Origin of the sequence: Streptomyces soli (assembly GCF_003999195.1) — a bacterium.
Taxonomy (GTDB): domain Bacteria; phylum Actinomycetota; class Actinomycetes; order Streptomycetales; family Streptomycetaceae; genus Actinacidiphila; species Actinacidiphila soli.
In genome coordinates, this window is sequence record NZ_RJVR01000270.1 from 1 (window position 1) to 44,389 (window position 44,389).

Here is a 44,389-nt window from a genome sequence, read left to right on the forward strand (position 1 = left end):
GAGCGCAGCCCCGGCCGCGCCGCCCAGCCGGTCTGCCGTACGGCCGTGCCCGGCCGGGCGCCGGTCACCAGGTGGACGCGCACCTCCACGGCCCCGCGCGCCACGACCAGGCTCACCACGTCGGCGTCGCCCGCCCGGGAGCTGGAGGCGGCCCAGCCGTCGCCGGCGCCGAGCGGCCGCAGGTCGGTGCGGTCGGTGTCGGGCAGCCCGAAGCGGTTGTCGGCCGGCCCGGGACCGGTGGCGGTGGAGTAGGCAAGCCGCGTGTAGTGCGGGTCGTAACGGGGGTCGCTGGAGCCGTGGTTGTGCAGCCGTACGATCCCGTCGGCGACAGTGCACTGGATCAGCCAGTTCGGGGCCCGCACGGCGGTAACCGCGTCGGCGACCTCGGCGGGGCCGGGCTCCTCCACCGCCGTCCACACCTCGTGCTCCGGCGGGAGCAGCAGGCCGACGAAGCCCTTGCTGGCCCAGTAGGGCGACGCCGGGCCCGAATAGCGCTGCAGCACGCCTTCGTACGGGCCGTGCCAGCCCAGCGACAGCAGCCCGTCGGGCCCGGCGGCGCCCCGGTCGAGGAAGTAGCGAAGCGCGCCGGAGGCGAGGCGCCGGGTGGTGCCGGGGCTGAGCGGGGTGTGGCCGGTGAGGGCGCCCAGCCAGAGGGGCGCCACGGCGGCCATGCGGTAGGTGAGCGATCGGCCCTGGTGGACGGGGGCGCCGTCGGCGCCGAAGAGGCGGGCGTAGTCGGCGAGATGGAGCCGCAGCCGCTCGCCGTAGAGGGCGAGGCGGTCGGGGTCGGCGGAGAGCCAGGCCTCCAGATTCGGGTAGAGGTGCATGGCCCAGCCGTTGTAGTAGTCGTAGGCGGGGCCGTCGCCGTCGGTGTACCAGCCGTCGCCCTGGTACCAGCGTTCGATGCCGTCCAAGCCCTTGGTCACGGTCACGCGGTCGCCGAGGAACCCGGCGACGGTGACCGGGAACAGTTCCCAGTTGCAGGGTGGGGCCTCGGCGGTGACGGCCGGTCGGAGCCAGGCGGTGGCCCGTTCGCGTACGGAGTCGTCGAGCCGGTCCCAGAGCCAGGGCCTCGTCAGCCGCAGGCACAGCGCGATCGAGGCCGCCTCGACCAGCGGCTGGCTGCGGTCGGCGATCACCGGCCAGTCCTCGGGTGCGTCGCCCCCGGGGTTGACGGTCCCTGCGGCGAGCCCGTCCGCGTACCGCTGCATCAACCCTGACGGGTCGTCACCTCCCGCTCCCGCCACCCGGAAGGCGGCGAGCAGGAAGGTGCGGGCGTACCCCTCCAGCCCGTCCGACCGGGCACCCGACGAGCTGTGGCGGCCGCCGGGCAGGTGGTACAGGGCCCGTCCGGGCGTCGCATGCGGTTCGACGGCGGCCAGCAGCCCGTCGGCGACGGCCTCCCAGTGGGCGCGGGTCCAGCCGGTGCGGGGGCTGAGCGCCCGGTCGTCGGGCGGCATGGGGAAGGGGTTCACGATTGCCGTACGGCCTTTCCCGGGATGAGGTGCGTGCTGGGTGACGTGGGTGTCGTCGCGCGGATGATCGGTCCGCGGGGACCATACCCTCAGGGAGCAAGCGCTTTCTAGAGTCCGTCGGCAAGGTTTCGAAACAGCTCACCCCAGGCCGGGTTCCGTCTCCCGCCCCAGATAGGTCAGCGGCCCCGCATCGGCCACCGCGATCTCATGGAACCCGACCCGGTCATAGAACGCGCGAGCCGCGGTGTTCGCCGTCGCCATCCCGAGGTGGACCGCCCCGACACCCTTCGCCGCGAGCGCCGCCAGAAGCACCCGCATCAACTCGCGCCCGAGCCCCGCCCGCTGATACTCCGGCAACAGATCAATGTGCAGATGCGCCGGATACCCAGCCAACTCCGGCACGATCATCCGCTCCGGGTTCCGCAACAGCCCGATCATCCCCTCCGCCGGCGTCCGCGGCACCCCCACCACCGCGGCGTACCGGTCCTCCACGTTCGGCAGCCACTCCTCCCGGAACCGCTTCGCGAACCCCGCCGTGTCCGCGGTCCCCACGATGTACCCCACCGCCCGGCCGGCCTCATCGGCGGCCACGAACGCCAACTCCGGCTCCAGCTCGGCGTACGGCCCCGCGAAGATGTCCGGCAACAGCTCCGGATCCTCCGGGTACAGGTGCCGCGCGTCGCCCCCCAGCTCCCCGGTACGTACACAGATGTCGTACAGCGCGGCCCGGTCCCTGGGGGCGTACGGGCGAATGACGGCTCGTTTGGTCATGGGTCCAGCGTGAGTCCCGCGGGACCGCTCCCACAAGCCATGTGCATACGGGCGGTGCCGCCTGCGCCGGGGCGCGTTCGCTTCGTCTTTGGGGCGGGGCGCCGCCGGGGAGGTAGCGCGGCGGCCCCGACCCAGCCACGAACAGAACGCGAACCCGGCGCAGGCGGCAGCCGCTACGCGTACAGGCCGTCGAGCCAGGACTGCCAGGCGTGCAGGGTCTTTTCGGCGTCGACGTCGTCCCGGAAGAGGTGGAGCGCGACCCCGACGGGGGCCCCGAAGGCGTTGCGGCCGAAGAAGCGGTACAGGCGTCCTCCGTGCGCAGGCCGACGAAGTCGGGGTTGAGGTAGTCCACCACTGCGTCCTGCGGCTCGGTGCCGGGGAGGGCGACGCGCAGCGTGTCGTCCTGGGACGTGCCGTCGCCGATGCCGAGCTCACGGCGGAGCGTGGAAAAGCCGTCAGGGGCGGCCGAAGCCGCGGGCGCGTCCGTGGAGACGTACGTGACCGGGCGCCGGCTGAAGTGGGTGAGGTATTGGCCGAGGGTGTGCAGGTAGAAGTCGGTGTGCTTGCTGGCGCCGTCGTACTGGTTGTCCCAGTCGTCGGTGAAGATCCCGCTGTGGACGTAGCGGAACCACGTGGTGCCGCCGTCGCGGCCCTCGATGACGTGCTCCAGCTGGTTGAAGAAGCCGCCCTCGCCCGCGACGCGGGTGACGAAGTGGTTCGGCGGGTCCCAGACGGTCACCTTGCCGCCGAAGGCGGCGTCGCCGCCGACGCGCGGCTCGAACTCCATGGGCCAGAGCCAGCCGCCGGTGCCGGTGGTGATCGCGTCCCAGTACTCCTGCGGAGTGGTGGGGACTTCACCTTCGCGGCTGATCTCGAATTCCTTGGGCATGGCTAGGACTCCTCGTTGTTCGTCTTGGGACTCTTGAGACTGGGGTGCAGCGCGACAACAAGACGGTGCTTGCGGCCGCTCTCCGCGCTCCCGTCGTGGTACTTGGCGACCAGGCCGCTGACGGCGTCGGTCAGGTCCGCCGCGAACGCGGCACGGTCCGCGGCGGAGGCGAAGCGGACCTCGCTGTCGATGGCGTACGTCGCGAGCTTCCGCTTGGCGGCAGTCGCGCCGACGATCAACTGGCCGACCTCCTGGACCAGGCGGGCGGCGAGTGACAGCAGCCAGCGCGCGGACAGCTGGTCCGGGGAGCGGGAGGGATCGGGCGCGACCTGGGGCAGGGCGGCCGGGGAGATGACGTACGAGGCGGCGGTCGCCCGCAGGACGCGCTCGGTGCAGTTGCCCTTGCGGCGTTCCTCGACGAGTTCGACCAGGCCGTGCCGCTCCAGGGCCTTGAGGTGGTAGTTCGCCTTCTGACGGGACAGGCCGGACGTCGCGGCCAGCGTGCTGGCGGACCCCGGCTGGGCCAGGGCGGCCAGCAGGCGGGCCCGTATCGGGTCCAGGCTCGCCTCGGCGGCAGCCGGGTCGTCGATCACTGTCACATCAAGCATGGGACCACCGTGCCACCGACAACTTTTTTTGTCAAGGAAGTCCAAACTGTCGGAGCTGGGCAGAGGAGGAAGGCGTCAGTCGCCGGGTTCCACGGCCGCCGGAGCGACCGCCGTCTCGGCGGCGCCCTGCAGGCGCTCCAGGTCGGAGGGCCGGACCTGGATCACGACGAGCGCGATCAGCGCCGCCACGATCGTGAAGGCCGCGGCGACCAGGAACGCCGTGGTGATCCCGCTGGTGAGCACCTGGTCGCCCCATGGCGGAGGGAGCTGTCTGGTGCGCTGGAACACCAGCCGCTGGCCCGGCGTCGCCTGGGCCAGGAAGGAGGGCAGCTGATGCATGGCCTCATTCCGGCTGGCCGTGCCGAAGACCGTGACCAGGATGGACAGCCCGAGCGAACCGCCGACCTGCTGGGTGGCGTTGAGCAGCCCGGACGCCGCGCCGGCCTCGTGCGGGGCGACGCCGGAGACGGCCGTCAGCGTCAGCGCCACGTACTGCAGGCCCATGCCGAGGCCGAACAGCAGCATCGGGCCGAGGATGCTGCCCGCGTACGTGCTGTTGATGTTGGTGAACGTCAGCCAGATCAGACCGCCCGCGGCGCTCAGCGCACCGCAGACCATGAGCGGCTTCGGGCCGAACCTGGGCAACTGCCGGGAGGAGATCCCGGCGCCCACCACGATGACCGCGCTCACGGGGAGAAATGCCAGCCCCGCTTCGAGCGGGCTGAAATGCAGAACGTCCTGCACGAAGAGTGTGAGGAAGAAGAACATGCCGAAGATCGCGGCGGCGAAGCTCAGCATGATTCCGTACGTTCCCGCCCGGTTGCGGTCGGCGAACATGTGCATCGGCGTGATCGGCCGACTCGTACGCCTTTCAATCGCGATGAAGGCGGCGAGCAGCACCACGGCCATCGCGAATGCGCCGATGGTCAGCGGATTACGCCAGCCCTCCTGGGCGGCGCGGATGAATCCGTAGACGAGCGAGGCCATGCCGAGTGTCGAGGTGAATGCTCCGGCGATGTCGAAGCGGCCCGGGTGGCGGGCGGACTCCTTGATGGCGCGGGGCGCGGCGAGGGCGATGATGATGGCGATCGGCGCATTGACGAAGAAGACCCAGCGCCAGTTGAGCCATTCGACGAGGATCCCGCCCGCCAGCAGCCCGATCGCGCCACCGCCGGCCGACACGGCGGAGAAGACCCCGAACGCGCGGTTGCGGGCCGGGCCTTCGGTGAAGGTCGTGGTGATCAGCGCGAGCGCGGTGGGGGACGCGATGGCACCGCCAACGCCCTGCAGGGCGCGGGCAGCGAGGAGTTCGCCGGAATTCTGGGCGAAGCCGCCGATCAGTGACGCCAGGGCGAAGAGCAGGACGCCGAAGATGAAGACCCGCCTGCGGCCCAGGATGTCGCCGGCGCGGCCTCCGAGGAGGAGCAGGCCGCCGAAAGTCAGTGTGTAGGCGTTGAGTACCCAGGACAGGCCGGTGGTGGAGAAATTCAGTGCGGTCTGGATGTGCGGCAGCGCGATGTTCACGATGGTGATGTCGAGCACCACCATCAGCTGACAGGAGGCGATGACGGCGAGTGCGGCGCCATTACGTCCCGTGCGTTCTGTTGTCTTCTGCGTCGAGGTCGTCATGGCGACCCTCTGCCTGTTGCCGGCTCCAGTGAACGGTGGCGTTCACTTGCCCAACGCTAGAACCCCGCTCCCCTGATCGCAATTTCTCACCCGTATGGGTCCTTGGGCTCGGCGATGCGTGTGACGTCCGACGCGTCCAGCGCGGCGCGGGCCGCGTCGGTGCCGACCTTTCCGGTGGGCCGCCACCGGCCGGTCGCGGTGACCCACGCGTCGGCGGGCGGGGCCGTGGCGCCGTGCATCTCGACCTTGAGCACTTGTGCGTCGGCCGCGCAGCAGGTGACGACCAGGCGGCTGAGGTACCAGGTGCCGCCGCTGCCGGGGGTGACGAAGCCGGTGAGCCGGACCGTACGGCCCTTCATGGACTGGCCGGTGTCCCAGATCGCGCGGGAGGTGAACTCGCTGAGGGACAGGTCGACGGTGCCGCCGCTCTTGAGGGCCGGGAAGCCGCCGGCGCCTGCTGTGCTGCTGCGGGCTTGGGTGTTGTCGTCGCGGGAGGCGGTGTACGAGCCGAGGGCGGGCGGCGCGAAGAACAGCAGGGTCAGGGCGGGGACGTAGAGCAGCCAGGCGACGCGCGGGCCCTTGGAGTGGTCGTGGCCGTGGGCCTCGGACTCGCCGTGGTGTTCGTGCTCGGGCTCGGGCCGGCTGAAGGGGAAGCCGTCGCGGGCGGCGCCGATGATGCCGAGCACCACCAGCACCACGCCGGAGGCGATGAGCGGGATCCGCAGCCCGGGCTGGACATAACGCAGATACACCTCGGTGAACAGCGAGATGTGCAGCATGCCGGCGCCTGCCAGCAGCAGCAGAAGGACCTGCAGATTGCGCCTCACAGCAACCACCACCCCACGAGCGAGCTGCACGCCAACGCCATGAACCACGTCGCCGTGGAGAACCGCATCGCGAAGGCGCGCCCGAAGGTGCCCGACTGCAATGCGATCAGTTTCAGGTCCACCATCGGCCCGACCACCATGAAGGCCAGCCGCGCGGTCGGCGAGAAGCCGGTCAGCGAGGCGGCCACGAAGGCGTCGGCCTCCGAGCACACGGCGAGGATCACGGCCAGCAGTGCCAGGGCGGGGACCGCCAGCCAGGGCGCGTCGGTGAAGAGCCGCAGCACGGAGTGCGGGACGGTGACGTTGAAGGTCGCGGCACCCGCGGCCCCCAGCACCAGGAAGCCCCCTGCATGCAGGAAGTCGTGCTGCAGGCTCTGCCGGAACTCCTCGCCCCGCCTGGCGCCGGCCGTGTGCCCGGTCGGCCCCTTCGGCAGCCGCAGCCACTCCTCGCGCCCCGCCCGCACCCACAGCCAGCCCATCGCGACCGACGTGGCGAGCGAAGCCACCAGCCGGGCCAGCACCATCTCCGGACTCTTGGGGAACGCGATTCCCGTCGCCACCAGCACCACCGGGTTGATCGCCGGCGCCGACAACAAAAACGCCAGCGCCGCCGCCGGGGCCACCCCCCGCCGCATCAGACTCCCCGCCACCGGCACCGACGCGCACTCACACCCCGGCAGCACCACCCCGGCCAGGCCCGCCACCGGCACCGCCAGCGCCTGATTGCGCGGCAGCGCCTTGGCGAACACCGACGCCGGTACGAAAGTCGCGATCGCCGCAGACACCAGCGTCCCCAGCAGCAGGAAGGGCACCCCCTGCACCACGATCGCCGTGAACACCGTCCGCCAGGCCCGGACCGCCCCGCCGTCCGCCCACAGCACCGCCTCCGGCCCCAGCACCATCACCACGGTGCCGATGACGGCCAGGCACACCAGCCCGACCCCGGCCAGCACCACCCCCCGCACGGCCGTCCCCACGCCTCCGGCCATCTCACGCCGAGCCGCGGGGAGTTCGTCCTCTGCCACGTCGCTCATTTCCCGTACGTCCATCAGGCCCCACAGGCTAGCGGGCACACCGCAGCGACATGCAGAGGTCCGGCGCCTGTGCGGTGGGGCCGGCTGGGGGCGGGCGATCAGGTGGTCGCCAGACGGAGCGTGAGCGCGGCGATGGCGAGGACGAGAGGGATCGCCGCGTTCGTCGCGGGATCGCGGACGCGCAGGTGGGAGCCGACCGCGCCGATGAAGTAGAGGATGACGCCGATGGCGGCGCGACACCGAGCGGCCACCAGAACAGGCCGATGAGGAGGCCGACGGCGCCGGCGGCCTCGGCGGTGGCCAGGAGCCAGAGTTTGTCGAGGGGGAAGCCAACGGTTCGCATGACCTTGAACTGGGCGGGGTTCTTGCGGAGTTTGCCGGTGGCCGAGAGCAGCAGGAACGCGGCGAGCAGGGCGGAGACGATGGCGGTGGCGGTGAACGCCGGGCTGGGCGCGCAGGATCAACGACCGGCGGGCGAGCGCCGACTTCGACTGGTTCGAGCTGCGCGGCCTGACACCGTGAGAGAGCGCCGCCGGGCCCGGGCAGGGGGGCGGCGGCGCTCCGTCACGCTGAGGCCTGCGGTCAGGCGGCGGCGCCGGCCATCGCGCGGCACATCTCGGCGCAGCGTCGACAGGCGTCGGCGCAGCGCTTCATCTGGGGATCACCGGGCATGGACATACACGCCTCGGCGCACATGTCACATGCCCGCGCGCACATCGCGCACATCTCGGCCGCCAGCGGCGACCTGCGCATCATCATGTCGGCGCACATGCGAGTCATCTCGGTGCAGTCCATGAGCGCGCGCATGATTTGCATGCTGTCCTGGCCACCGCCCATGGACAGGCAGGAGCTCATCGTCTCCTCGCACATGGTGTGGCACGCCATGCAGGCCTCGACGCACGCCTGCATGTCCTTGCTCATCGGGGTCATCTTCGCCGCGGACTGGGTCATGGTGCCTCCTCGGGGACGGGAACGACCGCCACGGCCGCTCCTACGCTTCCGTACTACGCCCGACCGACGCCGCGCGCCATCGCTCAGACCCTTCCGGTCCACTTCACGCCCGGTCGAGCTCCGCCTCGAAGACCTCGTAGGCCGTCTGGTCGAACAGCACGAACCGCACCTCGTCGACCTGGCTTCCCTCCCCCGCCGCTGCCTGCGTCACCTCCCGCACCGTACGCAGGGCGATGGCGGCTCCGTCGTCCAGCGGCCAGCCGTAGATGCCGGTGGAGATGGCGGGGAAGGCGACCGTACGGGCCCCCAACTCGTCGGCGACGCGCAGGGACTCGCGGTAGCAGGAGGCCAGCAGGGCGGAGCGGTCCTCCTCGCGGGACCAGACAGGGCCAACCGTGTGGATCACCCAGCGGGCCGGCAGCCGGCCGGCGGTGGTGGCCACGGCCCGGCCGGTCGGCAGGCCGCGTCCGTAGCGGGAGTCGCGGAGCCTGCGGCATTCGGCGAGGATCTGCGGTCCGCCGCGGCGGTGGATGGCGCCGTCGACGCCGCCTCCTCCGAGGAGGGAGGAGTTGGCGGCGTTCACGACGGCGTCGACGGCCTGCTCGGTGATGTCGCCGCGGACCAGCGTGATGTGTGCCATGCCCGCGATCCTGCCACTCCGGCGCTACCAGTCGCAGGGCAGGGACAGGTCCCAGAGCGAGTCGCAGAGGACCGCGGGCGTCTGCGGCCAGCCGTGCCGGTACCAGTGCGCGATGCGCCAGGCGAGGCGCTTCGGCCAGATCGGCAGGCCGGGCAGCTCCGCGACCGGGACCCAGACCAGTCCGGCCTCCTCCGCACCGAGGTCGAGCGAGGACCGGGGGCCGGTCTCGCCGTGGGCCTCCACCAGGAAGTAGTGGCCGGGGTGGGAGCCGCCCCGGATGTTCCGGTCGACCTGGGCGATCTCCCGGAGGATGGTGCCGGTCAGCCCGGTCTCCTCGGTCAGCTCGCGCAGCACGGCGTCCTGCGGGGTCTCCCCCGGCTCGATGCCGCCGCCGGGGACCTCGTAGACGTCCTCAGGGCCGTCCCAGTACTTGATCAGCAGCATCCGGCCGTCCCTGATCACCACCGCGCCGGCCCGCGACCGCTTCGGCGGCCGTCCATAGGGCTCGTCCACCACCAGCCGGCCGCGCCACCACGGCTCGCCCGTCCAGGAGCGCAGGGTCGCCTCGCTCGCGCTCCAGGGCGTGAGCGGCAGGTGCACGGCCTCCTCGCGGGTGAGCAGGCGGGCCCGGCCGGCGTCTTCGGCCGTGGCACGGAAGTAGAGGTGCGTGCCGGTGACGGCACGCACCTCCAGGTTCGGTTCGGGCTCGACCTTGACCTCGCAGCCGAGGGCGGTGCGGGCCGCCTCAACCGCCGCTGTCGCGGGGGCACCGCCGGGCGGTACGGGGCCGCCGGGGAGGGTGTAGTCGTCCTGGACGGCGAGCCGCCCGTCGTGGAAGAGGATCACTCCGGAGTGAGTTAAGGACATCCTGCGGACGCTAACGGTTGCACCCGGGCCGCTGCCAGGGGTTTCCGGGGCGCGCGGTGGCATGCCCCGGCGCTACGCCATGGCGGGTTCGGCGGCCTGGGCGGTGACGACGAAGGAGTAGGCCAGGACGGCAAGGCGCCGACGGCCTGCTGGCCGGGGAGCTTGAACCCGCCGCCGTAGAGCAGGCCGGTACGGCCGCTGGGGGCGTCGGCGGTGCCGAGGATGCCGACGAGGAGGGTGCAGGTGAGTCCGCGGGCTCAGCCGAACTTGACGGTGGCGTCCATCTCCCACAGCAGGACTTCCGCACCCGCCGCGCCCGAGGTGACGCGCTGACCGTCGGCGGCCGTGACGCGGACCGCGTCGCCGGCGCCGAGGAGGCCGACGCCTTCGAGGGCGGCCTCACCCTTGGCGACATAGACGTGGACGAAGGGTGCCGTCGGAATGGCGAGGGTCTCGTTCGCACCCATGCGGGCGGCCTGCAGAGCGGCGTGCTTCTGCCGGATGGAGATGGCGCGGTCGTCGGCGTGCTTGGGCATACCGGAGGCCACGGTGACCCAACCGCCGCTCGCGAGCTGGTCGTTGATGTCGAGCTGTTCGTAGCCGGGCTTGATGCCCTGCTCGTCGGGGAAGACCCACATCTGCACGAAGTGCACGGGCTCCCGGTGCTCCGGCTCGCCGGTGAGCGTCCAGGAGTCGTTCTTCTCGCTGTGGAGGATGCCCTTGCCGGCGCTCATGCGCTGGGCGAGACCGGGATAGATGACGCCGTTGTGGCCCTCGGAGTCCTGGTGGACGAGTCCGCCGTCGAGAACCCAGGTGACGATCTCCATGTCGCGGTGCGGGTGGGTGTCGAAGCCGGTGCCGGGCGCGACGACGTCGTCGTTGGAGACGAGGAGCAGCCCGAAGTGGGTGTTGGCGGGGTCGTAGTGCTGGCTGAAGGAGAAGCAGTGGTGGGAGTCGAGCCAGCCGGCGCGGGTGTGGAAGCGGTCGTCCGCCCGGCGGATGTCCAGCTGGGTGTTCATGGCTCTCCTTGCCTGTGAGGGTTCCGTACGCCAACGTAACATGTTGAATCCCGAACTATATTCCGTAGCTCCGCAGCTTCCGGTAGACCGTGGCACGGGCGATGCCCAGCGCCTGTGCGGCCCTGGCCGGCGTCCGGGCGCCGAGCCGGTCGGCGCCGGGGTCGCCCGGGGCGTCGTCGTGGACCAGGCCGGCGGCGTGCCGTTCCAGGAGGGCGAGGGCGTCGTCGGAGACCGTTCGCGCGGCTTCGGCACTGACGAGCCGGGTGCGGCCGTCCGTCACGACCACGGGACGGTGCTCCGGGTCCTCTCCCAGGTAGGCGTCAAGGAGCAGCTCTTCGATTACCTTCACCGGGTCCGTCCCAACCGTGTCTCGTATTGAGACACCACAGCCGACGCGTGATCATCCAAGATCGATTCTGGTTGCTCTTTCAATTATCCGTCAGGAGCCCCTCCACCGCGATCGTCCCCGACGGCACGCCCGGCCCCGGCTTCGACCGCGACCCGGAGCTGTACCACCAGCCCTCCACCCGCCCCGGCGCCAAGCTCCCGCACGCCTGGCTGTCCGCCGGGACGCGGAATCTGTCGACCCTGGACCTGGCCGGCAGGGGCCGCTTCACCGTGATCACCGGCATCGGCGGCGACGCCTGGACCGAGGCCGCCCGAAGCATCGGCGAAGAGCTGGGCCTGGACATCGCCACCGCCGTGATCGGTCCCGGGCGCGAGTACGACGATCCGTACGGCGACTGGGCGCGGCTGCGCGAGACCGGCGACGGCGGCGTGCTGCTGGTCCGCCCGGACCTGCACATCGCCTTCCGGCACGAGAGCGCGACGCCGGATGACGCGGCAAGGCTGCTGTCGGATGCGCTGAAGCGCATCCTGGGACGGGACCGAGACGAGAAGTGACGAGGTAACGACGATGGCCACCGACTTCACCGAGGACACCGCGACCGCCGCGGTCGTGGAGAGCTTCTCGAAGACCCCGGACCCGCGGCTGCGCGAGATCCTGGGCAGTCTGACCCGTCATCTGCACGCTTTCGTACGGGACATCGAGCCGACGACCCAGGAGTGGGAACAGGCCATCGCCTTCCTCACCGCCACCGGGCAGAAGTGCGACGCCACCCGGCAGGAGTTCATTCTCCTCTCCGACGTGCTGGGCGTGTCGATGCTGGTGGAGGCCATCAACGACCGGAAGGCGGCCGCCGCCACCGACTCCACGGTGCTCGGACCCTTCCACGTCGTCGACTCCCCGCCGCGCGAGCTGGGCGACTCCATCGACCTCCTCGACACCGGCGAGCCCTGCGTGGTCACCGGGCGTGTCGTGTCGGTCGACGGCACGCCGCTGCCGCGGGCGCTCGTTGACGTGTGGCAGTGCAACGAGGACGGCTTCTACGACGTCCAGCAGCCGGACCTGCAGCCCCTCGGCAACGGCCGGGGGCTGTTCACGACCGACGCCGAGGGCGCCTTCCTCTTCCGGACGATCGTCCCGTCGTACTACCCGATCCCGACGGACGGACCGGTGGGCGACCTGCTGGCGGCCGGCGAACGGCATCCGTACCGCCCGGCGCACATCCATTTCATCGCCGGAGCGGAGGGTCATGCGCCGGTCACCACGCACATTTTCGTGGCGGGCAGCCCCTATCTGGAGTCGGACGCGGTGTTCGCGGTGAAGAAGAGTCTCGTCGAGGAGTTCTCCGTGGTAGACGACCCTGTGCAAGCAGCCGCGTACGGGGTGGCGAACCCCTTCCGGCTCGCGAACTTCGACATCGTCCTGCAGTCCTCATGAGCACCGAATTCGTCTACGAGGCGCTGCCCATGCGGGTGGTTTTCCGGCCCGGCGCCGCGACCTCCGCCGTCGCCGGGGAGGCCGAACGCCTCGGAATGCGCCGGGTGCTGGTGCTCTCGGGCTCCCGGGGCCGCGACGTCGCCCAGGCCGTGGCCGACTCGCTCGGCGACACCTGCGTGGGCCTGCACCCCGGCGCCGTCATGCACGTCCCCGTCGAGGTCGCCGACGAAGCGGTCGACGTGGCCCGCAAGCTCGACGCCGACGGCTGCGTCGCGGTCGGCGGCGGCTCGGCCCTGGCCCTGCGCGCCGGCCTGCCCCTCATCGCGGTGCCCTCGACCTACGCGGGCTCCGAGATGACCCCGGTCTGGGGTCTCACGGAGAACGGCGTCAAGCGCACCGGCCGCGCCCGCGCCGTCCTGCCGCGCAGCGTCGTCTACGACCCCGAACTCACCCTCACCATGCCGCCCGCCCTCTCCGGCACCAGCGGCATGAACGCCATCGCCCACGCCGTCGAGGCCCTCTACGCCCCCGACGCCTCCCCGGTCGTCTCCCTCATGGCCGAGGAAGGCATACGTTCCCTCGCCGCCGCGTTGCCCGTCGTCGCCGACGCCCGCAGCCAGGCCCTCTACGGCGCCTGGCTCTGCGGCGCCTGCCTCGGCGCGACCACCATGGGCCTCCACCACAAGCTCTGCCACGTGCTGGGCGGCACCTTCAATCTCCCCCACGCCGACACCCACACCGTCGTCCTGCCCTACGTCCTCGCCTTCAACTCCCCCGCCGCCCCCGCCGCAGTGGCCGCCCTCCGCCGCGCCCTCGGCACCCCCGACCCGGCCCTCGGCCTCTACGACCTCGCCGGCCGTCTCGGCGCCCCCCGTTCCCTCGCCGCGCTGGGCCTGCCTCGCGACGGCATCGAGCGCGCGGTCGACCTCGCCGCCGCGACGCCGTACGCCAACCCGCGCGAGGCTTCGCCGGACGACCTGCGGACCATCCTCACGGCAGCGTACGAGGGTGCCCCGCCCCCGCCTGCTGTGTGACCGGGCTTGAAACCCGCACGGGCGCGGACGGCGTCACTTCTGGGCGTCGAGGACGCTCTTCGGCACGGCCGTGTCGTTCTTCAGCGCCTTCCAGACCTCGCTCGCGGAGCTCGTCTCGACCACCCGGTTGGGGTCGGAGGGGGCGGTGGCGACCGGAATGGTGATGGCGGTGAGATTGTCCGAGCCGATCTGGCGGAGGCTCGACCCGAAGCTGACCAGCTCGCTCAGGGAGTCGAGTTCGGTGTCGGTGGTGATGGCGCTGGTGATCGTTTCGGCCATGCCGTAGATCTTGGCGGGGTTGGTGAGCAGGTCGGCGGACGAGACCTGCTTGAGCATCGCGTGCAGGAGCTGCTGCTGGAGCTCGATGCGGCCGAGGTCGCTGCCGTCGCCGACGCCGTGCCGGGTGCGGGCGAAGGCGAGCGCCGTCTTGCCGTCGAGGTGGTGCGTGCCGGCCTTGAGGTGGAGGTGGCTCTTGTCGTCGTTGATGTCCTTGGTGGTGGTGACGGTCACCCCGCCGAGGGAGTCGATGAGTTTGGCGAAGCCGGTGAAGTCGATCTCGATGTAGTGGTCCATGCGTACCCCGGTGAGGGTCTCGACCGTCTTGACCGCGCAGACCGCGCCGCCCACCGAGAAGGCGCTGTTGAACATGGCGTTGTAGGCGGCGGAGGTGCTGCCGCTGGAGGTCGGGCACGACGGACGGTAGACGAGGGTGTCGCGGGGGATGCTGACGACGGTGGCCTTGGTGTGCGCCTCGTTGATGTGTACGACCATCGCGGTGTCGGAGCGGGCGCCGCTGGTGTTGCCGCCGCCGAGCTTGGCGTTGCTGCCGCTGCGCGAGTCCGAGCCGAGGACCAGGATGTTCATCGCGCCGGTGGCGACGGGCGACTGCGATGCAGAGGCCGAAGTGGACGGCGTCGCGGCCGCGACCTTGCTGGGGCGGTCGGTGCCGAGCGCGCCGTTGATGTCGACGCTCTTGATGTTGTTGTCGAGGTGCCAGTAGGCGATGCCGGCTGCCGTGCCGCCGAGGGCGACCGTGAAACCGAGGGCGACACCGGCCGCGATCAGAGCGCGGGTTCTGCGTCGGCGTCGTTGGGGAGCACCGCCGGCCTCGTCACCCGGCGGCACCTTGTGGTCTTCCGTCATGCGGACGAACTTAAGTGCGGATTGTTGCGTTCAGCGCCACAGAGCGTTCTTTCTTGGGAAGATCTCATAATCGTTGGGAAGCTCTCATAAAGGGCTCCCGTGCCCGGAACTGTCCGCAGCTGACAAAGGCGTGGCGCGGCGTACGAAAGCTGCTCAGCGCCGTCTGAATCCGCGCTCGGTGCGGTCCTACTGTCCGGTACATGACTACGAGCCGCGACAGACGTCCGAAGTGGCGCAGCGCCGCAATCGCGGGGCTGCTGGCCGCAGGAGGACTGGCGGGAGTGCCCGCCGCGCACGCGGCCACCGCGCACGCGGAAAGTCCCGTCGTGTCCAGTTCACTGGTCACCGGTGTCACCGAGTCCGTCGTTCGAATTTCGCAGCCCTCGGTGGGCGCGCGTGAATCACCCCTCGCTGTGGGTTGGTTGATCCTCGCGAGTCGCCGTTTCGATGTGGCATGACAACGGCCCCACCCGCCCTGAGGGCGAATGGGGCCGTGAACCGGTCGTCAGCCGCTCTTGCGGCGGAATTCGCGCTGGCCGCCGGCCCGCCCGTGAGCGCCGTGGATCTTGTTGTGGTCCTGCCCCCCGGATCCACTGCCGCCCGCCGCGTTCTGGTTGCGTTTGCGCTCCAGGGCCTCCCTGAACTTGCGCTTGACGTCGTCCTCCTCCGGCGCCTCGGCCGCCGCCTCCTCGACCTCGGGCACCTCGCGCGTCTGGTCCGAAGCTTCCGCTTCCATGGCCGCCTCCTGGTCTGGGTGAGTCATAGGGACAGCCTCGCACGTCCATGGGCCGGTCAGAAACGTCATGGGGCGCTCAGCGGGTCCGCCGATGGGGTAAGCACGACGCATGAGCGACGACCCCAGGATCATCACGGTAAGGCCAGAGGCGGGCGAGTACGCCTGGACATTCGGCGGCGCGCCGCCGGTGGCGCGGATCGCGCCCGGCACGGTGCTCGACCTCTTCACCGAGGACTGCTTCGCGGGCCGGGTGCGGTCGGTGAACGACCTGGTGTCGGAGGTGTGCGAGTTCCCGTTCCTGAATCCGCAGACCGGGCCCTTCTACGTAGAGGGGGCCGAGCCCGGCGACACGGTCGCGGTGCACTTCGTGTCGATCGAGCCCGCCCGGGACTGGGCGGCGTCCACCACCGTGCCGCTGTTCGGCGCGCTGACGTCGACCCATGCGACGGCAACGCTGCAGCCGCCGCTCCCCGAGCTGGTGTGGATGTGGCAGCTGGACCGGGAGCGGCGCACCTGCGAATTCGCCGCCCGCGACAGCGACATCCGCATCGAACTGCCGATGGACCCGATGCACGGCACCGTCGGGGTTGCCCCGGCCAACCTGGAGGTGCGCTCGGCGCTGGTGCCCGACGCGCACGGCGGCAACATGGACACGCCCGAGATGCGGGCCGGCGTCACCTGCTACCTGGGCGTCAACGTGGAGGGCGCCCTGCTCAGCCTCGGCGACGGGCACGCCCGGCAGGGCGAGGGCGAGACCTGCGGGGTCGCGGTCGAGTGCGCCATGAACACGGTAGTGGTCGTCGAGCTGCTCAAGGGTCTCGCCACGCCGTGGCCCCGGCTGGAATCGGACACGTACATCATGTCGACGGGCTCCGCGCGGCCGCTGGAGGACGCCTTCCGGATCGCCCAGCTCGACCTGGTGCGGTGGCTGGCGAGCGACTACGGGCTGTCGGAGATGGACGCGTACCAACTGGTCTCGCAGGGCGTCGAGTCGCCGCTGGCCAATGTCTGCGACACCAACTACACAGCGCTCGCGAAGTTCCGCAAGGCATGGCTTCCGCCGGGCATTCCCTACCGGGGGTTGCACGCCCAACTCCGTGAAGTGGCGGCCGGTTTGCCCGTTGCCAGGCCCTAATATTGCCATGTACCGTTCAACAGCTTGTCATCGCACGGTGGACTGACAGAAAGTCTACGCGCGCAGAATCGGCGCCCGCACCGCCTCTTTCCACCCCCCACTTGGAGGTATGTCGGATGCTCGGATCCACAAGGTCCAGCGGCAGATACGCCCGTCTCACCGGCGCGGCAGCAGTGCTCGGCGTCCTGGTCGCCGGCACCGCGGCCGTCCAGGCCGCCACCCCCACGACCGCCGCCGCGGCGACCACGCACCGCGTGCTCTTCGACAACGCCCATGCCGAAACGGCCGGCAACGCCGACTGGATCATCTCCACCAGTCAGCCCGACCCGCTCGGCCAGAACTCCTCGCCCTCCTCGGAGACCTCCTGGACCGGTGCCATCTCCTCGTGGGGCGTGGCCCTGCAGAAGACCGGCAACTACAGCCTGAAGACGCTGCCTTCGGGAAGCTCGATCACCTACGGCACCTCCAGCGCCACCGACCTGTCGAACTTCGACACTTTCGTGCTGCCCGAGCCGAACGTCCTGCTCACCACGGCCGAGAAGACCGCCGTGATGAAGTTCGTGCAGAACGGCGGCGGGCTCTTCCTCGTCTCGGACCACACCGGGAGCGACCGCAACAACGACGGTTCCGACTCCCCCGTGATCATCAACGACCTGATGACCAACAACAGTGTCGACAGCACCGACCCGTTCGGTTTCTCGGTCGACCTGCTCAACATCACCTCCGGTAACCCGGCGGCGATCAGCGACAGCACCAACCCCGTGCTCCATGGCTCCTTCGGGACGGTGACCAAGAGCCTGATCGCCAACGGCACCACCGCCACCCTTAAGCCGGCCGACAACTCCAGCGTCAAGGGACTGCTCTACCGCTCCGGCTACTCCGGCAACACCGGCGCCTTCTTCGCCACCAGCACCTTCGGCAGCGGCCGCGTCGCCTTCTGGGGCGACAGCTCCCCCATCGACGACGGCACCGGCCAGTCCGGCAACACCCTGTACGACGGCTGGAACGACACCAGCGCCACCAACGCCGTCCTCGCCCTCAACGCCACCGAATGGCTCGCGGGCGCCACGAGCAGCGGCGGAGGCGGCGGCTCCGGCACCTGCACCGCCGCCCAACTCCTCGGCAACCCCGGCTTCGAGTCCGGCGGCACCACCTGGACCGCCTCCAGCGGCGTCATCACCAACTCCACCAGTGAGGCCGCCCGTACCGGCTCGTACAAGGCCTGGCTGGACGGCTACGGTTCCGCCACCACCGACACTCTCTCCCAGGCGGTGACCATCCCCTCCGGCTGCACCACGGCCGCCTTCAGCTTCTACCTCCACGTGGACACCGCCGAGACCTCGACCAGCACCGCCTACGACACCCTCAAGGTCCAGGTCCTCAACAGCTCCGGCACCGTCCTGAGCACCCTCGCCACCTACTCCAACCTCAACGCCGCCACCGGCTACACCCAGCGCACCTTCAGCCTCGCCGGCTACGCCGGCCAGACCGTCACCCTCAAGTTCACCGGCACCGAAGGGTCCTCCTTTCAGACGTCGTTCGTCCTCGACGACACGGCGCTCAACGTGAGCTAGGGCCTGTCGCGCAGCCGCACGCGGTGGGGTCTTCTCTGACAGAAGACCCCACCGGCCCCTAGCATGTGCGCGGGGTGGGAGCGGAGGTGGCTATGACCACGCAACAGGAGCCGTCGTACGACGTGCTCGTCGTCGGTGGGTCAGGGGTCGACACGATCGTCAGGGTGGACGCGCTGCCGGTGCCGTTGGCCGATTCGGTGGGGGTGCCGCCGATCCGGGAGTGGGCGGGTCACACCGGCGGGAATGTCGCGCTGGGCAGCCGGGCGCTCGGCGGGACGGTGAAGTTCCTGGACTTCATCGGCGAGGACTGGATCGGCGCCATGGTGCGGGAGCGGCTGGCGAAGGCCGATGTCGACTTCGAGCCGCTGATCTCGGCGGCGGGCACCCGGCGGTCGGTCAATCTCGTGGACGCCTCCGGGCACCGGATGTCGTTCTACGACGGCCGCGATCCGCTCGACCTGCGGATGCCGCGCGAGTTCTACCTGCCGCATCTGCGCCGCGCCCGCCATGTGCACCTGTCGATCACGCACTTCGCGCGCTTCCTGTACGACGACATCGAGGCACTCGGCATCCCGGTCTCGACCGATCTTCACGACTGGGACGGAACGGCCGACCATCACAAGGAGTTCGCGCTCCGCTCCGACCTGGTCTTCCTCAGCGCGGCCGCGGCCAAGGAGCGGATCGCCGGGGTGATGCGGAACATCCTGCGCGACGGCCGGGCCGAGGCGGTGATCGCCACGGCGGGGGCCGGAGGCTCGTATCTGCTGACCCGGGAAGGCGGCAGCACACCGCGTCACATCCCGGCCGTGCCGCCGTCGGCGCCGGTGGTGGACTCCAACGGCGCGGGGGACGCCTTCGTGTCGGGCTTTCTGTACGGGCGGCGGACCGGCCGGGGCCTGGAGGAGTGCGCCCGGCTGGGCGCGGTCGCGGGCGCGTACGCCTGCACGGGCGACGGGAGCACCGCGCTGATCAGCGCGGAGGCTCTCGACTCGGCTCAGCCCTTGTAGCGCTCAGCCCTTGTAGCCCACGCCGCCGTAGAAGCCGATCCTGCGCAGGTCCTCGGGGTCTGGCAGCGGGCCGTCCGAGCGCCACAGCGGCACCTGGACCAGACCGGGCTCCAGGAGGTCGAAGCCGTCGAAGAACGGCAGGATGCCGGCGTGGGTCGGACGTTCATGGTGGGACGGATCTCGGGGATGAGCTCGATGACCCGGTCGGCGGCCGCGCGGTCGACCTCGTAGTTGTCCCGGCCGCCGAGGAAGTAGTCGTACAACCGGGCGGCATGGGGCTTGCTGGTGTCGATCCGTTCGGCCGGCAGGCCGTTGCCGTCGTCGCTCAGACCGTACTCCGTATCGGGGTCAGGAGAGCAGGAAGTCGGCTTCGCCGGCCTTGGCGCCCTGGATGAAGGTGGTGATCTCGTGGTTGGTGTAGATCAGGGCGGGGCCGTCCGGGTCGGTGGACTGCCGGAGCGCCACCCGGCCGTCGTTGAGCTTCATGGCCTCGACGCAGGATCCGCCGTTGCCGCCGCTCCAGGGCTTGGTCCAGCCCTCACTGCCCAGGTCCTTGGCGGGCATGCCGTTGTAGATCTGCTTGTTCGTCTTCATGCTCATCGGTCATGTCTCCCCGTGGATCGCACCGAGGACTGCCTCGGTGCTCAGTGCCGGCGCGGCCTGCGCGCACATCCGGTCCAGCGCCTCGAGGAAAGCCGTGACGTCGTCGCGGTCGTCGAAGTACACCGCTCCGACGAGGCTCTCGGTGTAGACGACGTCAGGGAGTTCCTGGACCTGGAACCGGAAGATATGGAAGGGCCCGTACATCGCGGGATGCGGTCCCGCGCTGAAAGGCATGATCTGCAGTTGTACGTTCGGCAGTGCGCAGGCCTCGACCAGCTTGGCGATCTGGGCGCGCATGATGCCGGCGTCACCGATGGGTCTTCGCAGGACCGTTTCGTCAAGGACGACCCACAGCAGTGGCGCGTTCGGCCGGGTGAGCAGCGACTGGCGCTCCATGCGCAAGGCGACGCCGCGCTCCATCTCCTCGCAGGAGGCCTGCGGCCGGCCGGCCTTCAGCACCTCGCGGGCGTAGTCCTCGGTCTGCAGCAGCCCGGGTATGTAGTGCGGCTCGTACGCGCGGATGACGGCGGCCTCGCCCTCCAGGCTCACGAAGGCGCTGAACCACTCCGGCAGGACGTCGCGGTAACGGTGCCACCACCCGGGCTGGTTGGCTTCGCGCGCGAGGGCGAGAAAGGCCTCGACCTCCTGGGGGGCGGTGACCCCGTAGGTCGTGAGCAGCTTCTCCACGTACGGGATCTTCAGGCCGACTTCGGCCTTCTCCATGCGTCGGATCGTGGCGTGGGTGACGTACAGGGTCTGCGCCGCCTGCTCGTAGGAGAGCCCGGCCTTCTCTCGCAGAACCTGGAGCCGCTTGCCGAGCACCACTCGCAGTACGGTGGGGGCACCACCGCCTGCCAGTCGCCCGTCCGTCACGACCCACTCCCTCCAACTGCCTTCACAGCACGGCAGTGTGTCATCCCATCAGCGCAAGGCACAGCTTGTCACATCGATTCTGTAATTTACAGATCGCATCTTGCCAAAGCTTGAACATGGCCCGCATAGTTGCGGAGTGGCTGCTTCCCAAGACGCTCTCCGGTTAGAGCGCCGCGGCGTCCTCGACGCCGCCTGCCAGGACTCCTTCCGGCTGTTCGCCGTTGGCTCCTCCGTCGCGGAGGCGCGGCGGCGCGTGCGGACACGGCTGCGGGAGTGGGGCGTCGCCGACGAGGTGCGCGACGACACCGAGATGGTGGTCTCCGAGCTGTTCACCAATGCCGTACGCCACACCACCAGCGAGCGCATCACCTGCGGACTGAGCTTCACGCGCGGCATCGTACGCGTCGAAGTCACCGACCAGGGAAGCTTTTTGACGGAGCCTCAGCAGCGCGCGCCCAGGGTCGACGAGGAAGGCGGCCGCGGGCTGCTGCTGGTCGGGGCACTCTCCGCCTCCTGGGGCGTGTACCCCGGCGAGTCCGGCCGGGGCCGTACGGTGTGGGCCGAGCTGTCCTGATCCCACCGGGCAGCACCTAGTCCAGCGGCAGCAGATCCGGGCGCTTGGGCTCCACGTGGTCACCGGAGGACACACCGCGCAGCCGCCGCCCGATCCACGGTACGAGATACTCACGCGCCCACTGGATGTTGTCCCGACGAACCGCACCGGGGGCCCGCACCGGCTCCGGCGGCCAGGACTGGTCGGGGTCGGCGGGGACGTCCAGGCCGAGCACCTGGCCCGCGCGCAGAGCGACGCGGGTGTGGCCCTCGGGTGACAGGTGGAGGCGGTCGGCGTCCCAGGCGCGGCGGTCCTGGACCGAGCGCAGGGACCACAGGTCGAGCACCGGGCAGTTGTACCGGTCGGCGATGGCCCGCACATGCACGCTGTACGTGGCGATCTTGCCGCGCAGCAGGCCGAGCACCGGGGTGCCCCGGGTGTCGAAGCCGGTGGTGACCAGCACCGTGCCGACGGCGGAGCTGAGGTCGGCGACGGCTGCCTCGAAGCGTTCGGCGACGGCGTCGGGGTCGCTGCCCGGCCGCAGGATGTCGTTGCCGCCGGCGCAGAAGGTCACCAGGTCCGGAGCGAGCTCCCGGGCGCGCGGGACCTGCTCCGCGATGATCTGGTCGAGGAGCCGGCCCCGTACGGCGAGGTTGGCGTAGCGGAAGTCGTGCTCGGGCCTGCGGTCGGACAGCAGCACCGCCAGCCGGTCCGCCCAGCCCACGAACGCGCCGTCGGGACCGGGGTCGCCAACGCCCTCGGTGAAGCTGTCCCCGATCGCCGCGTACGACCCGATAGTGCCTGTGTTGTGTCTCTTCGAATCGTCTGCCACAGCAGCACATCCTTCACCTCGTCAAGTGACCTACGCCACCGTAACCAAGGGTTGACGTACCGTGATCTATCCCACTCGGTCAGTTTCGGCGAAAGTGGAATACGGCGGCGTCAAGATCGCCCCGGAGCCCGGTGCGCAGTCCGTGGTGCAGCAGCACCGCGCCCCGGTGGACCTCGCCGGTCGCCACGTCGCTGTACGTCGCCGCCGGGTCGAGCCCGCGCAGCCGCAGCGCGGGCTGGGGCTCACCGTGGCGCTGGTGGCGCAGCCAGGCCAGGACGACGGTTTCGTCGCCGCGGACGTACTGGACGGCGCTCAGCTCCTCGCTGGGCGGACGCAGCCGGTACAGCTCGCCGTGCTGCACGACCGGGCGGATCGTCTTGTAGCGGGTGATCCACTCGCGGGCCTCGGTGAGCTCGTCCTCGCTCCACTTCACCAGGTCGCCGCCGATGCCCAGGACGCCGGCCATGGACGACACGAAGCGATAGCGCAGCGAGCTGACCCGGTCGTTGAGCTGCTCGTTGGGGCTGTCGGTGACCCAGGCGGCCATCACGCGCGCCGGGTGGATCTGGCTGAATCCGTCCTGGATGGCCAGCCGGTCCAGCGGATCGGTGTTGTCGGAGGTCCACACCTGGTCGGTACGGGACAGGATGCCGAGGTCGATGCGGCCGCCCCCGCCCGAGCAGGACTCGAAGGCCACGCCGGGGTGGGCGGCGCGCAGCCGGTCGAGGAGCGCGTACAGCCCGTGCACATGGTCGACCCACAGCCGCTGCGGGTAGGGGTCGCCGGGCCAGCCGGCGTCGGTGAAGCAGCGGTTGAAGTCCCACTTCACATAGTCGATGGGAGCGCTGTGCAGGAGGGTGTCCAGCTGCTGCCAGAGGTAGTCGCGGACGTCATCGCGGGCGAGGTTCAGGATCAGCTGGTTGCGGAATTCGGTGCGGCGGCGCCCCGGCTGGTACTGCACCCAATCGGGGTGGGCCCGGTAGAGGTCGCTGTCCGGGTTGACCATCTCCGGCTCGACCCAGATGCCGAACTGCATGCCGAGCGCGTGGACGTCGTCGGCGAGCGGCTTGAGTCCGTTGGGGAAGCGGTCGGGGTTGGGGGTCCAGTCACCGAGCCCGGCCGCGTCGTGCGTGCGCGTCCCGAACCACCCGTCGTCCACCACGAACAGCTCGACGCCCACGTCCGCCGCGCGGCGGGCGAGCGCGCGCTGCCCGGCCTCGCTGACCTCGAAGTAGGTTGCCTCCCAGGAGTTGTAGAGCACCGGCCGGGACTGCTCGGCGCCGGGGATGACGTGCGCGAGCTGGTAAGCGTGCCAGGCGCGGCTGCTCGCGCCGAAGCCGCCGTCGGTCCACAGACCGGCGAAGACCGGGGTGGTGTACGACTCCCCCGGCGCCAGCAGCACCAGACCGGCGTCGTCGTGTCCGGCGCCGCCGACCGCCTGCACCAGACCGTCGGGCAGCAGCTGTACGGCGATGCGCCAGGACCCGGACCAGGCCAGCGCGGCAGACCAGACCTCGCCGTGCTCCTCCCCCGCGTCACCGGCGTCGAGGGCGATCCAGGGCAGGTGGGCGTGGCTGGTGTGGCCGCGCCGGCTGCCGATGACGTGCTCGCCGTGGCTGAGGTCGGTGCGGGCCAGCTGGGACTCGGCGGCCCAGCGGCCGTGCAGATGCGACAGCCGCCAGTGGTCCCGTACGGGCAGCGACCAGGCGGCGGCGTCGGCGCGCAGCAGCTCGACGGGGGCGGTCCGGTCGCCTCCGCCGTGGCTGAGGGTGGCCCAGCGCTCGATGACGTCGGTGCCGGTGCGCAGCCGGTAGTGGAGGGCGATGTCGACGTGCTGGACGGGGTCGTGGAAGTGCAGCCGCAGCTCGTCCCCGCCGGCGCCTCCCTCGTGGACCTGGTACTCCTCGTAGACCCAGTCGGTGCCGCGCACGGCCTCGGTACGCGTGGTCAGCGCGGGCCGTACGAAGCGGGGGCCGCCCTCGACCGGGTACTCCTCGCGGCCGTCGAGCAGGGACTCGAACCCGCGGTGGCCGGGCAGCGGTTCCGCGGCCAGCGCCTCGGCGTCGGCGAGGGTGATGCGCGGCCCCCAGTGGAGGTGCAGCAGCTCGTCCCGCTCCGTCAGCCGCAGTGCGTAACTGCTGCCGGTTCCTGACAGCAGCCACACCCGTCCGTCGCCACCAACGTCAATCATCAAATTTCCCCTTTTCCGATCAGACTCGAACATCATCGGTTGACAGGGGGTGAATGGCAATGGTCGTCGGGGCACATACCACTCGGTACGGGATTCGCATGGTTGTCGTATGGTCGGCAGGAGTCCGACCCGATTCCAAGGAGTGCCGGTGACCCAGCAGAGCCCGCAGACCGCCTCGACCGAGCCCGAGCTCACCGGCGTACGCAACTTCCGCGACGTCGGCGGACTCCCCACGGCCGACGGCCGCCGGGTAGGGCACGGGCGGCTCTTCCGCAGCGGGCACCTGGCTCACACCACGGACAGCGACGCCGAATTCCTGGCCTCGCTCGGTCTGCACACCATCTTCGATTTCCGCAACGCCGCCGACATCAAGCTGGAGGGCCCCGACGTCGCGCTCCCGGGCGTACGCAACATCAACATGCCGCTCAGCGACCCGGCCTCCGGCGCGGAGTTCTGGGGCATCGTGCGCGACGGCGACCTGGACGCCCTGCGGAAGATCCTGGGCGACGGCAAGGCGGCCCAGCGCATGGTCGACGCGTACGTACGGATCATCCTGGACCGCACCGAGGAGCACGGGCGGATGCTGGAGCTGCTCGCCGAGGAGGAGTCGGTGCCCGCCCTGCTGCACTGCGCCGCGGGCAAGGACCGGGCCGGCACCTCGATCGCGATCATCCTGCTCGCCCTCGGCGTCGAGCGCGCCGCCATCGAGGCCGATTACCTGGCCAGCAACGCCGCCCACCGCCGCTACCGCGTCAAGCGCGGCGACAACGCCGAGCCCGCGGCCACCCCCGAGGTCATGGAGCTGCTCAGCCCGCTCTTCGAGGCCCGCGCCGAGTACCTGGCGTCCGCCTTCGACACCATCGAGTCGCACTGGGGTTCCGTCGACGCCTACCTCTCGGAAGGTCTGGGCCTGATCCCCGCCCGCCGCGAGCGACTGCGCGAGCTGCTCCTCGAGGACGCCTCCTGACCGACCCGCCCGGCTACTTGGCCCCGGCGAGGTGGAAGATCAGGTAGAAGAAGCCCGCGAAGAAGTGCACCCCCACCAGGTAGACGAAGGCACGGACCTTGAACCCCATGGGGGCCTTCCCTGAAGTCACGACGGTCTTCTCTCTTGGCATTTGGCTCAGCCGATGCACAGATCGGCGATGCCGCTTCGCAGCAGCGTGTGGACGAACAAAAGGTCGACACCGGCCTGCGATCCAGCGGCGATACGGTGCGGGGTCAGCGAGTCGAAGTGCGCGCTGTCGCCCGGGGCCAGCACGTGTACGGCGTCGCCGAGGGTGAGCCGCAGCTCGCCCTTGAGGACGTACAGCCACTCCTCACCGGGATGGACTCGGACCAGGCCCTCCTGCGGGCCCGCGGGCACATGCAGCCGCAGCGCCTGTATCGCCTTGCCGGGGCCGCCGGCCTGCCAGTACGTCCAGCCCCCGGCCTCGACCGGCTCCATCCTGGCCGCCCGCACCACCGGGTCGCGGTCGGTCGGCGTCTCACCCAGCAGGTCGGATACCGTTGTTCCGTAGGCCCGCGCGAGGGCCAGCAGCATGGGCAGCGAGGGCTGCCGCCGCCCGGTCTCCAGGCGGGACAGATGCGCGGGAGACAACCCGACGCGGGCGGCCGCCTCCTCCAGGGTCAGACCGCCCTCGCGGCGCAGCTCACGCAGGCGCGGCGCGACCTCGGGCAGAGTTTCGCTCATACATCAGGTATACAGACCTGGACGCCTGGGAGGCAAAGTCCTTGCCTCCCAGGCAAAACGCCTCAGCGGTTGGCAACCGCCTGCTTCACCAGCGTCTTTCCGAAGTCCCACATGAGCCCGCCGCCCCCGTGGGCGTCGTCCATCACCTCTGTGAACGCATTCACGAAGCGATCCACTTCCCGTTCCCCGATCACCAGCGGCGGGATCAGCTTGATCACTTCCAGGTGATCGCCCGACACCTGCGTGAGGATCCGGTGCCGCTGCAGCAGCGGCACCACCACCATCTGCGCGAACAGCCCCTTCCGGGCCGCCTGCAGCATCGTCCAGCGACTGCGCAGCCCCAGCGACTTCGGCCGGCCGAACTCGATGCCGATCATCAGACCCCGGCCGCGCACCTCGTGCAGCAGCTCGTAGCGGTCCACGAGCGCTGCGAGCCGGGTGCGCAGGAGTTCGCCGGTGACGCGGGCGTTCGCGACCACCTGCTCGTCCTCCATGACGGACAGCGTCGCCAGGCCCGCAGCCATGGCCTGCGCGTTCGAGCCGAAGCTCGCCGAGTGGACCAGGACCCGGTCCATGGACGAGTAGACCTTCTTGAAGATCCAGTCCTTGCCGAGCGTCGCCCCCACGGGCACATAGCCGCCCGACAGCGACTTCGCCACGCACACCAGGTCCGGCTCGACCCCGTCCTCGTGCTGGTAGGCGAAGAAGGCGCCGGTCCTGCCGATTCCGGTCTGCACCTCGTCCGCGATCAGCAGGCCCTTGTGGCGGTGCAGCAGCTCCTGCGCCGCCCGCAGATAACCGGGCGGCGCCTCCTGCACGCCCTTGCCCTGGATCGGCTCCACGATCAGCGCCGCGACATCGCCGCGCTTCAGCTCCTTCTCCAGTGCCTCCAGATCGCCCAGCGGCACCGCCGTGTCCGGCAGCAGCGGGGCGAAGCCGTCGCGGAAGCCGTCCTCCCCGTTGACCGACAGCGACCCGGTCGTCAGCCCGTGGAAGGCATGCCCGCAGTACAGCACCCGCGGCTTCCCCGTCGCGTATCGGGCGAACTTCAGGGCCGTCTCCACCGCCTCCGTACCGCTGTTCCCGAAGAACACCCGGTCCAGATGCGGGGCATACGTCAGCAACTTCTCCGCCAGCAGCCCCGGCAACGGCTGGCAGTCGAACCGCGTCAGGTCGGCCAGCCCGGCGTCCAGCACGTCGTGCAGCGCCTTCCGTACGACCGGGTGGTGCCGGCCCAGGCCCATCACCCCGAACCCGGCGAGCATGTCGAGGTAGTCCTGCCCCTCGGCATCCCAGAAGTACGCGCCCTCCGCGCGCTCGTAGACCTTGTCGAAGCCGATCGTGTGCAGCATGCGCGGCAACTGATGGTTCAGGTACTTCGCATGCAGCTCATACCGCTCGCCGCCGCGCTCGGCCAGCAGCCCCGCCAGATCAAAACCCTTCGGCTCCGCCGCTGTCATCGTCTCCGGTTCCCTTCATAGTGCAAGCCTCCTGGACCCCCGACGACCTCCGGGTTGGGGGTAGGCCGTCCTCCCCCAGCCAGACACTGGGTGGGGGTACCCCCTCGCGAAGCTGAGGGGGAGGGCTGGCACAACCCGGCCACGGACCTGAGGCCGCCGACGCACCACCGGCCACCCGCCCTCGGGGTGCCCACCCTTGCCGGCGCGCGGCCGGGAGGTGCCCCCCTCTCACTCCGCTCGCCTTGCGGAACGCTCTCCCACAACCTGCTGGGGTCTGGGGCGGCAGCCCCAGCGGCCGCGCTCACGTCGGCCCGATTCGCGTCAGCGTCGCACCGATGCGCCCCGCGATCTCGGAGGGCGTGAGACCGATCTCGGCGAGGAGCTCACCCCGCTTGGCGTGCGCCAGGAACTGCTGGGGGATGCCGAAGTCCCGCACGGGTATGTCCACTTCCGCGTCCCGCAGCGCTTGCGCGACCGCGGAGCCGACGCCGCCCGCGCGGCCGTTGTCCTCGACGACGGCGACCATGCGGTGTGCCGCGGCCAGAGGGGCGAGCGCGGGGTCGACGGGCTTGACCCAGCGGGGGTCGACGACGGTGGCGCCGATGCCGCGTTCGCGCAGGAGCGCGGCGGCGGCGAGGCAGACGGGGGCGAGGGCGCCGATGGAGACGAGGAGGACGTCGGGGGTGTCGCCGCAGGCCAGGACGTCGAGGCCGCCGATGCGGTCGATGGCGGGCAGCGGCTCGCCGACCGTCTCTTTGGGGAAGCGGATGACGGTCGGGGCGTCGTCGACGTCGACCGCCTCCCGCAGCTGCGCGCGCAGCGCGTCCGCGTCGCGCGGGGCGGCGATCCGCAGGCCGGGGACGACCTGGAGGATGGACATGTCCCACATGCCGTTGTGGGAGGCGCCGTCGTCGCCGGTGACGCCGGCGCGGTCCAGGGCGAAGGTGACGCCGCAGCGGTGCAGGGCGACATCCATCAGGACCTGGTCGAAGGCGCGGTTCAGGAAGGTCGCGTAGACCGCGACCACCGGATGCAGCCCGCCCGTGGCGAGGCCGGCCGCCGAGACCACCGCGTGCTGCTCGGCGATACCGACGTCGTAGACCCGGTCCGGGAAGGCCTGGGCGAACTTGTCCAGGCCGACCGGCTGCAGCATCGCCGCCGTGATGGCGACGACGTCCGGCCGCTCGGCCCCGATCTTCAGCATCTCGTCGCCGAAGACCGAGGTCCACTTGGGCCCGTTGGACGGGGTGAGCGGTTCGCAGGTCAGCGGATCCATCGCACCCACCGCATGGAAGCGGTCGGCCTCGTCCTGCTCGGCGAAGGCGTAGCCGCGCCCCTTCTCCGTGAGGCAGTGGATGAGGACGGGCCCGTGGAAGCGCTTGGCCCGCCGCAGGGCCGACTCGACGGCCGTGATGTCGTGGCCGTCGATCGGGCCGACGTATTTCAGGCCGAGGTCCTCGAACATGCCCTGCGGGGCGAAGGCGTCCTTGAAGCCCTTCTTCGCGCCGTGCAGGGACTCGTAGAGCGGCTTGCCAATGACGGGGGTGTGCTGGAGCACCTGTTTGCCCCAGGCGAGGAAGTGCTCGTAGCCGTCCGTGGTGCGCAGGGTGGCCAGGTGGTTGGCCAGGCCCCCGATCGTGGGTGCGTACGAGCGCTCGTTGTCGTTGACGACGATAATCAGCGGCCGGTCCTTGGCGGCGGCGATGTTGTTGAGCGCCTCCCAGGCCATGCCGCCGGTGAGCGCGCCGTCGCCGATGACGGCGACGACGTGGTCGGACCGGCCGAGGACCTGGTTGGCCTTGGACAGGCCGTCGGCCCAGCCGAGGACGGTGGAGGCGTGACTGTTCTCGATGACGTCGTGCTCGGACTCGGCCCGCGAGGGGTAGCCGGACAGGCCGCCCTTTATACGCAGCTTGGAGAAATCCTGACGGCCAGTCAAGATCTTGTGTACGTACGACTGGTGGCCGGTGTCCCACAGGATGCGGTCGACCGGGGAGTCGAAGACCCGGTGGAGGGCGATGGTCAGTTCGACCACGCCGAGGTTCGGGCCCAGATGGCCGCCGGTGCGGGCGACGGCATGGACGAGGAAGTGGCGGAGCTCCTCGGCGAGTTCAGGCAGTAGCGGCTCTGGCAGTGCCTTCAGATCTCGCGGGCCTCGGATGTTTTCGAGCATCGACACGTTCGGACCTCGTTCCCCCTACCGGGATTGCTTCGTTCAGCTCACGCTGACCTGAGGCTCGCCGGACATCGCGCCGTCGGCCTCCATCTCCTCCGCGATCTTCATGGCCTCTTCGATGAGGGTCTCCACGATCTTCGACTCGGGCACCGTCTTGATGACCTCCCCCTTGACGAAGATCTGCCCCTTGCCGTTGCCGGACGCGACGCCGAGGTCCGCTTCGCGGGCCTCACCGGGACCGTTGACGACGCAGCCCATGACCGCGACGCGCAAAGGCACCTCCATGCCCTCCAGACCTGCCGACACCTGGTCGGCGAGCTTGTAGACGTCGACCTGGGCCCGCCCGCAGGACGGGCAGGAGACGATCTCCAGCCGCCGCTGCCGCAGGTTCAGCGACTCCAGGATCTGGATGCCGACCTTGACCTCCTCCGCCGGAGGCGCCGACAGCGAGACGCGGATCGTGTCGCCGATCCCCTCGCTCAGCAGTGCCCCGAAGGCGACGGCCGACTTGATCGTGCCCTGGAACGCCGGGCCCGCCTCCGTCACCCCCAGGTGCAGCGGATAGTCGCACTTCGCCGCCAGTTGCCGGTAGGCGTTGACCATCACCACCGGGTCGTTGTGCTTCACCGAGATCTTGATGTCCCGGAAGCCGTGCTCCTCGAACAGCGAGCACTCCCACAGCGCCGACTCCACCAGCGCCTCGGGCGTCGCCTTGCCGTACTTCTCCAGCAGCCGGCGGTCCAGCGAACCGGCGTTGACGCCGATCCGGATCGGCACCCCCGCCCCGGTCGCCGCCTTGGCTATCTCCTTGACCTTGTCGTCGAACTGCCGGATGTTGCCCGGGTTTACCCGGACCGCCGCACACCCCGCGTCGATCGCCGCGAAGACGTACTTCGGCTGGAAATGGATGTCCGCGATCACCGGGATCTGCGACTTCTTGGCAATCGCCGGCAGGGCGTCCGCGTCGTCCTGCGATGGGCAGGCGACGCGTACGATCTGGCAGCCCGAGGCCGTCAGCTCCGCGATCTGCTGCAGGGTGGCGTTGATGTCCGCCGTCGGTGTCGTCGTCATCGACTGCACCGACACAGGGGCGTCGCCGCCCACCGCCACCGGCCCGACCTGGATCTGTCGGGACCGGCGGCGGGGAGCGAGCGTCGAGGGGACTGCGGGCAGCCCCAGATTGATCGGTTCCATGGCTACTTGGCCCGGTTGCCGGAGACGGTCTCACGGGCAGCCCGGATGGACTCCTTCAGCGAGCCCATGGTGGCCAGGACAGCGGTCGGCTCGTAGCCGCAGTGCGCCATGCAGTTGGCGCAGCGCGGGTCCTTGCCGCGACCGTACTTGTCCCAGTCGGTCTCCTCGATGAGCTCCTTGTACGTGGGGACGTACCCGTCGCTCATCAGATAGCAGGGCCGCTGCCAGCCGAAGAGCGAGTAGTTGGGGATGGCCCACGCGGTGCAGGGGAAGTCGGCCTTGCCCTCCAGGAAGTCCAGGAAGAGCGGCGAGTGATTCAGCCGCCACTTCTTGCGGTTCCCGCCCGCGAACGCCTTCTTGAACAGTTCGCGGGTCTGCTCGACACCGAGGAAGTGCTCCTGGTCGGGCGCCTTCTCGTAGGCGTACGCCGGGGAGATCATCATCTCGTCGACCTGAAGGTCGTCGTTGAGGAAGTTGAGCACCTCGATGATGGTCTGCGGGGTGTCGGTGTTGAAGAACGTCGAGTTGGTGGTGACCCGGAAGCCGCGCCGCTTGGCCTCCTTGATGGCCTCAACGGCCTCGTCGAAGACGCCTTCCTTGGCGACCGACTCGTCGTGCCGCTCGCGCAGTCCGTCGATATGGACGGCGAAGGCGAAGTACGGCGAGGGCGTGAAGTTGGCGAGCTTCTTACGCAGCAGCATGGCGTTCGTGCACAGGAAGACGTACTTCCTCTTGGCCACCAGCTGGCGCACGATCTCGTGGATCTGAGGGTGCATCAGCGGCTCGCCGCCGGCGATGGAGACCATCGGCGCGCCCGACTCCAGGACGGCGCCGACGGCCTGGGCGACCGGCATGCGCTGCTTGAGCACCCCGGCCGGGTGCTGGATCTTTCCGCAGCCCTCGCACGCGAGGTTGCAGGCGAAAAGCGGTTCCAGCTCGACGATCAGCGGGAACTTCTCACGCTTGCGAAGCTTCTGTTCGACGAGATAGGTCCCGACCCGGATGGTCTGACGAAGCGGCATAGCCATCTAGCTCACCTCCAGGGGAGCGCAGTAGAGCGGTGCCAGTTGAGAAAGGCAGGAAGAAGATCCCTTAGCACGCGGAATGCGGTGATTCCGGTGCGCAGAGTGCCGACACGCACCAGTTCGTACTCAGGGGTGTCGACGACTACGCGAGCTGCCGCTACGGGGTGCGCGCCCTGAGCGAGGGCGGCGCGCATCATCGCGGCGGATTCCATGTCGACGGCGATGGCACCGGTGGCGCGGAGCTCAGCCCGCTCCGCACCGCGTACGACATGATCGGACTGAGCCAGCCGGCCGATGTGCACCGTGTGTCCGGCCGCCTTGAGCGCGGCGGCCAGGGTGTCGCTGTCTCGGGCGGCCTCGTCGGCGACCACGACGTCGCCGGGCCGCATTCCGGGAGCCAGCCCGGCGCAGAGGCCGGTGGTGAGAACCGCGGCGTTCTTCATCTCCGGGGTGCTGAGCGCGTCGGTGACGGCGCGCTCAGCGGCCTGTGCTCCCATGCCCGTACGGATCACACGCACCGGACCGGCCGCCGCGTCCATGCGGCGGCGGCCTGCGCGCAGTGCGAACCGTTCGAAGCGCAGAGCGCAGACGATGAGCAGTGGTGGGCCGGACTGGCCCATCAGTCCCCCTTCCGTACGTCGCCGAAGGGCTCTCCGTGCACATAGCGCCCGAGGGCTGTGAGCGGGAAGACCATCCGGTAGAGGTGGTAGTTGATGGAGAAGTCCCGGGGGAAGCCCGTGCCGGTGAAGTACGGCTCGTCCCAGGACCCGTCCTCGGCTTGCGTGTCGGCGAGCCAGCGCACGCCGCGTTCCACGGCCGCGCTGTCCCGCTCGCCGGCCGCCAGCAGGGCGAGCAGCGCCCAGGCGGTCTGCGAGGCCGTGGAGGCGCCGCGCCCGATCCACTCGTTGGAGGAGTACGAGCGCAGGTCCTCGCCCCAGCCGCCGTCCTCGTTCTGCACGGACACCAGCCAGTTGACGGCCCGTCGGATCGCCGGGTGGCTGCCGGGCAGCCCGGCGGCGGTGAGCGCGGGGACGACGGAGCCGGTGCCGTAGATGTAGTTGACGCCCCAGCGCCCGAACCAGGCGCCGTTTGCCTCCTGTTCGGCGAGCAGCCAGTCGATGCCGCGCCGGGTGTGCTCGTCGTGCTCCAGGCCCAGGGCGGCCAGCATCTCGACAACGTGGGCAGTGACATCGGCGGACGGCGGGTCAATGACCTCGCCGAAGTCGCAGAAGGGCAGCCGGTTGGGGAACGGGCTGGTGTTGTCGGCGTCGAAGGCACCCCAGGCGCCGTTCTTGGACTGCATGCCGACGGTCCAGCGGACCCCGCGGTCTACCGCGGACTTCACCCGGCCGGGGTTGGGGTGGTCGACGCGCATCAGGGCGAGCACGACCTCGGCGGTGTCGTCGATGTCCGGGTAGCCGTCGTTCTCGAACTCGAACGCCCAGCCCCCGGGCGGGAGCCCGGGCCGCTGCACGGCCCAGTCGCCGGTCCTGGTGATCTGCTCACCGAGCATCCACTCGGCCGCCTTGACCAGCGCCGGGTGGTCGGCGGGCAGCCCTGCGTCGGCGAGGGCGATGGTGGCCAGACAGGTGTCCCAGACCGGGGACTGACAGGCCTCGATCATCCGGGTGCCCTCGTCGGGCCACACGGCGAACCGGTCCAGCGATTCCAGCCCGGCCCGCAGCACCGGATGCCCGAGGTCGTAGCCGAGCAGGTGCAGGGCGATGACCGAGTAGACGGCCGGGGGCTGGATGCCGCCCCAGCAGCCGTCGGCCTCCTGCCGTTCGATGATCCAGCGGGCGCCGGCCCTGAGCGCTGACCGGCGCAGCGGCTTGAACTGGACCTTGCGGTAGGCGTGCAGGGCCTTGTCCAGGCGCTGGAAGAAGCCGTCCCAGCTGCTGATCGGGGCCCGCGGGCGGGGCGGGCTGGGCCGGGCCGGGTCGGTGTGCAGCTCGTCGAGGGCGAAGGGCCCGGGCCGTACGGGGCGGTGCGCCGCGACGATGGTGAGCGGCACGATGGTCTGCCGGGCCCACTGGGCGAAGTCGTAGATGTTGAGCGGGACCCATTTGGGCAGGAAGACGATCTCGGGCGGCAGTTCGGGCAGGTCCTCCCAGCGCCACCAGCCGAAGAGAGCCAGCCAGATCCGGGTGAAGACCCTGGTCCGGGCGACGCCGCCCCGCTCGCGGACCCAGGCGGAGGCCGAGGCCATCCAGGGCGCGTCGGGCGTGTCGCCGGCCAGCCGCAGGGCGACGTAGGCCTCGACGGTGGCCGAGATGTCGCCGGGGCCGCCGTGGAAGGTGGGCCAGGCGCCGTCGTCACGCTGCTGGGAACGGATCCAGCGGGCGGCGGCCGCGGTCGTGCGGTCGTCCTGGATGCCGAGGAACTGACGGAGCAACAGGTCCTCGGCGTCCATGGTGACGTTGGTCTCCAGGTCGCCTTTCCACCACCCGTCCGGGTCCTGACGGGCCAGCAGGTGGTCGGCGGCGCGCTGTGCGGCGCGCTCTGCCGTCTCCCTGGTCGTACGTGTGGTGCGTGTCGTAGCCGTGGTGCCTGTCGTACAGGTTGCGCTTGGTGCATCGGAGTCGGCTGTTGTCGTCGTGCTGGCCGAGGGTGTCCCTTGGGCCCCTGCCCCGGGACTGCCGTCGGTCGTCGCTGTCATGGCTTCCCCTTTGCACAGTCGTTGTGTCTGCGGTGTTGGGGCTGCCGTCGGCCGTCACACGTGCCCGGCCGACGACGTACTGCGCTCCACTTCTGCTCTGTTTACTTCTCGCGAACCACCACAAAATCCGCCAGGCCCACGAGCTTACGGCGCACTTCATCCCGCATGTCCATTTTGTCGAGCGCGGCGATCGCGGTGGCGTACTGTCGGCGGGCTTCCTGGGATGTCCACTCCCTGCCCCCCGCCGCTTCGATCAACGCCGCTCTCATCGCGAACTCTTCCTCGTCGAAGGACTCAATATCATTACGGTCCAACGAATCCGCGGCCTTCGCATCTGCTGCGAGAAGCTCCGCGAGCCGCTCGGAGGCCTCGCCACCCGCTGCGAGAGCCGCGACGACGGGGAGGGACTTCTTGCGTTGCCGCAGGTCACTCCAGGTCTGTTTGCCCGTCGAGGCGGGGTCGCCCCAGATGCCGAGCAGGTCGTCGATGGCCTGGAAAGCCAGTCCCAGGTGGTAGCCGTATTCCTCCAGGGCGTCGGCGTCGGCCTCCGAGGCGCCGCCGAGCACCGCGCCGATCGAGGAGGCGCAGGCGAGCAGGGCGCCGGTCTTGTTGCCCTCCATCTCCAGGCACTCCGCGACGGTGACCCGCTCGCGGTGCTCGAAGGAGATGTCCTGCGCCTGACCGTCGATCAGCTTGCGGGTGGCGGTGGTCAGCCGCCGGGTGGCCCGGCCGGCCTCGACGGTGCCCTGCTCCAGCAGGATCTCGTTGGCGAGGGCGAAGAGGGCGTCGCCGACCAGGATGGCCTGGGCGGGGCCGTGCACCTTCCAGACGGTGTCACGGTGGCGGCGCTGCTCGTCGCCGTCCATGAGGTCGTCGTGCAGCAGGGAGAAGTTGTGGACCAGCTCGACCGCGACCGCGCCGGGAATGCCGGTCTCGGGGGTGGCGCCGGCCGCCTCGGCGGACAGCAGGGCCAGGGCGGGGCGTACGGCCTTGCCGCCGTCGCCGGCGGTCGGGTTGCCCGCCGCGTCGATCCACCCGAAGTGGTAGGCGGCCACGGTGTCCATCGGGGGTGCCAGTCGGTCCACGGCCGCCCGCAGCACGGGCGTGGACAGTGTGCGGCCGCGCTCCAGCAGCTCGGTCACGCTCGCCTTGTCGACGCCCGCGGTCGTCTGCTCCTTGGCAGCGGTCACGTTCTCTCCTTTGATTGCACTGGTGGTGCTCATGCCGGCTCCAGACCTTCGATGTCGAAGGGATGAGGGTCGAAGGGGTGGCCTAGTGCGGTCAAAGCTGCTCGGGAGGCTTGCAAACCGCTGCGTACTGCACTTTCCATGGTCGCGGGCCAGCCGGTGGCGGTCCACGCGCCCGCCACGTACACCCCGGGCGCGCGGGTGCGCGGACCTGGGCGAAGGGCGCCGACCCCGGGCGTGGGGGCGAAGGTCGCCGTCCGCTCCCGGGTGACGAAGAAGTCCCGTACCGTCGCGCCGCGTGCCGCGGGCAGCAGGCGCTCCAGCTCGGGCAGATACCGCTGCCGCAGGGCGGCGACGGAGAGGTCGATCTCGTCCTGCGCGGCCGACTGGGACAGCGCGATGTACTGGCCCTCACCGGGCTGCATCCCGGAGTGTTCGGTGCGGTCGAACACCCACTGCACGGGGCTTCCGATCGCGGCGAAGAAGGGCTGCCGCAGGACCTTGCGGTCGTAGACGACGTGGACGTTGAGGATGGGCGCCGTACCGATGCGCAGCAGCGCCTCCGGGTCCTCCAGGGCGCCCTCCGGGAGGAGGTCGTACGTCTCGCGCTGGGGCACGGCCAGGAGGACGACGTCAGCCGTGATCCGCTCGGCGCGGCCCGGGCCGGTCTCGGCGTCGACCTCCCAGGGCCCGTCACCCTCCCGTGCGACGCGGGACGCACGGGCCCGCAGCACGGTCCGTACGCCTGCCTTGTCGAGGGCCTCGCGCGCCCGGCCGTCGTGCAGCTCGCCGAGCGGTGCCGAGGCCCAGCCGATGTCGGCGGCGCCGGGGTCGGACAGCAGGCCGGTCTTGAAGACCATGGCCGCCAGGCCGAGGGAAGCATCGGCGGCGGTGGCGTTGAGCGTGGCGATGCCGACCAGGTCCCAGAGGGCTTCGACGGTGCGCGGGGACTGGCCGTGGTCGCGCAGCCAGCTCCCGAAGTCCACCGCGTCCAGCGCGGGATCCCTGGGATCCAGCCCGCGCAGCGCGAGGGCCGCCCGGCCGACGGAGGCGCGTTCGGTGAGCGAGAGGTGGGGGTACGTGGCCAGGCCGGCCGCCAGATGCAGCGGCACCGGCAGCGCGGTGCGGCGGAGCCGTCCGAGCCGCAGGCCCTCGGCGTCGAGCACGGGTACGTCGAGCCGGTCCTGGAGGGTGACGAGGTCGGCGGCGCCGATGCGGTCCAGGAACCGCAGGTAGGCGACGCAGCAGCGCAGGAAGACGTGCTGACCGTTGTCGACGGTCAGGTCGCCGCGCTTGAAGGAGAAGGCGAGCCCGCCGAGGCGGGGGCGCCCTTCGAGGAGGGTGACCCGCAGACCGGCGTCGGCGAGGGCGAGGGCGGCGGACGTGCCGGCCAGGCCGCCCCCCACCACCACAGCGGCCGCCCCCGGGGGACGGCCTGCGGCGTCTTGCACATTCATGCGCCCTCCCTACCCAAGCCTCTGGCCTGGGGAACCCCACCGACGGGGGCGCAGGGGGCGCGCCACGCCGATGCAGGCAGGGACGCGCGGGGGGCGGTGGCGGTTGCGTGGGCGCCGTAGCGAGGGCTCGGTTCGCCGGATCGGTACCGCGTTTCCCTCTTTTTGTGGGCTCGGTTCGCCCCGTGGGCACCGGTGATCACACTCGCCCCCTGGCGACGCGGCGGGAGTCCAGGCCGGCGAGGCCGCGCGCGGCTACGTAGGCCTTCTCGCGGCCGGGGAGGGAGACGCGGCCGCGGAGGACTGCTTCGGGGTCGGCGGCGATGCGGTCGAGGAGGCGGCGGTAGATGCCGGCCATGGCGGCGACGCAGGCGCCGCTGCGGCGGTCGAGCATGGGGAGGAGGCGGTAGCCGGTGGCGAAGAGGGCGCGGGCGCGGCGGACTTCGAACTCCATCAGGCCGGTGAAGTCGGCGCCGAGGGGCGGGGTGGAGCTGTGGAAGTCGGCCGAACAGCCGAACTTAGCAAGGTCGTTGGCGGGAAGGTAGGAGCGGCCGTTGTCGGCGTCCTCGCGGATGTCCCGGAGGATGTTGGTGAGTTGGAGGGCGAGGCCGAGGGTGTCGGCGTACTCGGCGGCCTGCTCGGTGCCGGGTGCGTTGGGGACCGTACCGAAGACGCCGAGCGAGAGCCGGCCGATGGCGCCGGCGACGCAGCGGCAGTAGGCGGCGAGGTCGTCCCAGCTTTCGTAGGTGTCGCCGCTCAGGTCCATCTGGACGCCGTCGATGAGCTCGTCGAGCCCTTCGAGGGGGATGGGGAAGCGCCGTGCGGCGTCGGCGAGGGCGACGGCCACCGGGTTGGTGTCGTCCTCGGTCACCTCGCCGGCCCGGACGCGGGCGAGGACGGCGCGGGTCTCGTCGAGGCGGGACTGCTTGACGGCGGGGGCCAGGTCGCCGTCGCCGATGTCGTCGACGCGGCGCGAGAACGCGTACAGGGCCGACATGGCCTGGCGCTTGGCGGTCGGCAGGAGACGGATTCCGTAGGCGAAGTTGCGGGCCTCGTGGCCGGTGACGGTCTCGCAGTAGCGGTAGGCCGCGAGCACCGCGCCGGACGTGTGGTCGGAGCCGTTCACGTACGGCTCACCCCTCTCTTCGCAATGTCGACCCCACCTCGCGCAGCAGGCTGAATTTGGTGGCCTTCGGCGGTCCGGGCAGCACGTCGTAGCCGGCGTCCGCCACCGCCTTGAGGGCGGCGCGGCCTCCCCCCACGAAGCCGGCGAGCAGCAGCCTGAGCCTGCCGTGGACGCTACCCACCAGGGGGGTGCCTTCATTCAACAGGTCACGTGCGCGTTCTGCTTCGAATGCCACCAGTGCACGCAGCTGCGCGCCTGCGGTCGGGGTGGTGAGATCGGTTTCGGAGACGCCGAAGCGCTTCATGTCCTCGGCGGGCAGATAAACGCGGTCGCGGCCGAGGTCCTCGGTCACGTCCTGGAGGTGCTCGACGATCTGCAGTGCGGTGCAGATCGCGTCGGAGCGCCGGATCCGCTCCGGGGTCGCGGTGCCGGTGATGCCGAGCACGAGTCGGCCGACGGGGTTGGCGGACAGCTCGCAGTAGGCCAGCAGGTCGTCGTACGTGGCGTAGCGGCGTACGTGCTGGTCCTGGCGGTTTGCCTCGATCAGGCCGAGGAAGGGCGCGGGGGTGAGCCCGCAGCGCCGTACGGTGGGCCGCAGGGCGTGCAGCAGGGGGTGGCTCGGGGGGCTGTGGGCACCGTCGAAGACACGCTGGAGGTCGGCCTCGAAGGCGTCAAGCATGGCGAGGCGGTCGTCGGCGGCGTCGGCGGGCAGGCCGAGGCGGAGCGCGTCGTCGCGGCCGCCGTTCGCGAGGTCGCCGTCGCCGATGTCGTCGACGAGGCGGGCGTATCCGTAGACGGCCATGAGGTCGGCGCGCCAGGCGCGGGGCACGAAGAACGGCGCGACGGGGAAGTTCTCACGCGCGGCCTTGTCGAGTATCGCGCGCGACTGCGCGTCGCATGGCGCTGGGGTTCCCCATGCCGAAGGCCAGGGGCCGGTCACCGCGTGCTTCCCGGCACGCGAGCGGCGGACGCACCGTGTCTTTGAGGGGTCCACCCAGCCATTGCCGTCACATCCCCCGTTCTACACCGATTGGCCATAACACACTATTTCGGACACGCCGCTCGTTCGATCGACCGAACCGGGGCCCGGACGTATCACCCGAGAAGCGGCGATTGAGTACCGCCCCAGCTTACGGCGCGCAGCCGCCCGGCGTGCGCCGGGGTGCGGATGATCTCCACTTGAGAGCTCCAACACCACACTGGCCCCGAATCTTCCCCGAAGGCAAAGGAATTCGGGGGGGCGCACGGATGTGACGCGACCGAGGCTGGCGAAACGGCCCGCATGGACCGTTTCCAGGTGTGCCGCGTTACGGCGTCGTTCACGCTCAGGCCATTCCTGCCGCCCAGGGTGCGGAACGAGTGATTCCGCAAGCGCACCGGAGGGGCCTCATGGCCGGGAACGGATCCGCCATCAATCGTCGGCGCTTTCTGCTCGCGTCCGGTGCCGCCATGGCCGGATCGGGGGCGGCGTGGGGGCTGGTCCCCGGGCAGCGCCAGGGCGGCGTTGCGCTGCCCGGCCCGAGCTCGGGGCCCACCCCGAGCGCGACGCCGGCCGTACCGCGGGCCGAGCCCTACGGGGCCACGACCCTGCAGACCGCGGCCCGGCTCGGGGGTGGGGGCAGCGGCGGGAGCGGATACCGGCGGTTGGTGTCGGGGGCCGGGTGGCCGATGGTCGTACGGGGTGAGATCGCGGCGCCCCGTTCCGGGCGGGAGGACCGGCGAAGCGCGCTGGCGTGCTTCGTCCAGTTCACCGACCTCCACCTGGCCGACGTACAGAGTCCGCTGCGTACGGAATTCATGCGGGCGCCGTCCGGAGGCGGATGGCGGACGCAGGAGGCGCTCACCGTCGCGGGGGCGGTGTCACTGGTGGAGCAGGTGAACGCGCTCGGCGGGGGCCCGCACACGGGGAAGCGGCCGGCGTTCGTGATGACGACGGGCGACAACACGGACAACAACTCCGCCATCGAGCTGGAGTGGTTCCTGACCGCCATGAGCGGCGGCCTGATCACCCCCAACACCGGTGACCCCGCCGCGTACGAGGGCGTGCAGAATTCCGGCCTGCCGCTTTTCTGGCATCCGGACGACGCCTTGCTCGACCTCGACAAGCGGCGCGGACTGCCACGGATACCGGGCTATCTCGAGGCGGCGATCCGCCCGCTCACCAGCCCCGGCCTGAACATCCCGTGGTACTCCACGCCCGGCAACCACGACGAGCTGCCCGGTGGCTGCCTGGCCCCAGCGGACCCCGAGCTCAGCGCCATCATCACCGGCTCCCGCAAGCTGATCTCGGTCCCGGAATCCGAGCTGGCGGCGTTCGCGAACGCGATACACACCGGCGACGACCCCAAGAGCGAGGCGCTCAAGGCCATCCTGAGCAGGCACGCCGCCCAGGCGCGGACCGTGACGGCCGACGAGCGCCGCAGACTGATCACCCCGCACGACCAGATCACCGCGCACCTCGACCCGAAGTACACCGGCGCCGGACCGGTCGGCCACGGGTACACCGAGGACAGCCTGGACGGCGACCGGATGTACTACACGTTCAAGGTGGCCGAGAACGTCCTCGGCATCAGCATCGACACCACCTATCGCAGCGGCCACTACGAGGGCTCGCTCGGCTCCGACCAACTCGGCTGGCTGGAGCGGACGCTGGCCGCCCACAGCTCCCGCTCATACGACGCGGACGGCCGGGAGGCGCGCAACCAGGGCGCAGACGACGCCCACATCCTGGTCTTCAGCCACCACAACAGCCCCACCATGACCCGGCGTCCCGACGCCGCCAGGTCCGACGAACCGCGGCATGACGGCCAGGAGCTGATCGCCCTGCTGAGCCGGTTCCCCAACGTCGTGGCGTGGATCAACGGCCACAGTCACATCAACCGCATCACCCCGCATGCCCACCCGACGGCGGCCCGCTCCTTCTGGGAGGTCAACACCGCCTCCCACGTGGACTATCCGCACCATGCGCGGGTGATTGAGCTGGTCGACAACCACGACGGGACACTCTCGCTGCTCACCACGCTCATTGAGTCCGCCGCCCCGCACCGTACGAACTTCGACGACCTGTCGGCGACCGGCCTCGCCTCCCTCTACCGGGAGCTGGCGTACAACTCCCCCGGCCTCGCCTCCGCGATGACGGACGGTGTCAACGCCGGCTGGGCGGGTGGCGCGTCGGACCGCAACGCCGAACTCCTCGTCCAGGCCGTGTGATCCGCACTCGCGATACCCAGGCCTGGGGACCGGCATTTTCCACGCGCACTGTGTCTGCCGTACTCCGGCTACGTTTCGACTTGCGACGGTACGGGCCGCTCCACCCCAGGCTCGAAGTCGCTGAAGAAAACCCGCTGGGCGCTGTGGAAGCGACTTGAGGACCTCACCGCCGGCCAGCAGGCCCAACTCGCGTTCATCGCCAAGGCGCACCCGACCCTGCACCGCGCCTACCTGCTCAAGGAGGCCCTGCGGGTCGCGCTCAAACAGGGCGAGAACATCGTCGAAGCCCTGCGGGACTGGGTGTTGTGGGCATGGCGCTGCCGCCTGGAACCCTTCGTGAAGCTCCAGCACGCCATCGTCAGGCACTGGGACGCCATCGTCGCAGCCGCCGAGCAACGGACTCGTCGAGAGCATGAACACCAAGATCCGTCTGATCACCCGCATGGCGTTCGGTTTCCAGGAACCCACCGCCCTCATCGCCCTGGCCATGCTCAGCCTCGGCGGACACCGCCCCCACCTACCAGGCCGTCGCGCCGCATGACCCCACCCACGGAAGCAACCGAAGAGCCACAATTCAGTCGACTGAGCACAAGCAGCCAGGAATCATGGCTAGTTGCGCGATCGCATATGCCTTGGGTATTGTCCGCGGCGGTTTCATGTAGGAATTGTGAAGGGGAAGGGGTGGCGCGTGCCCGGCATCGACGAATGCCTTTCCGAGGCGTTGGCCATTCCCGGCGTGCTCGGGGCGAGCCTGGTCGACTGGAGCAGCGGCCTCGTCCTCGGGGCGGTCGGGCAGGAACCGGCGCACGGCCACGAGGCCGCCGCCGCGGACGCCACGGAAGCGGCCCGGGCGGTCGTGGAGGGCGCTACCTTCACCGCGAAGGAGTCCGGGCGGATCCCGGTGGAGGACATCATCATCACCACGCCGGGGAGCTACCACCTGATCCGCTTCCTGGCCACGTCCTTCGACAGCGATGTCTTCCTGCACATCTGGCTGGACCGGGCGATCGCCAACCTGGCCGTCGCCCGGCTCGGCCTGCAGTCCATCGCCGACCGAATGATGCTCGTATGAACAGCACCGAGGCCGTCCTGCCCTCACTCGCCGTACGGTCCCTGCCACGCCGTACGCAGGCCCACGGTGCCCCGCCGCCAGGCACCGGCCGCTCCCGCGGGCTCGGGGCGTACGCCTTCACCGCCGCGCTCGCCCAGCTCGCGGAGGCGGGGGCCAGCGGGGCCCTGTACGGGTCGGCGGGCGCGGTCTATCTGCGCGACGGGGCGGTCGTGCACGCCGAGAGCCCGTGCGCCCCTGACCTGGGGGTACGACTCATGGCCTGCGGCCGGCTCTCGCCGGACCAGTGGCGCGAGGCAATCACCACCGCGGGCGCCGAGCACGGGGTCGGCCCGCACCTGGTCGACAGCGGCCGCCTGGCCCGTGGCGAACTGGAGCTGTGCCACCTGCTCGCGCTCTTCGACGCCGCCTACTTCAGCCTGCTGCCCGACTCGGAGCCCGAGGGGTTTCAGCCGGGCGTCACCTCCCGGCTCGGCCCCATCTCCCCGCCGGTCCCGGCGGGGCGCGTGGCCCGGGAGGCACAGCGCCGCCGGGCCCAGCTGGAACGTGCCTGGCCGTGGGACGACACCGATGCCGGGCCCGTCGTCCCCCGCCCGGGGGACGAGTTCCGCGGTGACCGAGTCCGAGGCCCCACCCCGGGTCAACTGGCGGTGCTCGCGGCGGCCGACTGCAGCCGCACGCCGGTCCAGATCGCGTGGCACCTGGGTCGCTCCGCCTTCGCGACCCTGCTGGACGTACGGCGGCTGGCCGCCGCCGGCCGGATCGCCACCCCGGCCCGGGCAGAAGCTCCCCCCTCCGTAAGCCCTCCCGTCCCCGGTGGCCCGCACCCAGCGTCGTCCGCAGATCCGTCAGTCACCCTGTTGCTCCGAGTTCGTGCCGCCCTGGAGGCCCGCCTGTGAGCGTTCTGCCCACCCGCACGGTGCCTGCTGACCGACCGTGGAGGAAGGCTCTGCGGCAACTCGCTGGAAGGAGACAGCTTGTGGAACTCGAAGCCGATGTGCTGGCGGAACTGCGGAGTCTGCGGGCCAGGGTGCCGCACCTGACGGGCGGGCTCGTCGCCAGCGTCGACGGCCTGGTCGTCGCGCACGACCTCAGCGGGCCGGAACCGGAGGGAGTCGCCGCGCTCACGGCGGCGGCCCTGGGCGTTGCGGCCCGGATCACCGAGGCCACCGAACGGGGCGGCTTCCGGGAACTGCTCGTCCGGGGGGACACCGGATACGTCGCGGCGTACGCCGCGGGCACCGCCATGGCCCTCGCCCTCGTGGCGGGCCCCGACTCCAACGTGGGCCGGCTGCACCTGGAGGCCCGCCAAACCAGTCGACGGATCGAGGATCTCGTCGAGGTCGCGCTCCAACGGCAGGAGCGCAAATGACCGTACGACCACCTTCATCAGCCGACAAGTCGTCGGGCACCGGACGCGGCCACGCCGCCACGGGTGCCGGGCATTCGTCACGTCAGAGAACTCAAAGACAAGGAAGCGAGACCGTCATGGCCAACACCGAGACCGCGCTGAAGGAAATAATGACGTCGATCGAGGGCGTCCTGGGCGTCGCTCTCGTGGACTACGGCAGCGGCATGGCCCTGGGCACCCTTGGCGGTTCCAAGGACCTCGACCTGACCGTCGCGGCCGCCGGCAACACCGACGTCGTCCGCGCCAAGATGCGCACGATGGAGATGCTCAACCTCAAGGAGAGCATCGAGGACATCCTCATCTCGCTCGGCACCCAATACCACATGATCCGGCTGCTGGCCGGGCGCTCGGGCGGCGGCCTGTTCCTGTACGTCGTACTGGACAAGGGCCGCGCGAACCTGGCGATGGCCCGCCACCAGCTCAAGCGCGTCGAGGCCGACCTGGAGGTCTGACCCGCCTAATGGGAGCTGCCGGGTCGGTCAGACTCGGTGCCGTAGCCGCCAGCAGGTGAGCACTCACGCCGCCGGAAGCGTTCGACTTCTGGGGTCAGA

At 70.5% G+C, this 44,389-nt stretch carries 43 protein-coding genes and 4 pseudogenes; 14 read left to right on the forward strand and 33 right to left on the reverse strand.

Features of this window, described 5'->3' with window-relative positions:
* From EFK10_RS29015 to EFK10_RS29080, 13 genes and pseudogenes are all read right to left on the reverse strand, one after another.
* The coding region (locus tag EFK10_RS29015; protein ID WP_127358658.1) for a DUF2264 domain-containing protein at positions 1–1,460 on the reverse strand (1,460 nt) is incomplete at its 3' end.
* Positions 1,461–1,613: 153 nt separating this feature from the next.
* Positions 1,614–2,246: a GNAT family N-acetyltransferase gene (locus EFK10_RS29020; protein ID WP_127358622.1), complete on the reverse strand. Its 633-nt coding sequence runs from the start codon at positions 2,244–2,246 to the stop codon at positions 1,614–1,616.
* Between the two features lie 891 nt (positions 2,247–3,137).
* Complete coding sequence (locus tag EFK10_RS29030) at positions 3,138–3,743, reverse strand: ArsR/SmtB family transcription factor (protein ID WP_127358623.1); 606 nt, start codon at positions 3,741–3,743, stop codon at positions 3,138–3,140.
* Between the two features lie 75 nt (positions 3,744–3,818).
* Positions 3,819–5,372: an MFS transporter gene (locus EFK10_RS29035; protein WP_127358624.1), complete on the reverse strand. Its 1,554-nt coding sequence runs from the start codon at positions 5,370–5,372 to the stop codon at positions 3,819–3,821.
* An 86-nt stretch (positions 5,373–5,458) separates the two neighbouring features.
* Entirely contained in the window at positions 5,459–6,199 is a 741-nt protein-coding gene (locus tag EFK10_RS29040; RefSeq protein WP_127358625.1) for a TIGR03943 family putative permease subunit, read from the reverse strand.
* The gene (locus EFK10_RS29045) at positions 6,196–7,233 is read right to left on the reverse strand and encodes a permease (RefSeq protein ID WP_407647169.1); all 1,038 of its coding nucleotides are present in this window, start codon (positions 7,231–7,233) and stop codon (positions 6,196–6,198) included. The genes EFK10_RS29040 and EFK10_RS29045 overlap by 4 nt, the downstream gene beginning before the upstream one ends.
* Positions 7,234–7,331: 98 nt before the next feature.
* Positions 7,332–7,484 (reverse strand): DoxX family protein, encoded by a 153-nt coding sequence (locus tag EFK10_RS51025; RefSeq protein ID WP_240677535.1) that lies wholly within the window; start codon positions 7,482–7,484, stop codon positions 7,332–7,334.
* Between the two features lie 50 nt (positions 7,485–7,534).
* Positions 7,535–7,657 (reverse strand): annotated as a pseudogene (locus EFK10_RS53495) (hypothetical protein); the annotation flags it as partial.
* A gap of 158 nt (positions 7,658–7,815) precedes the next feature.
* Positions 7,816–8,184, reverse strand: coding sequence for a four-helix bundle copper-binding protein (locus EFK10_RS29055; protein ID WP_127358626.1), 369 nt, complete (start codon positions 8,182–8,184; stop codon positions 7,816–7,818).
* A 103-nt stretch (positions 8,185–8,287) separates the two neighbouring features.
* Complete coding sequence (locus EFK10_RS29060) at positions 8,288–8,824, reverse strand: O-acetyl-ADP-ribose deacetylase (protein ID WP_127358627.1); 537 nt, start codon at positions 8,822–8,824, stop codon at positions 8,288–8,290.
* A 24-nt stretch (positions 8,825–8,848) separates the two neighbouring features.
* On the reverse strand, positions 8,849–9,691 hold the full coding sequence (locus EFK10_RS52310) for an NUDIX domain-containing protein (RefSeq protein WP_265737572.1): 843 nt from the start codon (positions 9,689–9,691) through the stop codon (positions 8,849–8,851).
* A gap of 257 nt (positions 9,692–9,948) precedes the next feature.
* Complete coding sequence (locus tag EFK10_RS29075) at positions 9,949–10,710, reverse strand: pirin family protein (RefSeq protein WP_127358628.1); 762 nt, start codon at positions 10,708–10,710, stop codon at positions 9,949–9,951.
* 55 nt (positions 10,711–10,765) lie between these two features.
* A complete protein-coding gene (locus tag EFK10_RS29080) occupies positions 10,766–11,059 on the reverse strand; it encodes a hypothetical protein (RefSeq protein ID WP_127358629.1) in 294 nt (97 codons plus the stop codon).
* A 101-nt stretch (positions 11,060–11,160) separates the two neighbouring features.
* Here EFK10_RS29080 and EFK10_RS29085 point away from each other — a divergent pair.
* The 3 genes and pseudogenes from EFK10_RS29085 to EFK10_RS29095 all read left to right on the forward strand — a co-directional run.
* A pseudogene (locus EFK10_RS29085) lies at positions 11,161–11,613 on the forward strand (aromatic-ring hydroxylase C-terminal domain-containing protein); the annotation flags it as partial.
* A gap of 13 nt (positions 11,614–11,626) precedes the next feature.
* A complete protein-coding gene (locus EFK10_RS29090) occupies positions 11,627–12,493 on the forward strand; it encodes a dioxygenase family protein (protein WP_127358630.1) in 867 nt (288 codons plus the stop codon).
* On the forward strand, positions 12,490–13,527 hold the full coding sequence (locus EFK10_RS29095; protein ID WP_127358631.1) for a maleylacetate reductase: 1,038 nt from the start codon (positions 12,490–12,492) through the stop codon (positions 13,525–13,527). The genes EFK10_RS29090 and EFK10_RS29095 overlap by 4 nt, the downstream gene beginning before the upstream one ends.
* Positions 13,528–13,560: 33 nt before the next feature.
* Here EFK10_RS29095 and EFK10_RS29100 read toward each other — a convergent pair whose 3' ends face one another.
* Complete coding sequence (locus EFK10_RS29100) at positions 13,561–14,670, reverse strand: LCP family protein (RefSeq protein ID WP_127358632.1); 1,110 nt, start codon at positions 14,668–14,670, stop codon at positions 13,561–13,563.
* Positions 14,671–15,175: 505 nt separating this feature from the next.
* Positions 15,176–15,406, reverse strand: a complete 231-nt coding sequence (locus EFK10_RS29105; RefSeq protein ID WP_164836187.1) for a DUF5302 domain-containing protein — start codon at positions 15,404–15,406, stop codon at positions 15,176–15,178.
* Between the two features lie 109 nt (positions 15,407–15,515).
* Between EFK10_RS29105 and EFK10_RS29110 the strand changes: the two genes are divergently transcribed.
* From EFK10_RS29110 to EFK10_RS29120, 3 genes are all read left to right on the forward strand, one after another.
* Positions 15,516–16,541 carry an acetamidase/formamidase family protein gene (locus tag EFK10_RS29110; protein ID WP_127358633.1) on the forward strand — a complete coding sequence of 342 codons (1,026 nt, stop codon included), beginning with the start codon at positions 15,516–15,518 and terminating at the stop codon, positions 16,539–16,541.
* 116 nt (positions 16,542–16,657) lie between these two features.
* Complete coding sequence (locus EFK10_RS29115) at positions 16,658–18,115, forward strand: hydrolase (protein WP_127358634.1); 1,458 nt, start codon at positions 16,658–16,660, stop codon at positions 18,113–18,115.
* Between the two features lie 92 nt (positions 18,116–18,207).
* On the forward strand, positions 18,208–19,122 hold the full coding sequence (locus EFK10_RS29120) for a carbohydrate kinase family protein (RefSeq protein WP_206305626.1): 915 nt from the start codon (positions 18,208–18,210) through the stop codon (positions 19,120–19,122).
* Between the two features lie 3 nt (positions 19,123–19,125).
* Here the strand turns inward: EFK10_RS29120 and EFK10_RS51035 are convergent, their stop codons facing one another.
* The 4 genes and pseudogenes from EFK10_RS51035 to EFK10_RS29135 form a co-directional block, all read right to left on the reverse strand.
* A complete protein-coding gene (locus EFK10_RS51035; RefSeq protein WP_127358636.1) occupies positions 19,126–19,266 on the reverse strand; it encodes an SAM-dependent methyltransferase in 141 nt (46 codons plus the stop codon).
* Between the two features lie 29 nt (positions 19,267–19,295).
* Positions 19,296–19,451 (reverse strand): annotated as a pseudogene (locus EFK10_RS53500) (SAM-dependent methyltransferase); the annotation flags it as partial.
* 19 nt (positions 19,452–19,470) lie between these two features.
* Complete coding sequence (locus EFK10_RS29130; RefSeq protein WP_127358637.1) at positions 19,471–19,722, reverse strand: DUF397 domain-containing protein; 252 nt, start codon at positions 19,720–19,722, stop codon at positions 19,471–19,473.
* A 3-nt stretch (positions 19,723–19,725) separates the two neighbouring features.
* Positions 19,726–20,598, reverse strand: a complete 873-nt coding sequence (locus EFK10_RS29135) for a helix-turn-helix domain-containing protein (RefSeq protein ID WP_127358638.1) — start codon at positions 20,596–20,598, stop codon at positions 19,726–19,728.
* 136 nt (positions 20,599–20,734) lie between these two features.
* Between EFK10_RS29135 and EFK10_RS29140 the strand changes: the two genes are divergently transcribed.
* Positions 20,735–21,172: an ATP-binding protein gene (locus EFK10_RS29140; RefSeq protein WP_240677536.1), complete on the forward strand. Its 438-nt coding sequence runs from the start codon at positions 20,735–20,737 to the stop codon at positions 21,170–21,172.
* Between the two features lie 16 nt (positions 21,173–21,188).
* Here the strand turns inward: EFK10_RS29140 and EFK10_RS29145 are convergent, their stop codons facing one another.
* A complete protein-coding gene (locus EFK10_RS29145) occupies positions 21,189–21,983 on the reverse strand; it encodes an SGNH/GDSL hydrolase family protein (protein WP_127358639.1) in 795 nt (264 codons plus the stop codon).
* A gap of 79 nt (positions 21,984–22,062) precedes the next feature.
* Positions 22,063–24,174 (reverse strand): alpha-galactosidase, encoded by a 2,112-nt coding sequence (locus EFK10_RS29150; protein WP_127358640.1) that lies wholly within the window; start codon positions 24,172–24,174, stop codon positions 22,063–22,065.
* A 148-nt stretch (positions 24,175–24,322) separates the two neighbouring features.
* Here EFK10_RS29150 and EFK10_RS29155 point away from each other — a divergent pair, with 148 nt between their 5' ends.
* Complete coding sequence (locus EFK10_RS29155; protein WP_164836188.1) at positions 24,323–25,141, forward strand: tyrosine-protein phosphatase; 819 nt, start codon at positions 24,323–24,325, stop codon at positions 25,139–25,141.
* Positions 25,142–25,154: 13 nt separating this feature from the next.
* Here EFK10_RS29155 and EFK10_RS51045 read toward each other — a convergent pair whose 3' ends face one another.
* The 12 genes from EFK10_RS51045 to hpnC all read right to left on the reverse strand — a co-directional run bounded on the left by EFK10_RS51045 (position 25,155) and on the right by hpnC (position 39,088).
* Positions 25,155–25,250 carry a DUF6126 family protein gene (locus tag EFK10_RS51045; protein ID WP_240677537.1) on the reverse strand — a complete coding sequence of 32 codons (96 nt, stop codon included), beginning with the start codon at positions 25,248–25,250 and terminating at the stop codon, positions 25,155–25,157.
* Between the two features lie 47 nt (positions 25,251–25,297).
* Positions 25,298–25,867: a helix-turn-helix domain-containing protein gene (locus tag EFK10_RS29160; RefSeq protein ID WP_127358642.1), complete on the reverse strand. Its 570-nt coding sequence runs from the start codon at positions 25,865–25,867 to the stop codon at positions 25,298–25,300.
* A 62-nt stretch (positions 25,868–25,929) separates the two neighbouring features.
* Positions 25,930–27,327, reverse strand: a complete 1,398-nt coding sequence (locus EFK10_RS29165; RefSeq protein ID WP_127358643.1) for an aspartate aminotransferase family protein — start codon at positions 27,325–27,327, stop codon at positions 25,930–25,932.
* Between the two features lie 301 nt (positions 27,328–27,628).
* Complete coding sequence (gene dxs, locus EFK10_RS29170; protein WP_127358644.1) at positions 27,629–29,506, reverse strand: 1-deoxy-D-xylulose-5-phosphate synthase; 1,878 nt, start codon at positions 29,504–29,506, stop codon at positions 27,629–27,631.
* A gap of 36 nt (positions 29,507–29,542) precedes the next feature.
* Positions 29,543–30,697: a flavodoxin-dependent (E)-4-hydroxy-3-methylbut-2-enyl-diphosphate synthase gene (gene ispG / locus EFK10_RS29175; protein ID WP_127358645.1), complete on the reverse strand. Its 1,155-nt coding sequence runs from the start codon at positions 30,695–30,697 to the stop codon at positions 29,543–29,545.
* 2 nt (positions 30,698–30,699) lie between these two features.
* Positions 30,700–31,725, reverse strand: coding sequence for an adenosyl-hopene transferase HpnH (hpnH, locus tag EFK10_RS29180; RefSeq protein ID WP_127358646.1), 1,026 nt, complete (start codon positions 31,723–31,725; stop codon positions 30,700–30,702).
* A 5-nt stretch (positions 31,726–31,730) separates the two neighbouring features.
* A complete protein-coding gene (locus tag EFK10_RS29185; RefSeq protein WP_127358647.1) occupies positions 31,731–32,342 on the reverse strand; it encodes a 5'-methylthioadenosine/S-adenosylhomocysteine nucleosidase family protein in 612 nt (203 codons plus the stop codon).
* Entirely contained in the window at positions 32,342–34,381 is a 2,040-nt protein-coding gene (gene shc / locus EFK10_RS29190; protein ID WP_127358648.1) for a squalene--hopene cyclase, read from the reverse strand. The genes EFK10_RS29185 and shc overlap by 1 nt, the downstream gene beginning before the upstream one ends.
* Before the next feature lie 101 nt (positions 34,382–34,482).
* Positions 34,483–35,604, reverse strand: coding sequence for a polyprenyl synthetase family protein (locus tag EFK10_RS29195; RefSeq protein WP_127358649.1), 1,122 nt, complete (start codon positions 35,602–35,604; stop codon positions 34,483–34,485).
* Positions 35,601–37,025, reverse strand: a complete 1,425-nt coding sequence (hpnE, locus tag EFK10_RS29200) for a hydroxysqualene dehydroxylase HpnE (protein ID WP_127358650.1) — start codon at positions 37,023–37,025, stop codon at positions 35,601–35,603. Before hpnE ends, EFK10_RS29195 begins: the two co-directional genes overlap by 4 nt.
* Before the next feature lie 196 nt (positions 37,026–37,221).
* Positions 37,222–38,148, reverse strand: coding sequence for a presqualene diphosphate synthase HpnD (gene hpnD, locus EFK10_RS29205; RefSeq protein ID WP_127358651.1), 927 nt, complete (start codon positions 38,146–38,148; stop codon positions 37,222–37,224).
* Positions 38,149–38,155: 7 nt separating this feature from the next.
* Positions 38,156–39,088, reverse strand: coding sequence for a squalene synthase HpnC (gene hpnC, locus EFK10_RS29210; RefSeq protein ID WP_127358652.1), 933 nt, complete (start codon positions 39,086–39,088; stop codon positions 38,156–38,158).
* Between the two features lie 449 nt (positions 39,089–39,537).
* Between hpnC and EFK10_RS29215 the strand changes: the two genes are divergently transcribed.
* The 6 genes and pseudogenes from EFK10_RS29215 to EFK10_RS29245 all read left to right on the forward strand — a co-directional run bounded on the left by EFK10_RS29215 (position 39,538) and on the right by EFK10_RS29245 (position 44,290).
* The gene (locus EFK10_RS29215) at positions 39,538–41,358 is read left to right on the forward strand and encodes a TIGR03767 family metallophosphoesterase (RefSeq protein WP_127358653.1); all 1,821 of its coding nucleotides are present in this window, start codon (positions 39,538–39,540) and stop codon (positions 41,356–41,358) included.
* A 93-nt stretch (positions 41,359–41,451) separates the two neighbouring features.
* Positions 41,452–41,899, forward strand: a pseudogene (locus tag EFK10_RS51050) (ISL3 family transposase); the annotation flags it as partial.
* A gap of 147 nt (positions 41,900–42,046) precedes the next feature.
* A complete protein-coding gene (locus tag EFK10_RS29230; RefSeq protein WP_127358655.1) occupies positions 42,047–42,430 on the forward strand; it encodes a hypothetical protein in 384 nt (127 codons plus the stop codon).
* Entirely contained in the window at positions 42,427–43,326 is a 900-nt protein-coding gene (locus EFK10_RS29235) for a transcriptional regulator (protein WP_240677538.1), read from the forward strand. The genes EFK10_RS29230 and EFK10_RS29235 overlap by 4 nt, the downstream gene beginning before the upstream one ends.
* 80 nt (positions 43,327–43,406) lie before the next feature.
* Entirely contained in the window at positions 43,407–43,799 is a 393-nt protein-coding gene (locus EFK10_RS29240) for a roadblock/LC7 domain-containing protein (RefSeq protein WP_127358656.1), read from the forward strand.
* A 116-nt stretch (positions 43,800–43,915) separates the two neighbouring features.
* On the forward strand, positions 43,916–44,290 hold the full coding sequence (locus EFK10_RS29245) for a hypothetical protein (protein ID WP_127358657.1): 375 nt from the start codon (positions 43,916–43,918) through the stop codon (positions 44,288–44,290).
* Positions 44,291–44,389 lie beyond the last annotated feature (99 nt).

Excerpts from the sequence above, each read along its gene's own strand:
- EFK10_RS29020 (WP_127358622.1), bottom strand. The coding sequence starts at position 2,246 with ATGACCAAACGAGCCGTCATTCGCCCGTACGCCCCCAGGGACCGGGCC.
- EFK10_RS29030 (WP_127358623.1), bottom strand. The coding sequence starts at position 3,743 with ATGCTTGATGTGACAGTGATCGACGACCCGGCTGCCGCCGAGGCGAGC.
- EFK10_RS29035 (WP_127358624.1), bottom strand. The coding sequence starts at position 5,372 with ATGACGACCTCGACGCAGAAGACAACAGAACGCACGGGACGTAATGGC.
- EFK10_RS29045 (WP_407647169.1), bottom strand. The coding sequence starts at position 7,233 with ATGAGCGACGTGGCAGAGGACGAACTCCCCGCGGCTCGGCGTGAGATG.
- EFK10_RS29055 (WP_127358626.1), bottom strand. The coding sequence starts at position 8,184 with ATGACCCAGTCCGCGGCGAAGATGACCCCGATGAGCAAGGACATGCAG.
- EFK10_RS29060 (WP_127358627.1), bottom strand. The coding sequence starts at position 8,824 with ATGGCACACATCACGCTGGTCCGCGGCGACATCACCGAGCAGGCCGTC.
- EFK10_RS52310 (WP_265737572.1), bottom strand. The coding sequence starts at position 9,691 with ATGTCCTTAACTCACTCCGGAGTGATCCTCTTCCACGACGGGCGGCTC.
- EFK10_RS29075 (WP_127358628.1), bottom strand. The coding sequence starts at position 10,710 with ATGAACACCCAGCTGGACATCCGCCGGGCGGACGACCGCTTCCACACC.
- EFK10_RS29090 (WP_127358630.1), top strand. The coding sequence starts at position 11,627 with ATGGCCACCGACTTCACCGAGGACACCGCGACCGCCGCGGTCGTGGAG.
- EFK10_RS29095 (WP_127358631.1), top strand. The coding sequence starts at position 12,490 with ATGAGCACCGAATTCGTCTACGAGGCGCTGCCCATGCGGGTGGTTTTC.
- EFK10_RS29100 (WP_127358632.1), bottom strand. The coding sequence starts at position 14,670 with ATGACGGAAGACCACAAGGTGCCGCCGGGTGACGAGGCCGGCGGTGCT.
- EFK10_RS29105 (WP_164836187.1), bottom strand. The coding sequence starts at position 15,406 with ATGGAAGCGGAAGCTTCGGACCAGACGCGCGAGGTGCCCGAGGTCGAG.
- EFK10_RS29110 (WP_127358633.1), top strand. The coding sequence starts at position 15,516 with ATGAGCGACGACCCCAGGATCATCACGGTAAGGCCAGAGGCGGGCGAG.
- EFK10_RS29115 (WP_127358634.1), top strand. The coding sequence starts at position 16,658 with ATGCTCGGATCCACAAGGTCCAGCGGCAGATACGCCCGTCTCACCGGC.
- EFK10_RS29120 (WP_206305626.1), top strand. The coding sequence starts at position 18,208 with ATGACCACGCAACAGGAGCCGTCGTACGACGTGCTCGTCGTCGGTGGG.
- EFK10_RS29130 (WP_127358637.1), bottom strand. The coding sequence starts at position 19,722 with ATGAGCATGAAGACGAACAAGCAGATCTACAACGGCATGCCCGCCAAG.
- EFK10_RS29150 (WP_127358640.1), bottom strand. The coding sequence starts at position 24,174 with ATGATTGACGTTGGTGGCGACGGACGGGTGTGGCTGCTGTCAGGAACC.
- EFK10_RS51045 (WP_240677537.1), bottom strand. The coding sequence starts at position 25,250 with ATGGGGTTCAAGGTCCGTGCCTTCGTCTACCTGGTGGGGGTGCACTTC.
- EFK10_RS29160 (WP_127358642.1), bottom strand. The coding sequence starts at position 25,867 with ATGAGCGAAACTCTGCCCGAGGTCGCGCCGCGCCTGCGTGAGCTGCGC.
- EFK10_RS29165 (WP_127358643.1), bottom strand. The coding sequence starts at position 27,327 with ATGACAGCGGCGGAGCCGAAGGGTTTTGATCTGGCGGGGCTGCTGGCC.
- ispG (WP_127358645.1), bottom strand. The coding sequence starts at position 30,697 with ATGGAACCGATCAATCTGGGGCTGCCCGCAGTCCCCTCGACGCTCGCT.
- hpnH (WP_127358646.1), bottom strand. The coding sequence starts at position 31,725 with ATGGCTATGCCGCTTCGTCAGACCATCCGGGTCGGGACCTATCTCGTC.
- EFK10_RS29185 (WP_127358647.1), bottom strand. The coding sequence starts at position 32,342 with ATGGGCCAGTCCGGCCCACCACTGCTCATCGTCTGCGCTCTGCGCTTC.
- shc (WP_127358648.1), bottom strand. The coding sequence starts at position 34,381 with ATGACAGCGACGACCGACGGCAGTCCCGGGGCAGGGGCCCAAGGGACA.
- EFK10_RS29195 (WP_127358649.1), bottom strand. The coding sequence starts at position 35,604 with ATGAGCACCACCAGTGCAATCAAAGGAGAGAACGTGACCGCTGCCAAG.
- hpnE (WP_127358650.1), bottom strand. The coding sequence starts at position 37,025 with ATGAATGTGCAAGACGCCGCAGGCCGTCCCCCGGGGGCGGCCGCTGTG.
- EFK10_RS29215 (WP_127358653.1), top strand. The coding sequence starts at position 39,538 with ATGGCCGGGAACGGATCCGCCATCAATCGTCGGCGCTTTCTGCTCGCG.
- EFK10_RS29235 (WP_240677538.1), top strand. The coding sequence starts at position 42,427 with ATGAACAGCACCGAGGCCGTCCTGCCCTCACTCGCCGTACGGTCCCTG.
- EFK10_RS29245 (WP_127358657.1), top strand. The coding sequence starts at position 43,916 with ATGGCCAACACCGAGACCGCGCTGAAGGAAATAATGACGTCGATCGAG.